The following is a 56,318-nucleotide window of genomic DNA, read 5'->3' as shown; positions in this document are numbered from 1 at the left end:
AGGCGACCAGAGCCAGGAAGATGACGCCCATCGTCTTCTGCGCGTCGTTGGTGCCGTGGGCCAGCGAAACCAGTGATGCCGAGCCGACCTGCCCCCACCGGAACCCGCTGGTCACCTTGTCCGGATCGGCATTGCGGGTGATCCGGTATACGGCCCAGGTCCCGATGGTGGAGACCAGGCCGGCGACCACCGGCGCCAGCAGGGCGGGAATCACGATCTTGTTGATCACCCCGCCGTTGTCGGAGACCCACACCACCCCGCTCCATCCCAGCGCGGCGAGGGTCGCGCCGATCAGCCCGCCGAACAGCGCGTGCGACGAACTCGACGGCAAGCCGAACAGCCAGGTGAGGAGGTTCCAGAGAATGCCGCCGACCAGCCCCGCGTAGACGATGATGAGCAGCGAATGCCCGGATACTTCGTTCAACCGCACGATTCCCTCGGCCACCGTCGCGGCCACCGCCACCGACAGGAACGCACCCACCAGGTTCAGGATCGCCGACAACGCGACGGCAACTCGGGGGCGCAGCGCACCGGTGGCAATGGAGGTCGCCATCGCGTTGGCCGTGTCGTGGAAACCATTGGTGAAATCGAAAGCCAACGCCGTGACAATGACGACCAGAAGGATCAGTAGCTCAACTGTCACGCCAAGCATTGTGCGTCATGGACCGTCCGGTCTGGTCCGCCGGGATCGGCCGATCACCGAAAGGCGGCGGCCACCTGCGTGAACCCGGGGGCACGCCGCCGATCGTCACGCGGGCGCCGGTTCGCGCTCGGGCCGTACGAGTTCACCGGCTGTCGCCGCGATCCGCCGCGCGATCATGCCCAGGCACGCGCAGACCACGATCACGATGCCCATCGGCACCCCGGTGGCCGGACCGCCGAGCCCGACCAGCGGGGAAACGACCGCGCCGAGCGTGAACTGCAACGCACCCATCAACGCCGATGCCGTACCGGCGGCATGGCGGGCCCGGCCGATCGCCAGCGCGCTCGCGGTGCCCATGACCGTCGGTGTGGCGGCGACCATCACGAAGAGCACCGGCAGCACCGCTGCCGCCGGTGCCCCGATTGCCAGCAACACGAGCAGCGCGGTCCCCGACACCAGGATCACCGCCTGGCCGATCCGCAGGATCGGCCCCGGCCCGAACCTGCCCACGAGCCGGGAGACCACCACGCCCGCCGCGATCATCCCGGCCGCATTGGTGGCGAAGACGATCGTGTACACCCGGTTGGACATTCCGAGCACGTTCTCGATCACGAACGGAGAAGCCGAGATATAGGACATCATCCCGGCGAACCCCAGCGCGAAGGCGAAGATATAGCCGAGGTAGCCGCGATCGGAGCCGATCCCCCGCAGAGTTCGCAGGGTGCCGGCCGCGCCTTCGGTATGCCGCCGCTCCGGCGGCAGCGATTCCGGGACCACGACCAGCGCGCCCAGGAACATCAGCAGGAAGATCCCGCTCAACGCCCAGAATTCGGCACGCCATCCGGCCGACACCAGAATCCCGCCGAGCAGCGGCGCCACCACCGGGGCGATCCCGCCGATGGCGGAAAACAGCGTGAAGATCCGGGCGGTCGCCGCGCCCTCGGTGCGGTCGGCACCCACCGCGCGGCCGATGACCAGGCCCGCGGACGCGGTCAGCCCCTGCACGAAGCGCATGGCGATCAGTAACCAGATCGTGGGGGCCGCGGCGCAGATCACCGTCACGACGACGGTGACGGCGGTCGCCACCACCAGCGGTCTGCGGCGGCCGAGGCGATCGGAGAGCGGTCCGATGAGCAGCTGACCGGCCGCGAGCCCGACCAGGAACGCGGTAAGGGTGAGCTGCACGCTCGCCGCGGTGGTACCGAGATCGGCGGCGAGCTCGGTGAACGCGGGCAGATACATATCCACCGCGAACGGCGCCGCGGCCGACAGCAGTGCCAGCACCACCAGCAGCAGTCCCGATACCCCGGGTCGTGTACGAATCGGCAGCACGGCGCCTCCTCCCGAAATACTTATTTATGAATACATAAGCTAACATGGCCAGAGTGAGCAACCCCCCGGATCTCCGCGCGCTGGACAGCGCGCTGAGGGATGTCGCGCGAGCCGTACGCAGAGCGACACCGCGCCTCGCCGGCGCCGAACCGCTCACCGATACCCAGTTCGAGGTGTTGCGCATCGTCGTGCACAACCCGGGCACTGCCCCCGGCGAACTTGCCACGCTGACCGGTATGCAGCCGAGCAATATGAGCGTGACGTTGCGTCAACTGGCCGAATACGGACTCATCGATCGCGAACCCGATCCCGCCGACCGCCGGTGCAGCCGGATCTCACCCACCGAGAAGGCCATAGCCCACGCTCGCGAAATGGAGGCGGTACGCACCGGGCTGGTCCTCGACGCTCTCGCCGGCCTCGAGCCGGCCGACCGGGACAGTCTGACGGCGGCCGTCGGCGGCCTGCGCGCGCTGGCCGCCGCACTCACCGGCGCGACGGCACCCCGCGTCGGCCGGTCGCGCGCGAGTTGAGCCGCGGCGTACCGGGAGCGGCCCGACCGTTGCGACGGGCCGCCGTCGATCCGATCAGAACGCCTCTTCCGGCATACTCATGATGTCGGTGTCGATCGCCGCGATGATCGCCTTGGTCGCGGTGAGCGTGGGCAGCACGTTCTTCGCGAAGAAGCTCGCCACCCCCACCTTGCCGGTATAGAACGGCCGGTCGCGCTCGCTTGCCGCGGCCAGAGCCGCGCCGGCGACCTCGGCCTGGACCAGCAGCCGCCAGCCGATCAGCAGATCTCCGACCGCGAGCAGGAACCGCACCGAGCCGAGTCCGACCTTGTACAGCTCGGACGGGTCGGTCTGGGCGGCCACGGCATAACCGGTCAGCGACCCCGCCATCGCCTGCACATCTTCGAGCGCGGTACGCAGCAGGGCCCGTTCGGTGTCCAGCCGGCCGGTGGGCGAATCCAGGAAGGTGACGATCTGACCGAAGATCTGCCCGGCCGCGGCGCCCTTGTCCCGGATGATCTTGCGGAAGAAGAAGTCCTGCGCCTGGATGGCGGTGGTGCCCTCGTACAGCGAGTCGATCTTGGCGTCGCGGATGTACTGCTCGATCGGGTAGTCCTGCAGATAGCCCGAACCGCCCAGGGTCTGCAGCGATTCGGTCAGGTACTGGTAGGCCCGCTCCGAACCCACGCCCTTGACGATCGGCAACAGGAAATCGTCCATCCGATGGGCGGTTTCGGCGTCGACCCCGGAAACCAGTTCCGCCACATCGGCGTTCTGATGGATCGCGGTGTAGAGATAGACCGCGCGCATACCCTCGGCGTAGGCCTTCTGCATGGCCAGGCTGCGCCGCACATCGGGATGGTGGGTGATGGTCACCCGTGGCGCGGTCTTGTCCGACATCTGGGTCAGATCGGCGCCCTGTACCCGCTCCTTCGCGTACGCGAGCGCGTTCAGGTAGCCGGTGGAGAGGGTCCCACTGGATTTGACGCCCACCATCATGCGGGCGTTCTCGATGACCTTGAACATCTGGGCGATACCGTCGTGGTTGTCCCCGACCAGCCATCCCACGGCGGGTTTGTCGCCACCGAAGGTGAGCTCACAGGTGGGCGAGGACTTCAGGCCCATCTTGTGCTCGACATTGGTGACGTAGACCCCGTTGCGCTCGCCCAGTTCCAGAGTCTGCGGATCGAACAGGAATTTCGGTACATAGAACAGCGACAGCCCCTTGGTGCCCGGTCCCGCGCCCTCGGGCCGCGCCAGCACCAGGTGGAAGACGTTCTCCGCGGTGTCGCCGACATCGGCGCCGGAGATGAAGCGTTTGACACCGTCGATATGCCAGGTGCCGTCGGGCTGTTCGACAGCCTTGGTCCGGCCGGCGCCCACATCCGAACCCGCATCGGGCTCGGTGAGCACCATGGTGCCCTGCCAGTGCCGGTCGAAACCGGCGGCGGCCCAATGCTTCTGCTGTTCGTTGCCGATTCCGAACAGAACCTGCGCCATCACCGCGCCCATATCGAAGAACACCGCGGACGGGTTGGCGCAGGTGATCATTTCGCTGACCGCCCAGCACAGCGCGGCGGGCGCCGGCATACCGCCCATCTCCGCGGGCTTGCCGAGACGGTTCCAGCCGGCATCGCGGACGGCGTGCACGGTCTTGGCGAGAGCTTCCGGGACAGTAACCGAATGTGTCTCGGGCACGAATTCCACCGGATCCCGGTCGGCGGCCGCGAAGGAATCCGCCACCGGCCCCTCGGCCAGGCGTTTGACCTCGGCCAGGATCTCCCGTGCGGTATCGGTGTCCAGATCCCCGTATGCGCCGGAATCGAGAATCTTGCCCAGCTCGAACACCTCGAACAGGTTGAACTCGATATCACGCAGATTCGCCTGGTAGTGACCCACGGCTGTCCTCCTGGTCGGTGCGCTCGGCGGCCGGGCCGACCGCCTGGTTACAGGCTTTTCGACATCGTACGAACGCCAAGCGTGCCGGACGCGGCGCCGGGTACGCAACCGTAGCCTCGGCCCGGCCGCTCACCGGGCCGGAAGGGGTGTCCGGGACAGCATTCGCGCTCGCTCAGCACCCGGGTTGCAGTGGCCAGCACTCCACCGGGCCACCGGACACCGGGACAGTCGGTTCGACCGTGGTACTCGGCGGCGCTGCCGGCCCGGTGGCAGGCCCGTCGGCCAGCAGGGATCCCACGATCGCGCCCAGCACCACGATCATGCCCAGCACCGCCACGGTGAGCACCACCCAGCCGACGGCGTCCTGAGTTCGACCCGAATCCGGGCGGCGCCAACTCGGCCGCTGCCGCGGCGTCCTGGGCGGCTCCGGCAGTTTGTCCTCGAAACCCGCGGCGATCAGCTCACCGCGTTCCGGCGCCCAACCGGTGAGCGCCCGGGTCGCCGCGCAGACCCGGCCCAGCGTCCAGCGCGGCGGCCCGGGCGCGAAATTCTCCAGGAAGATCCGGAGTTCGGTGGACTCGACCGCATTGCCGACCACCACATCCAGACCGGGTCGCAGCGTTTCCCGACCCGGCCGCAGGACCGCACCCCGCATGGGGACCAACACCACCGCGCCGCACAGCTGCCCGGGATCGTAGGTGGCACGTTCGAAGGTCAGCTCGACCTCCCGCATCGCCGTCTCCAGTTGCCGCACCGGGTTCGCACCGAAGTCCAGTTCCAGATCGGCCGTGGCGTCGCCCACCCGCCACGGCCGTTCCTGGGACACCGTCAGCACCCCGCTCTGCCGACTGCGGAACCCGACCACATCGAGTACGAGGACACCCTGCGGCGTCCAGATCACCGCGCCGATCTGCCGGGTTCCGCGCTGGGTACCGATTCGCAGGTTCACGATGGCCAGGCCGGTCGTCGGCAATTGCCGCAGGCATTCCACGAATTCTTGTTCGGCCGCGGATAGTTCCGCCCGATCGTCGACCTTCACCAGCATCGTGCTCTACCTCTGCCGTGTGTCGTTACCCCTCATGCCGCCACCGACCCCCATGTCGGCAACGGCCCGCCAGCCACTTTCGTACCACTCATATGACCTGCGGTTCAGGCGAATCGGCAATCAGCGCCCCGGATCCGCGACCGTAACCCCCGATCCGGTGGGCACACCGACCTCAGACCCATTGCACGAGTTGGTAGATGATCCCGTTCGCATCCGCGGTCTGGAAGTAGCGCTCACCCCATTCCTCGGTCTCGATCGGGGTGATGATCGGAACTCCCGCGGCGCGCAACCGGCTGTATTCGGTATCGATATCGGGCACCACGAACACCACCAGCAATCCGTCACCGGCGGCACCGGCGGCGTGTGCGGGTTTGAAGGTGGACAGACCGGTGCGCAGATAGATGAGGTTCATCGCGGCCTCCGGATGAACCAGTGAGACGAAACCGTCGGCCGCCATCTGCTCGGTGAAGCCGAAATGAGTGGTGACGAACTCCGCCGAAACGGCGGGCTCGGCGACGTTGAGCGATACAGCGGTACCGGTGATTCGCATTCGACCTCCGCATTTCCAAAACTACGTATGATGTACGAAGTTATTTTTACCCGCCCTTCGGTCGATGCGCATCGTGATGTACCTCATAACGCGAGCGAAAGGCGCGGCAGGCGCCGGCCGGGTGATACCGACCGGTCGCGCCCGGCACAACCTTCTTTCGTTGGCTAACCTCTTGCCATGCCTGACGCCCGGCCCGCCGATGAACCGACAATCGCCCTGGTATTGGGAGGCGGTGGCCCGGTCGGCATCGCCTGGCTGAGCGGCCTCGCCCTCGGCCTGCGCGACGCCGGAATCGATCTGTCACTGGCCGACCGGATCATCGGCACCTCAGCGGGAGCGGTCGTCGGCGCGGCCCTGGCATCCGGGATCGACCTCGCCACACTGCTCACTCCGGCGCCCCGGTCGGCCGAACCGACACGGCACAACTACGCGCCGCTGCTCGAGATAGCCGCCCTGCTGCGCGCGGTCGACCAAGACCGCGATCTGGTACTCCAGCGAGTCGGCGAATTGGCGCTCGGCGCGGGCACCGGCGATCCGGCGGTACATATCGACCGCATCGGATCCCTGGTCGGGTTCGCCGAATGGCCCGCGAGTGAGCTGCTGATCACCGCGATCGATATCGGCACGGGCACCCTGACCGCCTGGACCCGGGGCGGCGCGGCCACCCTCGTACAGGCACTCGCCTCCAGCACCGCGGTTCCCGGCGTCTTCCCACCGATCGAAATCGACGGGCACCACTACATCGACGGCGGAGTCCGGTCGACCGTCAATGCCGATCTCGCCACGGGCCACGACGTGATCGTGATCCTGGAACCGCTGGCACATGTGTACCCGCGCACGCGCGCCGACCGGCAACTCGGTGGTGCGCGCGAGATCTCGATATGCCCGGACGACACCGCGGCCGCCGCCTTCGGAGCCGATCTGTTCGCCGATTCCGCACTGGGCCCGGCCTTCGAATCGGGTGTCCGCCAGGCGGCGACGGCAGCGGCCGAACTGAAACAGTTCTGGCCTGCCACATCGGCCGCCGATTAGGCCGGACCGGCTGTTGCGCCGGACCGGCGGCGCCGCTCAGATCGCGCGCGGGCCGCGGGCAGCGCGCAGACCAGTGCGGGTCGGCCCGGGTCGGCCCGTGACGGGCCGGATCAGCGCCGCGTCCACACCCACCCGCTGCGCGAATTCACTCAGACCGGACGTACCGCGGTCCATGCTGAGCAGATCCGCCGTCGTCGACCGAACCGATTTGTGCCGGTACACCTGCTCGGGGGCGAGCAGCTCCGCCTCCAGCAGCAGCGCGAGTGCGCGTTCAGGACTGCGCCGCTGCGCCCAGGCGCGAGCGGTATCGATGAGCAATCTGCCGTGTTGCCGGGGTGTGAGCCGTTCCCGATCGACCCTCCCCGCCAACCTGATCGCGGTGCCGGCATCCCCCAGCTCCACCGCGGTGGCGACCTCGTGCAGATCCACTGCGGCCGGCCCGAATTCCGTATGGTGGTCGTCGCGTTCCTCGCCGAGATCCGCTGCCGTCGCGCGGGCGGCGGCGAGCATCGCGTACGCGTACTCGGCCTCTTCGGTTTTGGCCGCGACGAGCGCCAGCTGCAGGGTGAGCGCGCCGTAGACGCTCGCCGCTCGTGGTCCGGCCCCGCCGAGAAGTTCCCCGAGCACCTCCCGCGCGCTCTCGGCGGTGTGTTTCGCCAGCTCCAGGCGGTTGGAACGCTGGAAGACGAGTGCGAGACGAAAAGCGCCCGCAGCCATCATGACCGGATCCGCGGCCCGCTGCGCGGCGGCGATCGAACGATCGGCGGATACCCACGCGGCATCGAACTGCTGGAGGTCGGCGAGCGCGAGCGCATAGGCCTGGTAGGTGTCCGCCAGGCATAGTTCGGCCCGGCGGGAACCCGCGTGCGCCACCGCGTCCTCGAGCTCGGGCAGCAGCGTTTCGAGTAGATCCAGCAGATCGGTGTAGCGCCCCAGGCTTGTGAACGTCCACGCCGCGGCGGCGCCTTCTTCGAGCCGATCGAGGTCCGGGTCGGCCCCGGCGCCGGACGCCACCGCCCGCAGGGCGTGATTACCGGTCAGTAGCAGTCGCAGCGGTACGGCGTCGGCCGGGACCTGTTCCACCTGCGCGGTCGGTGCGGACGGCGCCAGCTCGGCCACCGGCATATCGAGCACATCGGCGATCCGTTCGAGCACGTCGAGCGCCTTGACCGGGCGGACCCCTCGTTCCACCTGTGAAACCCATGCCTCCGATCGTTTGATCAGCGGCGCGAAATCCCGCTGGGACAGTCCTTTCCGCGCCCGGTAGTACGCGATCTTGCGGCCGATTCCGGCGTCGTGATCGGACATCAGACGAGCACACCTTTCGCCACGGAAGGGCGCGGATATCCGGTGGCCCTATATCCGGAGAGCACGCACCCGCGAGATTCCGGCATCGAGTCGGCAACGGCCGTGTTCGCCGATTCGTGCATATCGAAGCGTGGCACCAGTTCTCGCATATCCGGCTCCTCCGTCGCGACTCCGGCCGGCGCCCCGTGGGACGACAAGCTCTCCACAAATGCTGACCAGCATTTCGCTACCACCGGGGCAGCAAAATCGATTCACAGCCCGCCCGAGCCGGGCGCAGTCGCCTCGGACCGGACCGCGCGCGGCCCGGGATCACCGGACCCGCTGCGAAATCCCACCCCGCGGTCCGATGGCCACTTTATATCGACAGACACGCGGAAAACACGGTCGATTCCCGCCCACGGGATCTGCCGGTGGGCGCGGACCGGATGCCACACCGCGGGTTCCGCTCCGACCGCCCGGATCCGATAACGCCGCGCAGGGTGCGAGTAGCGGCGCCGGATCAGTGGCGCTAATATAAGTAAAAACTTATCAAGGGAGGAAGAGATGGGTTTAATCAGCGATCCGGCCGCCGTCGCGGGCCTGGTCACCCGAGAGGTACGCACCGGCGAACGAGACGGGGCGGTCACCCGGATAGCCGTGGCGCGGCGTAGCTACGCGACCGATCCGGACGATCTGTGGGAGACACTCACCGATATCGACCGGATTCCGCGATGGTTCCTACCGATCACCGGCGAGTTGACCGTCGGCGGCAGATACCAGCTCGAAGGAAATGCCGGCGGCGTGGTCGAGGAATGCGAACGGCCGAAACGCTTCGCGGTGACCTGGGAGATGGGCCCCCTGATCTCCTGGCTCGAAGTCCGGCTCGGCCCCGGCGCCGACGGGACCGAACTGGAACTGGTGCACGAAGCTCCCGTCGATCCGGATATGTGGACGCAATTCGGCCCGGGCGCGGTGGGTGTCGGCTGGGACCTGGGACTCATGGGCCTCGGACTGCACCTGGAAACCGGAGCGGCCCTGGACCCGGCGGCCGGAGCGGAGTTCCCACTCACCCCGGAGGGGCTGGTGTTCGTCCGGGCCGCTTCCGATGGATGGGCAGCGGCCGCGATCGCCGACGGCGACGATCCCGAGCAGGCCCGTGCGGCCGCCGAGGCGACCACCGGCTTCTACACGGTCGCCCCCGAGGGGGAGTAACGATCCGATGACCCACCCCTCTCCGGCGCGCGTGTTCGAAGCGCTCGGCGACCCGGTGCGGCGCACGATACTGCGACTGGTGTCCGGCGGCGAACGAGCCGCCGGCACCCTCGTCGACGAGATCCGCGCGCACACTCCGATCTCGCAACCCGCGGTCTCCCAGCACCTCAAGGTGCTGCGCGAGGCCGGACTGGTCCGGGTGCGCTCAGCAGCCAACCGGCGGTTCTACGCCCTGGAACCGGCGGGAATCACCGCCGCCCGGGAATGGTTGGCCGACCTGGTGGACCCGCTGACGCCGTTCGCACAACCCCTCGACGCCCTCGCGACCGAAGTGGCCCGCGGCAAACGCGAACGCCGCGAGAAGTCCACCGGGGCAACGCGGTCGGATCGCCCCGGCCGGACCGCCTGACCGTCCGTTCACCGGTCGCTCCGGGCCGGCGCCTGGTATACACCTGGGATGCGGAAATGGGTGGCAGGCGCGGCGACAGCCCTGGTGGCGGTACTGGTCGTCGTGGTCGGCGGCTACTTCCTGATCAACTCACGGACCTACCAGCTGGCCGGACGGCTGGTGGATCGGGTGGACACCGACGAGAAGATGGTGGCCCTGACCCTGGACGACGGCCCGTCCGAGCACGCACCCGAAGTGCTCGGGCTCCTCGCCACCGCCGGTATCCCGGCCACCTTCTACGTCAACGGCCGGGATCTCGCCGCCCGGCCCGACCTGGGCCGGGCCATCGTCCGGGCCGGTCACGAGCTCGGCAACCACACCTACAATCACCGGCGGATGGTGCTCGTCTCGGCCGAGACCGTCGCCACGGAAGTCGAGGGCACCGATTCCGAGATCCGGGCGGCCGGCTACCGGGGCGACATCACCTTCCGTCCGCCCTACTGCAAGAAATTGTGGGCCCTGCCGAATTATCTGGCCGACCACGACCGCACGACGGTCACCTGGGATGTCGAACCGGAGGACGGCAACACCTCCACCGAATCCCTGGTCGCTGCCACCGTGGACCAGGTGCGCCCGGGATCGATCGTCCTGCTGCACACCATGTACGAGTCCGGCGCGGCAGCCCGGGCGGCCATCGTCCCGATCGCCGCGAAACTGCACGCGCAGGGGTACCGCTTCGTGACGGTCTCGGAGCTGCTCGACCCGGACAGATCCGCACACCCGTGACACAAGCTCCGGAACCGCGATCTTCTCCGGCGACCCCACCGGCGGGTAGGTTCGGGACAGAGCCGCGCGGCGGGCGACCTTCCGATGGCACCCGCGGCCGCACGATTGTTCCACCGGAGAGGGCGATGTCATGGTTTCGCAGACGCGACCACGGATAACCCCCGGCCGCCTCCGCGAGCTGGGTCCGTTCAACTGGGCTGCCTGGCAGGTGCTCTCGCGGGCTTCGGGAACCGCGGACGCCCAGGTTTTCAGCACCCTGGGCCGGGCGGGCAGGTTGTTCCGCGGCTGGCTGCACTTCTCAGGAATGCTGATGCCGGGCGGACGGCTACGCCGCCACGAAACCGAACTGGTCATCTTGCGCGTCGCCCATCTGCGCGACTGCGAATACGAGACCGACCACCACATCCGCCTCGGGCGCCGGGCGGGGGTGACGCCGGAGATCCTGGAGCGGATCCGGGCCGGTGCCGAAGCCGAGGGCTGGACCGACAAGCACCGCGCCCTGCTCACCGCCGTGGATCAGCTGGTCCTGACCCGCGATATCGACGACACCGCCTGGGAGCGGCTTTCCGCGCACTACGACGACCGCCGCCTCATCGAAATCGTCCTGTTGGTCAACCAGTACGAAGGCCTGGCCGCCACCATCACCACCCTGCGCATCCGGCGCGACGAATTCTGACCGCCCGGAACAGTCACACCGGCCGGCGCAGCCGCGCGTAGACCTCCTGCTCGTGCCGGGCGATCCGGGGTCCCGGTGGTCGGCCGGGCCCGCGTTGTCGTAGGGGTCGTGCTATCGGCGGGGGGCTCATCGGAATGCTCGCGGAACACCTCTACGGAACAGCGTGACCCGGTTCGGAATCCGGCGGTGGTGCTGTTCCGCCGGCCGATCGGCAAACGGAACAGGCCGGATCGCGATACCGAGCGGGCCCAGCCGGACTCGGCGGGCGGCTCGCAGGGCTAGTCATTGCCGAGACCCGCGAGGATGACCCGCAGGTTGCGACTCCATTGATCGCCGTCGGCCCGAAGGCCGATGGTATGCGCGTCGGTCGAGACCCCGGCCAGCAGGAACGCCACGTCCTGCCAGGCGATGTCCCGCCGCATCCGCCCGGCGGACTGCGCGGCTTCGACCAGATGCCTGATCCGCGTGCGTATTTCGGCAAGTAGTCGATCCAGGCCCGGGATACCGGCACCGCCCAACGCTTCATTGGCGCCACAGCTTTCCGCGCGCAATCGCACGTACACGGCGGCGAAGTCGGTGAACCCGCGCCAGGGATCAGGCTCGGCAAGCGCGCGATCGGCGGTGGAGATCATCTCGCCCAGCACTTCCTCCAACACCACCTGCAGCAGCGTCTCTCGCGAGGGGACCCGCCGATAGAAGGTGCCCTTGCCGACTCCGGCGCGCTGGGCGATTTCTTGCGCGGTGACTTCGACTCCGACCTCGGCCAATGCCGACCGTGCCGCGGTGACCAGGCGCTCGACGTTGCGGCGGGCATCAGCGCGGGGGATCTGACCGCCATCGCCGGAAAGCAATCGGTCTACGGCACTGGTCACATCCGCCAGCTTAGCAACTGGACTCTCAGGGTCCAGTTGAGTATAAACGGACTGCAAAGGTCCGCTTATGTGAGGAATGACCAATGGAGCCCATTCGAGTAGGCATTGTGGGCGCGAGTCCCGACCGTGGCTGGGCTGTGCGTGCACATGTTCCCGCGTTGCAAGCGCTCGATGACTTCCGGATCACCGCAGTCGGCACCAGCCGGGCCGACAGTGCTCAGCGTGCGCGGCAGCTGTTCGGCGCGGCGCATGCCTTCACCGATCCTCGTGAACTGGCCGAGCATCCCGAGGTCGACCTGGTGGCGATCACGGTGAAGGTGCCCGCGCACGCGGAGCTGATCCGCGCGGCGGTGGCGGCGGGTAAACACGTCTATTGCGAGTGGCCGCTAGCACTGAATGCCGCCGAGGCCGAATCGCTGACCGGGCTCGCCGAGGACGCGGGGGTGCGCCATGTGGTCGGCCTACAGACCCGATACGCGCCGGCGGTCGTACGAGCCCGTCAGCTGCTTGCGGAAGGGTTTGTCGGGGAACCTGTTTCGGTCACCGTGTACTGCGCACGTCAGATGGGTGCGGGCACACACGTGCCGGGTTGGGCTGCTTACACCCTGGACCGGAGCACAGGCGCGGGCGTCGTCGAGGTCGTCGGCGGGCACACGCTCGATGCGGTCGAGTACCTGATCGGCGATTTCACCGATCTGTCGGCCCGGCTCACCGTTCGCCATCCGCATGCGGTCATCGAGGACACCGGTGAGGCAATCGAGGTCACCAGCCCGAATCATCTGCTGCTCGACGCCGTCACGGCGCAGGGAGTCGTGATCTCGGCCCACATCCACGACTCCAAGGTCACCAACGGCCGCACCAGGATCGAGATCTCGGGCACCGCAGGAGATCTCGCGATCGTCTCCGACGCCAACGGCCCCGGTGGTATCTCGCTGAGCGAACTGCGCCTGTGGGGTTCCCGCGGCGAAGGTGAATGGCAGCCGCTGCAAGGTGACGATCCGCTGGCGGACATACCGTTCGGCACCGAAGTCGGGAACGTCGCGAGACTGTATGCGGCGGTGGCTCACGACGTTCGGACCGACACCACGACGGTCCCGACCTTCCACGATGGGGTCCGCATGCACTGCCTGCTCGACACTATCCGCAGCTCGGCAGACACCGCGACACGGTTGTCGATCGCTCGAGCGAGGACCGGCGCCTTCATCGCAACCCATCAAGGTCAGCAGGAGTAGGACAGGCTCGTGAACCAGCTGTGTACGGGGCCTCCGACGGGAGTCACGGAAGAAGCCGCTCAATGCGGCCAGAAGAGGGTGTCTCGCACGCACAGCGGCTCGACCGACCTCATCGGCAGCCGAGACGACCACCGGCCGAGCACACCCGCAGCCCACAGCGCTGACGCGGCGTCGGTGCTGGTCGAGATCCACGACGGTCTCCCCACTGCGAACGGCTCAGCGACCGCCGGTGAAGACGCTCGCCGGAACGAATATCCGGTGCCCGGAGTCGAGGTGGACCGATACCCCGTCCGGGGTCCATTGCACCGATTCGAGGACCGGATCACGAGTGCCGGTGATCTCGAAGTACACCGGATGCCCATAACCCATATCCGGGTAGCGTCCGACCATGATCGCGTCCGGCAGCCGCCGATGCAGCAGCCGGCTCTCCCGGCGCAACAACCCCACGTGGTAGACCGAGCCGTCGTATTCGATACCGGCGGGCTGGGTTTCCACCCGCAGCACCTCGGTGCGCACCATCCGGTTATCGGCGAAGACCGCGATCGGCACGGCCACGAACAACACCAGGGCCGCCACCACCCCGAGCAGCGGCCGCAACCCGGGCACACCGGAGCGTACGGGCGGTGGCGGTTCCGGAGTCACCGCCGGAATATATCCCGGGTGGGCCGCGCGTCGTCCGATGAGCCGGAAACCGGCTCGCGACGGGACCACGGACGCACGGCGCGAACCGTCGGCGACACCGGATCCACTGCCGCAACGGACCGGCCCGGTGCCCGTGCGGAACACGGGAACCGGGCCGGGAACGCGCTACCGGATCGGACTCAGAAGTTGATCATGTGTCCGGCGAGGCCGTGGATGGCCTCTTGCAACGCCTCGCTCAGCGTCGGGTGGGTGTGCACATTGCGGGCCAGTTCGTTGACCGTGAGATCCCACTTCTGCGCCAGGGTCAGTTCGGGCAGCAGTTCGGACACATCCGGGCCGATGAGATGGCCGCCGATGAGCTCGCCGTACTTGTTGTCCGAGATCAGCTTGACGAAACCGGTGGCGTCGCCGAGGCCGTGCGCCTTGCCGTTCGCGGTGAACGGGAAGGTCGCGACCTTCACGTCGTAGCCCTCGTCGCGTGCCTGCTGTTCGGTGAGACCGAAGCTGGCGACCTGCGGCTGGCAGAAGGTGGCGCGCGGCATCATCCGGTAATCGCCCAGGGTCAGCGTCTCCGCGCCCCCGATGGTCTCGGCCGCGACCACGCCCTGCGCCTCCGCGACATGCGCGAGCTGCAGTTTCGCCGTCACGTCACCGATCGCGTAGATACCCGGAACGTTGGTGCGCATATTGTCGTCGATCGCGATCGCGCCGCGATCGGTGAGCGCGACACCGGTGTTCTCCAGCCCGAAGCCCTCGACCCGGGGCGCGAAGCCGACAGCCTGCAGCACCTTGTCGACGGTCACGGTCTCGACCGAGCCGGACTTGTTGTCCTTGATCGCGACGGTGACCTTGGACCCGTCGTCGTCGATGGACTGTACGGCCGCGCCGGTGGTGATGGTGATGCCGAGCTTCTTGTACGCCTTGGTGATCTCCTTGGAGACATCGGCGTCCTCGTTGGGCAGCGCCCGGTCCAGGAATTCCACGATCCGCACGTCCACGCCGTAGTTGCGCAGCACGTAGCCGAACTCCATACCGATGGCGCCGGCGCCGACGATCAGGATCGAGCCGGGGAGGTCGCGGGTGAGGATCTGCTCCTCGTAGGTGACCACGTTCTGGCTCAGCGAGGTGCCCGGCAGCAGTTTGGTGTTGGTGCCGGTCGCGATGATGACGTTGTCGAAGGTGATCGACTCGGTGCCACCCTTGCTGAGCTCGACAGACAGTGCGTTCGGGCCGGTGAACGAACCCTTGCCGTCGTACTCGGTCATCTTGTTCTTCTTCATCAGGAAGTGGACGCCCTTGACCCGGCCGTCCGCGACCTTACGACTGCGGTCGAAGGCCGCTCCGAAATCGAAGGTCGCCTCCCCGCTGATACCGAAGGTTTTCGCTTCCTTGGTGAAGATATGGGCCAGCTCCGCGTTGCGCAGCAGGGCCTTGGACGGGATGCAGCCCACGTTCAGGCACACGCCACCCCAGTATTTCTGCTCGACGATCGCTGTTCGCAGGCCGAGTTGAGCGGCGCGGATCGCGGCGACGTAACCGCCGGGACCAGCACCGAGAACGACGACATCGTAGTGGGAAGTCACGGTGTCGAGCCTAACTCTCCCGGCTCCGGGCGGGGGCACCCACCTGCCTCCCGCCGCTGAGCACACCGGCTCGTGCGCACCGTGACGTCAGCGCCGTGACGGGCCGCGACCGTGCTGCCCGCCCGCCGGCCGATCCGCGATCGGATCCGCGTGAACGGGATCGAATGTGCGCATGGTCACCCCGACGGCCACCGCGCAACCGAGTAGAGCGACCGCGGCGCCGGCCGCCACCGGCCCGATCCCGGTGGCGGTGAGCGCGGACCCACCCGCGATCATTCCGGCCGGTACGCCCGCGGCCGTCAGGAAACCTTCGGCCGAGCTGAACACCCCGAGTTCCACGGTGGGCAGTCCGGCCTGAACAACCGACTGCCAGACGATCCCGGTGATCGAGACCGCGAAGCCCGCCATCAGACAGCCGGCGAACAGTGGAACCGGCCCGATCGTGCCCCGGGCGTAGCCCGCGACGGCGACCGACTCCAGCACCACGGCGAGGACCAGGGCGCCGGACGCGAAGCGCCACCCGAACCGCGCGGCGCCGCCGAGGACCGACAGCGACCCGGCCAGCGCGGCCAGCGCCATCCCTGTCGCGAGCGCCGCCCACAGCCCGCCCCCACCGGTCGCCGCGACGGTGAGCGCCGGACCGGCCACAGCCACCAGACCGATCACGAAGGACACCGCGAACCACAGCGCGACCGACCAGCCGAGCCACGGCGACCGGGCGACCGTGGCGCACAGCACCGCCCATTCCGCGCCCGGCACCGGCCGCGGACTGCCCACCGGCCCGCCGACGCCGGGTACCGCCCCGGCGGCGCGCCGCGCGTACACCAGCGCGAGCAGGTTCATCCCGAAGGTCAGCGAATCGAACACCAGGATCCACACGAACCCCACCGTCTCCGTCAGCATCACCGCCAGGGCCGGGCCGACCAGCACACTGATATCGGTGACCAGCGCGATCAGGGCATTGCTCCGGCGCAGTTCGGGCCCGGGCACCACCCTGGGCAGAACAGTGGACATAGCGGGTGCGTAGAAAGCGGTGGCCGCGCCGAAGAGCGCGGCCGAAACAGCCATGGCCGGCAGCGAATCACGACCGGTACCCACCAGCACCAGCGCCAGCCCGGCCTGCGCGATCAAGCGCACCACATCGGAACCGATCAGCACGGCGAACTGATCGCGGCGAGCGGCGACGACACCCGCGAGCGGTGTACCGGCGAACCGGCCCGCCCACAGGGCGATCAGGATGACGGTGAGCGCGGTGGCGGAGCCGAATACCTGTATCGAGTGGACGGCGAACGCCACCGGCACGATCCCGTCGGTGGCGCCGGAGCACGCGGCGCCCACGAATATCCCTCGGAAGGCGGGTATGCGCAGGGGCCGCAGACCGCGGCTCGGTCCGGCAGGAAAATCGTTGGCGGCCATATTCTCCGAATCCTGCACGGGCGGGTCGCGCGAGGAAACCGATTTTCCGCGGGCCCGTCAACCCAGGAGAAAGGCGACCAGGAAACCGACCGAGGTGGCCATCCCGACCCACCAGCCGCCTTCCCGGTAAGCCTCGGGCATCAGCGAATCGGCGAGCACCGCTATGGTCGCCCCGCCGGCGAACGCCTGGATCGCACTGATGTGGGTCGGTTCGAGGTGGTCGGACAGTAGGTTGCCGGCGACGGTCACCACCACGAGAACCGCACCGGTGAGCAGCCACAGCGTGAAAGCCTTGCCGGTGGAGACGTTCCGCTGCCGGTGCAGCAGTGCCGAACCGCCGATGGCCTCGGGCACATTGCCCGCTGCGATGGCGACCAGGAGCACCATTCCGCCACCCGAACTCAGCGAGACCCCGAGCGCGGTGTTCTCCGGAACTCCGTCCAGCACTGTTCCGAGCATCAGGGCCCAGCCCACCGCTCCCGCTCCCTGGCGGCGTTCGAGGAGCCGGTTCGCGATCACGTACACGGCCGCGCCGAGAAACAGTGCCACGCCCGCGGTGAATGCTCCCGCCTGTAGGAAGGCCGGTTCGAACAGTTCGTTGGACACCGCGGCGATCATGGTGCCCGCGCCGAAGGCCATGAGCGAGGCGAGCAATGGTTTGGGCAATGTGGTTCGCAAACCGACGATCGCTCCGATCAGCAATGGAATTGCGGTACCCAGCCCGTACAGCAGTGCGGTTCCCATAAGGTGAACACTATGTGTTGCCGGGTTGTTGCAATGGTCATGCCGGGCCGCCGGAAATTATTCTAGAATTCCCCTCTAAAATAACGCGTACCTGCACCGATCGAGATACTGTCCGGTTTGACAGTTTCCCGGCGACCACGGTTGCGGGCAGACAACTTTCGGCAAACCCGGACCGTGCTACCGCCGTGCTACGAAAGACCCGATCGATGACGACGGGATCAGGCTTTTCGGTATTGTTCTGCGCGATGTCACAGGAAGCGAATTCGGGACGAAGGTATGCCGGGCAGCCCGTAGAAGATCGGCAACGCGAGCGACGCGCTCGTTTTCTCGAATCCGGCCTGACGGTTTTTGCGAGAGACGGGTATGCCAATAGCTCGGTCGGCGCCATTTGCAAAGACGCGGGGTTGTCCTCGCGCCAGTTCTACGAGGAGTTCACCGGACGCGAATCACTACTTCTGGAACTCTTCGCGCTGATCGACCGGGAATCTCGAACCGCGGTGCTCGCCTCACTCGACGAGAGCACCGAACAGAGCGCACTACAGCGGATCGACAGCGCCATCCGCGCCTATGTGCAATCCATCGGCACCGATATGCGGCGGGCTCGGGTCGTGCTCGTCGAAGTGGTCGGCGCCGGGAGCAAAGTCGAGAAGATGCGCGGGGAATCGCGCCGGGCCTGGAGTTCGGTGCTCGCCAAGGCCGCCGAGGACGCCGCCCTGCACGGCGAGATCCCGACCGGCGACTACGACCTGCGCATGGTCGCCATCATCGGTGCCGTCAACTATGTGGTGGACGAATGGAGCGGAGCGCAGCCCCGGCAACCGCTCGACGAGGTGATCCGAGTGCTGAGCCGGATAATCGTGGGCGCCATCCGGGCCTGAGCACGGCGGGCAGGCCGTCCGGGGGTTCCGGCGGCTAGCCTCGACCGGGTGGAAACCGTTCCGATCCAGATGCCGGACGGCAGCACCGTGCCGGTGCGACTGATCCCGGCCACGGGGCCGCACCGGCATCCGGTCACCCTCGATGCGCCGCGCCCGGTGGTCGTACTGATACCCGGACTCGGTGTACCCGGCGAGTACTACGTCCACTTCGCCCGGGAACTCGCCCGCCGCGGTGTGGATGTCGCGGTGGGCGAACTGCGCGGTAACGGCGACAGCCTGCCGAAACCGAGCTCGGCCAGCACCTACGGCTATCACGAGATCGCCGCGGTCGATTTTCCGGCCGTCTTCGAAGTCGTGCGCACCCGCTTCCCGGACAGCACGCCGTACCTGCTGGGCCACAGCATGGGCGGGCAACTCGCGGCGCTGTACGCCGCGCGGATCCGCGGCCGGCTCGGGGGCTTGATCCTCGTCGCCTCCGGAACCCCTTACTACCGGGGCTATCGCGGACTGCTGGGACCGGGTGTGCTGCTCGGAACCGCCGCTGCGTCGATCACGGCCGGCCTGGCCGGATTCTGGCCCGGCGACAAATTCGGCCCCAACGGCTTCGGCCGCCAGTCCAAAGTGCTCATCTCCGATTGGGCCCGGCTGGCCCGCACCGGCAAGTTCGCCCCGGCCGGGGCCGATATCGATTACGAGGAACGGTTGTCCCGGCTGAAACTACCGATCCTCTCGATCACCCTGTCCGGCGACGATCTCGCCCCGCGGGCCTCGGCCCGGCACCTGCTGGACAAACTGCCCCACGCCGATACGACCACCTGGCACGAACCCCGGCCGCTGGGCCACAACGGCTGGATCCAGGACCCCACCACGGTGATCGACCGCATCGAGAAATGGCTCCGCGACCGATGACCCGCTATTTCGCGGTCCGGCCCTCGACGAGCATCTGGGTGAAGAACTCGTAGATCAGGGCCGCCTGGAACGCCGACTGTTTGTTGTCGGCCGCGCCACCGTGCCCGCCCTCGATGTTCTCGTGGTACCAGACCCGGTGCCCCTGCTCTTCCAGAAGCGCGGCCATTTTTCGGGCGTGGCCGGGATGTACGCGATCGTCGCGGGTGGAGGTGGTGAGCAGGATCGGCGGATACGCCGCACCCACACCGGTTTCCATGGCCCGCTGGTAGGGCGAGTACCGGCTGATGTAGGCCCATTCCTCGGGGAGGTCCGGGTCACCGTATTCCGCCACCCAGGACGCCCCGGCCAGCAACAAGTGGTAGCGGCGCATATCGAGCAGCGGCACCTGGCACACGATCGCCCCGAACAGTTCCGGATAGCGGGTGAGCATCACCCCCATCAGCAGGCCGCCGTTGCTGCCACCGACCGCGCCGAGTTGCGGTGCGGTGGTGATCCCGCGCGCCACGAGATCCCGGGCGATGGACGAGAAATCCTCGTACACCTTGTACCGGTTCTCTTTCTGGACCGAGGTGTGCCACTGCGGCCCGTATTCGCCGCCACCACGGATATTGGTCATCACATAGACGCCACCCTGTTCGAGCCAACCGATCCCGGCGGTCCCGAAATAACCGGGCATCCGGGAGAGCTCGAATCCGCCGTAACCCGACATCACGGTGGGCCGCGGCACGCCGCGGGCGTCGCGGTGCCGGATGACGAAGTAGGGAATCGCCGTCCCGTCGTCGGACCGGGCGAAGAACTGTTCTGTTTCGATACCGGTCGCGTCGAAGAACTCCGGTTCGGATTTCCATTCGACCACAGGCTCACCGACCGACCCCGCGAGCAGGGTGGTGGGCATGGTGAAGCCGCTGGTCATGAGCATGTAATCGTCACCACCCTCGAGTGCGTCGAGATTCATCACACTCGTGGTCGCCATCGCGGGGGTATCGCCCAGCGGTTCGATCCGCCACTCCCCGGCAGCCGGGGTGAGCACGTACAGCTCGGTCTGCACATCCTTCAGGGTCACCAGCAGCAGATGGTTCTCGGTCCAGCCGTATCCGTGCAGCGAGGTATGCGCGTCCGGTTCGAACAGAACCTCGAAATCACGCCCACCGGCCAGGAAATCAGCGAAATTCGTGACGATCAGCGCACCGGCGGAATAGGTACGGCCTCCGGTCTCCCACGGCGATTTCAGCCGGACCAGCAGCCATTCCTTGTACCAGGACTCACTCGCGTCCGACGGCGTCTCCAGCCGGCTCCGGGAGCCGTCGGCCTCGAGCAGGAACACGTCGTCGTTGAAGAAATCGGTGGCCTGGGTGACGTAGTGCCGTTCGTAACCGGGTGTACGGTCGTAACCCGCGGAAACCGAGACATCGGAAACCGCTCCCTCGAAAACCGTTTCCGCGGTATCGAGTTCGGTTCCCCGGTCCCACCGCTTCGCGAGCCGCGGATAACCCGAATCCGTGAGCGAACCGGGGCCGAAATCCGTTCCGACATAGACGGAATCCATATCGATCCAGCTGATACGCGATTTCGCTTCGGGGAGGAAGTAACCACCACTCTCCGGTGCGATGAATGCGCGCGATTCCAGGTCGAATTCGCGAACGACCGCAGCGTCGGCACCACCGCGGGACAGGCTGATCAGCGCCCGGGTCTGGGACGGACGCAACACCCCGGCACCACCCCAGACCCAGTTCTCGTCCTCGGCCGCCGCGAGCGCGTCGAGATCGATGAGGACATCCCAGTCGGGCTCCGGTTTCACGTACTCGGCGAAGGTGGTGCGCCGCCACAGGCCACGCGGGTGGGCGGCGTCACGCCAGAAGTTGTACAGCCACTGGCCACGCCGCCCGGGGAAGGCGATCTTGGCATCGGTATCGAGCATGTCCAGGATCCGGCGCTTCAGTTCGTCGAACCGATCGCCGGTGGCGAAACGTTCGGTGACAACCTCGTTGTGCGCCCGGGCGAAATCGAGAGCCCGCTCGCCGGTGACCTCTTCGAGCCAGAGATAAGGATCGGTTCCACTGTCCGGTGCGGCGTTCATCCGACCATTCTCACCCGTCCGGCGCGAACGGCGCCAAGCCGGTCAACGCCTGGTACGGCGAATACCCAGCACTCCCGCCACGATCGCACCGACCACGATCACGATCCCAGCGCCGATCGCTGCCCAGATGACCAGGGAAATCCCATCTCCTTCGCTCGGACCGGCCGCCTGTGCGGTCCCGTCCTGCGCGCTGCGCGATTTCCCGTTCTCGCCGAACACCGAATCCTGCCCGGCGCTGTCCTGATAGCGCGGCCCGGCCTCCGAAGCACCGGTGACGTCGACTTCCAGTTCGACCGGAACCGGCCCGACCGTGCCCTCGCCGTGCAGGGTCGGGCTGAGTTTGACCGCGATGTAATACCAGCCCGCCAGGGCCTGGTTCGCGATATCGGCGTCGGAATTCTCCCGATTCGCGTATCGGATCGGAACGGTCGCTATCGCGGGGGAATTGGCCGGCAAGATATTCTCGGTGCCGTTGTAGGAGGAGAAGTCGGAACCGATTTCCACCCGGTAGGGCGTGTAGAGCGTCGTCCGGACATTCGACAGGTTCTCGACACCGCGCAACGGGCTCTCACCGAAACGCACCCGGTAGGCCAGTCCCTGGCCCCAGTCGAGCTTCACCCGGTAGAAGACGTACTCGCCACGCTGCAACGTATCGGAATAACGGCCGGACCCGGGCAGGTCGGCCGCGATATTGAACGACCCGCCGCCGACCACAGGCGTGGACGGTCCGGTCGGCTCACGGTAGGTCACCGGGGTGGGTTCGGCCGGTGCACCGGGATCGGCGACACCGGGTTCCAGACCGATCGATACTTCCAACGGCAGTTGCGCCGGCGCGTCGGCCGCGACACCGGCCCATTCCAGCGTGAAGTAGTAGCGCCCTCCACCCTTGCATTTATCGGTGCTGTTGTTCCCCGTTTCGGGTTCGGCGGCGCCCGACCAGATATTGCCGACCGTCAGGCTGACCCCGTCGGAAGAGCTGGTGGACGAGTCGAACTCGAAGGCATTGCAGTCCTGGCCGTCGGTGCCGTAAACCCGCGTCTGGAGTGAGTTGGTCGAATTGCCGGTTCCGAACACCCGGGGAAACGACACTGTGCCGGTGAAATACACAGTGGCGCCTTCCGGCACATCCACCGCGTAGTACTGCGGCTTCTTCTGCCCCAGCACATCCACGTACTGTCCCGGCACGGCCACCGGCGCATCCCGGTACTCCGGTGTACCCGCGATCGGTTCACCGGTCGCGGCATAGTTGCGCAGCGCGGCGGCGCTGACGCGCGGCAACACCTGCTCCAGGGTTTTGCCGTCGACAGCGTCGGTGTAGGTGCCACCGGTGCTCTGGGCGATGCAGGTCAATTGCGCGCGGGAAGGATCGTCGACCCCGAACCCGATCGCGTGCACGACTATCTCGGCGCCCTGTGCGCTCAGTTCGCGCGCGACATCACAGGGGTCCGGTGGTGCGCAGGTGTCGAGGCCGTCGGAGACCAGCACGATCGAGCGCGGCCCCTCCTCGGGCAGTGCCGCCGCTGCGGCGCGCAGCGAAGCGCCGATCGGGGTGTAGCCGCGCGGCACGATCTGGTCGGCGGCCGCGGTCAGTGCCGGTTTGTCGATGGTTCCGGCCGGGTGCAACACCTTGACGTCCTGGCAACCGGCGGCCTGTTCGGCATCCGAGGAGCCGGTGGACGTGCCGTAGGCCGTCAAGCCGACCTTCGATTCCGCCGGTGCCGCGGTCACGAAGTTGCGCACGGCGTTCTTGGCGGCGTCCATCTTGGTGCCACCGGCGGGATCGGGGGCCAGCATCGAGCCCGACGCGTCCAGCACGAGCATTGTCGGCGCGTACTCGGTGCCCTGCGACGGCTGCGCGAGCGCGGGTATGGCGGCCGGTACGAGACCGATCACCCCCACCACCGCTGCGACCAGGTATTTCTTGACGATCGACACGCTGCCGGACCTCCATCTGAACCCGCCACATCCGACCAAACGTGACGATCGGACCCTACGGGACTCGCCGACTGTATCGCCACACGTGGGGATAGCTCTCGCGGCCGACCGCAGCCCGACGCGTGCCGAGTGCCGATCGATCGAGGGAGCGATCACCCCGACCGCTACCTCGGTCGATCGGCCTTTTCGCCGCCGGGACCGAAAGCCGCCGGTACCTCGTCCCGCGCGGTGTCGAACAGTTCGGCGCAGCGCGTGAGCAGAAGGCACAGAGTTTCGCGTTCGATATCGGTGAACCCGTCTCCCACCGAACGCTCCACCGCGATCGCCCGGGCGTCGGCGGCGCCCATTACCGATTCGCCCTTGTCGGTGAGCCGCGTCTCCAGCATGTTCCGGTGCCACGGATGGGGAGTGCGTTCGATCAGGCCGCGGTCGACGAGATTGGTCAGCACCGTGTTCATCGTCGGCGGTGTCACCCCACACAGCCGCGCCAGGGCCGCGGCCGAGATACCGGGGTTCTCGCCGAGGAACAGCAGCGCCGCGTATTGCGCCTCGGTGACGCCGACGGGTTTTAGCGCGGCACTCTTGGCCGCGATTCGCGCCTGTTCCGCACGTTTGACATACGAACCGATGCGCTCCTCGGCGGGCATGGACGTCATTCCTGCATGGTATCCACCCTCCCCGAAGTTAGAGTCTTGACGATCATTAGAACTCTAATCTAACTTAGCCAACACATGACAGTTTCAGGACATGCGAAAGCTTCGGGGAAGGACACAGATATGCCTCACCACATCCGCCGGCGCCGGCCCGCCACACTGCTCACGGTGGCCATCGGACTCGCCCTGGCCGGTTGCGGCACTGCCGACCCGTCGCCGGATACCCGAGTCGACACTGCGTTCGAACTCCCCGGTGACCGCGTCTACCCCGAGGGCATCGCCCTCGACGAACGCACCGGCGACTTCTATATCGGCTCCTACGCGGACGGAACCGTCTACCGGGCAGCCACCGGTTCCGACCGGGCCGAGGTATTCCTTCCCGGTGGAACAGACGGCCGCCGGACCGCGAACGGCCTACGGGTCGACCCGGCCGGACGACTGTGGGTCATCGATTCGACCGCGGGAGTAGCGGTATACGACACAGGCTCACGACGCCCGCTCGCCCGCTTCGATGTGACCGACTCCGGCGAACGGTTCGTCAACGATATAGCCCTCGGTCCCGACGGCTCGGCCTATCTCACCGACAGCCGCCGCCACCTCGTCTACCGCGTGACGCCCGCCGAACTGACCCGGGCCGTCGCCGGAAACGGTCACGGCGCCCTGAACCCCTACGTCGATCTGGCGGACGCGCTCGAACCGCACGACCCCGCCGCCTACACCCTCAACGGTATCGTCGCCGACCCGTCGGGTACCTACCTGCTCACGGTGGATTCCACCGGCGGCGACCTCTACCGCATCGATCTCGCCCAGCACCCCGCCGCGGCAGAGCGGGTCACGCTCACCGGCGGTGATATGTCCCTCGCCGACGGCCTGGACCTGCACGGCGACACCCTACGCGCGGCACACAACACCGCCGACACCCTCAGCAGCTGGACGCTGTCCGAGAACGGCCACACCGCCACCCGCACCGCCGAATACCACGACGACACCCTCGCCACCCCGACCACGCTGATCCACACCGCCGACCGCACCCTGGTGGTCGCCTCACAATTCGACAGCGGCGGCCCGCTGGGGCCCGGTACCCCCACCACCCCGTTCCGCGTACTGTCGATCTCCCCGATCTGAGGTGCCGGGACCACGGACACTACGACTTCACATGGGCAGAACGATCCGCCGATCTCGTTCCTGTCAAATGACTTCCGCAGCCTCCTTCGCGACTACGAATACGGGGCGATTCAGAAACACCCAGGCAGGCGCGCCATTGATCCAGTACCCGTCGTAGCCGAGAGCGGTACCCAGCCGACCCGGATCGTTCAGTACATACGCGCGGGCTTCGAGTTCCGATCTTCTTGCAGACCCCTCGGGTTCGTCGGCCAACTGTGCGTCGATCCGATCCAGTTCTTCACGTTTTCGTATCTCCAGGGAATCCAAATCGGTCAGCAAGGCATCGGGGTGCATCGCCATATGGATCACATTGCGCGGATCTCTGCGCCCACCCGTACAGTCCCTGGCCAGATCTCGAAGCTCGTCCGGCGTCTCCCGGAGTTCGGACGACCCATATTCGCTCCAGGTGGGTGAGCGACCCCATACCCAGATACCGTTGCCCCGACCTGTGTCATCTCTTCCCGGATAGAGTTTCCCGGTTTTGAATTCAGCTACGTACTGCGATCCGGTCACGCCACGGAACATTTCCTCCCAACCGGCATCGACCGCCCTGCGCATACCATCGGCGTCCACGAGAAGAGGCGGACCGTCGAACCCTTGGATCCGGAGCATCTCCGCCAACGCCGGATCACCGTCGGTGACATAGCCGCGGCGTTCGACTTCTCTGGCCACCGTCGGATCGTTGCGGTCGTGACGCTGAGCTTCGAGATAGAGTTCACGATAATCGAAGGAATCGATCCGGTTACGGTCTGTTTCCCGGGAATCGATCCCCCGCAGCGACTGTGCGATCTCGTCGTCGGTTTGCCCGATCCCGGAGGCGCGGCGAAGCCCCTGTCCGGCCCCCTCCAGCGGGGCCGCGCGGACCTTGGCCACGCCCTCTGCCACACCCAGCAGCCTCTCCACGAGCTCGGGGATCACCCTGTCCCGCAGTGCAATCCTCCGATTTCGACGAGCCGGCCACAACCACAGCGCGGGTGTAGCGAAAGGATTCGCCCAGCATAGCTCGCGATTCGTAGCCGATGGCCGGCTCTTCAGTTCCTGCAGAACCGGAGTAGCGCCGAGCGGTCGACCAGAGCGCTGGCAGAAATCGAAGGTTCCTGTACAGGCCGAGGGCCGGTCCACCATGATGGTGGACCGGCCCTCGTTTCGAAAGAAGTTGCCGGGTGGCAGGACTCAGAAGTCCATGCCGCCCATGCCGCCGGTGGGATCGGCCGGGGCGGCCGAGGCCTTCTCCGGCTTATCGGCGACAACAGCCTCGGTGGTGAGGAACAGGGCCGCGATGGAGGCCGCGTTCTGCAGAGCCGAGCGGGTGACCTTGACCGGGTCGGCGACACCGGCGGCGAGCAGGTCCTCGTACTCGTTGGTCGCGGCGTTGAGGCCCTGGCCGGCGGGCAGGTTGGAAACCTTCTCCGCGACCACGCCGGGCTCGAGGCCGGCGTTGAAGGCGATCTGCTTCAGCGGAGCCGACAGCGCAACCTTCACGATGTTCGCGCCGGTCGCCTCGTCACCCTCGAGCTTCAGGTCCTCCAGAGCCGGAGCCGACTGCAGCAGGGCCACGCCACCACCGGCGACGATGCCCTCTTCGACGGCGGCCTTGGCGTTGCGCACAGCATCTTCGATGCGGTGCTTGCGCTCCTTGAGCTCGACCTCGGTCGCGGCACCGGCCTTGATGACCGCAACACCGCCGGCCAGCTTGGCCAGACGCTCCTGCAGCTTCTCCCGGTCGTAGTCCGAATCCGAGTTCTCGATCTCGGTGCGGATCTGCGCCACGCGGCCCTGGATGGCCTCCGCGTCGCCCGCGCCCTCGACGATGGTGGTCTCGTCCTTGGTGACGACGACCTTGCGCGCCTGGCCGAGCAGCTCGATACCGGCGGTCTCCAGGGAGAGGCCGACCTCTTCGCTGATGACCTCGCCACCGGTGAGGATGGCGATATCGGCGAGCTGGGCCTTGCGGCGGTCACCGAAGCCCGGGGCCTTGACGGCGACGGACTTGAAGGTGCCGCGGATCTTGTTCACGACCAGGGTCGACAGGGCCTCACCCTCGACGTCCTCGGCGATGATCAGCAGCGGCTTACCGGCCTGGATGACCTTCTCCAGCAGCGGCAGCAGGTCCTTGACGGTGGAGACCTTCGAGCCGACCAGCAGCAGGTAGGGGTCCTCGAGGACCGCTTCCTGACGCTCGGGGTCGGTGACGAAGTAGCCCGAGATGTAGCCCTTGTCGAAGCGCATACCCTCGGTGAGCTCCAGCGACAGACCGAAGGTCTGCGCCTCTTCGACGGTGATGACGCCTTCTTTGCCGACCTTGTCCATGGCCTCGGCGATCAGCTCACCGATGGACGGGTCGCCCGCGGAGATACCGGCGGTGGCGGCGATCTGCTCCTTGGTCTCGACCTCCTTGGCCGAGTCGAGCAGCTTGGCGGTGACGGCCTCGACGGCCTTCTCGATGCCGCGCTTCAGGCCCAGCGGGTTCGCGCCGGCCGCGACATTGCGCAGGCCCTCGCGCACCAGCGCCTGGGCGAGCACGGTGGCGGTGGTGGTGCCGTCGCCCGCGACATCGTCGGTCTTCTTGGCGACTTCCTTGACCAGCTCGGCGCCGATCTTCTCGTACGGGTCCTCGAGCTCGATCTCCTTGGCGATGGACACACCATCGTTGGTGATCGTGGGGGCGCCCCACTTCTTCTCGAGCACGACGTTGCGGCCCTTCGGCCCCAGCGTCACCTTGACCGCGTCGGCGAGGCTGTTCAGGCCCCGCTCGAGGCCGCGACGGGCCTCTTCGTCGTACGCAATTGTCTTGGCCATTGCGGTGAGATCCTCCAAGTAATGAGGCTGACACACTGGATGACCGCATTGTCGGATCACCCATTAGCTACGCTTGTGGCCAGGCTCGGTGCCCGCGACGGACGACCAGGGGTGTCGTGGTACCCGATCTCACCGTCCCGACCTTGGCACTCTCCGGTGGGGAGTGCCAAAGCCATTTTTAGCACTCGCCGATGCCGAGTGCAAGGTCGGTATCCATGGCGTCGCCTTCGGCACCGCGGAGTCGGGGCCCTCGTGACCCCGGTGCTGTATCCATGGCGTCGCCTTCGGCGCCGCGGAGTCGGGGCCCTCGTGACCCCGGTTCTTCACTCCTACGCTCCTCCGCTTCGCTCCCCCGCTCCGTCGCTCCAGAACCGGGGCGGGCCCCGACCATCGGTTGCGCAATTCGGGGAGGTGGGCAGCGAATTCGGCGGTTCCGTACCGGCTGTGGCGGCGGTGACGGGAGATACGGCTCAGAGACTGTCGGTGACCCGCAGGGCCAGAGCCAGAAAGGCATCCGCCCGCCGCTCCTCCGGGGTGCGCGGCTCACCCTCGTCGATGGTGACGAACTCGGCATCGTGCAACAGCAGCTCGGCCTCGACCCGCATGATGGCGCGAATGAACGGCGGCGCGACCTCGGGCGGTAGGTCACCGTTGACCACATAGCTCCCGTCCGACAGCGATTCGGTGGAGACATAGGTCAGTGCGCGCAGCAGATCGTCCCGGTGCTCACCGGCCACCAGGTCGGAGTCCGTTTCATCCGCCATTGCTATAGATTACCGGGATACCGGCCCGGATCGAGCGCACCCGAGCCTTCTCCCATGGCGACCCCGGTCGGTGCGCGGGCGGCGGCCGCACAAGATCACGGCCGGCCCGGGCGGGCCGTATCGCCCACCCCCCCCGAGTCCCGGACGCCACGGCGACCGCGCCGTCCTCACTCCTTCGCGGCCACGATCTGCTGGAGGACTTCGCGCAACCGGGTTTCCAGAGGCTCCTTGCGCAGCCCCGCATCGGACAGGATTCCCGAGCCGTTCTCGTGCTCGAGGATGGCGAGCAGGATGTGCTCGGTACCGATGTAGTTGTGACCCAGTCGCAGCGCCTCGCGGAATGTCAGTTCCAGCGCCTTCTTCGATTCGGCGTCGAACGGCACGAGCCCGCTCATCTTGCCCGTCGCGATGGCGGCCGTGAGCGCCTCGGGGGAAGCCGTCTCGTCCGCGCCCACCGCGGCCATCACCGCGCTCCCCAGGTCGGCGAGGGCGACTCCCTGTTCGACGATGAGATGACCGGCCAGACCGTCGGCCTCGCTGAGCAGACCCAGCACCAGATGACCGACGGAGATCTCGGCACTGCCGGTGCGATTGGCGGCCTCCTGGGCGGCGACGACCACCTTGCGCGCCCGGTCGGTGAATTTCGCGAAACCGGCACTCGGCTCCATCTCGGCGGCCGGGTTACCCGGGGGCTTGGGCACGAAGCGCTTCTGAGCCGCCTGCTTGCTGACACCCATACTCGCGCCGATCTCGGTCCACGAGGCGCCCGACCGGCGGGCCTGGTCCACGAAATGCCCGATCAGGTGGTCGGCGAGTTCGCCGAGGTGCCCGGCCGTGACCACGGCGTCGGAGAGTTGTTCCAGGGCGTTGTCGGGACGAGCCTTCTTGATGACCTCGATGAGGTCGTCCAAACGTACTGTCGTCATTCGTCAACTATAGGTTGACGATCCGAAGATCGTCAACCATAGGTTGACGGCAGGCGGAATCGCCTAGTTCCGCCCACCGGGGCGACGCAACCGCAGCCGTGAATCCCCGCGTAGTACCGGCCGCCGGATATCGGGCCGGCGCAGCGCCGGGCGGCGGATCTCCGGTCGGCGCAGCACAGGCAGCCGGCGGTCGGCACGGCGCTGCGCGCGACGCTCGGCCGGTTTGTACTGCCAGGTCTCCGGCCGGGCCGCCACCCAGCGCTGCGAGTACCAGGCGAACGGGATATGTCCCAGATACACGACGATCAGCACCAGCAGCAGCACGATCGGATAGGTGATCAGCGCGGCACCGGCCAGCGCGACCAGTACCAGGAGGCCGGCGGCCGCCTGCGGGGCCACCGATACCGATTTCAGCGCCAGCGTCGGAATGGTGCTGACACACAGCGCGGCGGCGAAGACGGTCCATGCCGCGACCACCGGGAAACTCGTCCACCAACCGTCGCCGAACTGCACGTACACCGCGATCGGCGCCATCGCGATCAGCGCGCCCGCCGGCGCCGGGACCCCGACGAAGTACTCCCGGGCCCAATCCGGCCGGGTGTCGTCGTCCAGCAGTGTGTTGAACCGGGCCAGGCGCAGCACGATGCTCACCGCGAACAGCAGTGCGATGATCCACCCCGAACCGCTGCTCTCGCCGTCGAACATCACCACATAGAGCACCAGGGCGGGGGCCACCCCGAAGGAGATGGCGTCGGAGAGCGAATCCAGCTCCGCGCCGATCTTGGTGGTAGCCGACAGCAACCGGGCCAGGCGGCCGTCGAGTGTGTCCAGTACCGCGGCCGCGCCGATCATGGCGAGCGCTATCTTCAGCTCGCCCTCCAGGCCGAATCGCACCGCGGACATTCCCGAACACAGCGCCAGGATCGTGACGATACTGGGCAGCAGCCGGATGGATCGACGCCGCCTGCCTTCGATGACCTGCTCCATCACGCGTCAGCCGACGGCAGGACCGCCAGTACCGTCTCCCCCCCGATCGTCCGCTGCCCGATATTCATCAGCAATTCGGTCCCGGCCGGGAAATAGGTGTCCACGCGGGAGCCGAACCTGATCAGGCCGTAGGTGTCGCCGATGGTGATCCGGTCGCCGGGGGCGGCGTCGCAGACGATCCTGCGGGCCAGCAGCCCGGCGATCTGCACCACCACGAGCTGCTGCCCGTCGGCCGTGTCGATCAGCATGCTGCTGCGTTCGTTGACCTCGCTCGCATCGGCCAGATCGGCGGATTTGAACTGCCCGCGCCGATACTGCACGTCGCGCACCACACCGGAGACAGGCGTCCGCTGGACGTGCACGTCCAGAACCGACAGGAAAATGCTCACCCGGGGCAGCGGTTCGTCGCCGAGGCCGAGCTCGGGCGGCGGTGCCGCGGTATCGACCAGCGCGACTTCACCGTCGGCCGGGGCGACCACGACGCCGGGCCGGTTCGGGGGAACGCGATGAGGATGCCGGAAGAAGGCGGCACTCGCCGCGGCGGCCGCGACCGCGATCCGGCGGACCCAGCGGCGGCGCCGTCCGAGGACCGCGACGCCCAGCGGAACGGCCACGAAGGGCAATCCGGCCGGATGCATCGGCGGGATCGCACTGCGCACCAGATCGGCCAGATGGGCCGGGCCGGTGGTTTGCGGTGTGCCGGGCGGAGTGGGACGGCGTGCCACTTATTCCTCTTTCGTACTCGGTTCGATCTGCGCAGACCCGGGGTGGCGGCCGGGTTACCACACGGGTACCGGCCGAGCCTGTCGGCGCAAGCGTTCACACCTTACGCCGAACAGGCCCGTGGCACCGGGTGTCGAACCGAGGGCTACCTCCGGACGACCAACTTCACCAGGAACAACAGGATCACAGCGCCTGCCAGACAGGTGAAGAAGCTGAACCACCAGCCTCCGCTGTTCACGTCGACACCGAATACCGAGAGCAGGAAGCCGCCGAGCAGACCGCCGACGATACCCACCACGATATTCAGCAGAATGCCCTGTTGCGCATCCGTTTTCATGATCTTACTGGCGATCCACCCGGCGATACCGCCGATGATGATCCAGCCGATGATGCCGAGACCGAGCATGAGTTGTTCCTCGCTTGTTCTCCGGTTGCACATCCGCGGCCGCGGACGCGTACGGCCGCAATACCCGGACCGGGCGCCGATAACCCGGTGAATATCGAATATGCAGTGCCGTCTCGCGAACATGGAGATAATATGAGGGTGCCTCATGTCTCCGGATTGCCCAGTGGCCGCCCCCACACGGCCGACGGATGAGGAATCCACATCGAAATCGGGTCAACCCTCGCGGCGGACGGCCGCAGGTACATAGGAGAAGCACCATGGCTACTCAGATCGCCCAGACAACCGGGGCGCAGCACACCGCGATCCTGGGGCTGGGCGTGTACCGTCCGGCGCGGGTCGTGACCAACGACGAGGTGGCCGGACCCATCGATTCCAGCGACGAGTGGATCCGGACCCGCTCGGGCATCCGCACGCGCCGGTTCGCCGACGACACCGAAACCATCCAATCGATGAGCGTGGCAGCCTGTCGCGGCGCCCTGGATGCCGCCGGAATCGCCGGCGACCAGATCGACTGCGTGATCGTGGCCACCTCGACCCATCTCCTGCTGACTCCCGCGGCCGCACCGCGAATCGCCACCGAGCTCGGCACAGGCGGTGCCGCGGCCTTCGACATCTCGGCCGGCTGCGCCGGTTTCTGCCACGGCCTGGCCATGGCCTCGGACCTGGTGCGCGCGGGCACCGCGTCCCATGTGCTCGTCATCGGTGTGGAGAAGCTCAGCGATACGGTCAACCCGGCCGACCGCGGCACCGCCTTCCTGTTCGCCGACGGTGCGGGCGCCGTGGTGGTGGGACCGGCCGAGGAACAGGGCATCGGACCCACCGTCTGGGGTTCCGACGGCACCCAGCACCGGGCGATCCGGCAGGACAAGGACTGGGTCGAGTTCTTCGCCGAGATCGAGGAGAAGGGCACCGACGCCGTCCGTCCCTACCTGGCGATGGAGGGCACGGCGGTATTCCGGTGGGCCGCGCATTCCCTGGAGAAGGTCTGCCGCGACGCCATCGACCGGGCCGGCCTGTCCACCGAAGACCTCGATGCGATGATCCCGCATCAGGCCAACGGCCGGATCATCGAGATCATGGCGCGGGTGCTGAAACTGCCGGAGGATTGCGCGCTGGCCAACGATATCGAGGAGACCGGCAACACTTCAGCAGCCTCGATTCCGCTGGCCATGGAGACGCTGCTGCGCACAGGACAGTCCGCGCCGGGCGATACCGCGCTGCTCATCGCCTTCGGCGCCGGACTCTCCTACGCGGCCCAGGTCGTGACCTTGCCGAAATTCAGTTCGACTCGACCGCTGTCCTGATCTTCGCCAGGGATTCGTTCATCCCCCGTACCAGATTCTCCTCGAACGCAGACTCCCCACCGAGCACCGCATCGATCAGGGTTCGCGATACCCAGGTGGTGCCGTTGGGGACGTCCCGGCGTTCCATCAGGCGGGTTCCGCTCTCGGTCGGCTCGAGGGTGTAGGTCCACACCGTCCGGTTCTGGGTGACCCGGAAAGCCAGTGCGCTGTTCTTCTCATAGCGCAGGATGCGCGAGGTCGTCGGCCAGAACTTCCAGCCGTCCCGGTTGAGGTTGACCGTCAGCGTGCCCGCCTTCGGCCGGCCGATCGGAATCATCCGCACGCATTGGGGGCTGAACTCCGGCATCCGGCTCGGGTCGGCGAGTACCGCCCAGACCCGCTCGGGCGACGCGGCGATATCGATACTGGCTTCCAGGTTTTTCGGCAACGTTGCCTCCGGGTAGATGAAACTCCAAGTATCAGAAAGGGTAGCGATTGGCGACGGCTCGGTCACATTTTCCCTCGTCGAGTATCGATACGGCCGATCCGGAAGCAGAATCGATTGCGGGACCCCATCGGTTGCCGTACACGCCACCGCAAGCAAGACACGTCGCCAGCAAATACACAGCTACCGTAAGGTGATGGGCCGTGAACCTTCGCTCGCTACTGCGCCGCCAGACCACCGAGGGACTGCCGCAACTCCCGGCACTCGAACCCGATGATCCTGCTGGAAACGCCAAGATCGACGAACGGCTGGAACGCCTGCTCACCCCTACCGAACTGGATATGGTCCTACGGCATCGCGTTTGATCGCTGTGTTGATGGCGCCGCCTCCGGCGTCGCAGGGTCGGGGCCCATTCGAGGAAGACAGAAGCTGTGTGTGTGGGGGGGCATGAGCCTCGACCGGCCGCGGTAAGTGCACTGTGAATCGGGTGGGGCTCGGTGGTCTCTGGCCTCGGGCCTGTGGATGGATTCTGCATACGCTCGGACGCCGCACTCCTCGGGCCACTTCAGAACCGGGGTGGAACCCGGCCGTGAATTCCGGCTGTCCGGAATGGACAGGAGCACCGGGGGCCATCGCGCACCACCCGGTACGCTGCTGGTCGCGCCGGAGGCTCCGGCGTGGCTGACCACCGGGGAATGCGTTATGAAGCGAATCTCAACTGTTGTCGTCACCGCTGCCGCCGCCGCGGCGCTGGTGCTGTCGGGTTGCTCGTCGAACGAGGAACCGGCCGAGGCCTCGGGTCTGCGTAAGAACACCGCCGCCGCGCAGACGACATCGAGCACGGGATCCGGTGCCGAGACCACCGCGCCCCGCGACGGCAACACCCCTGAGCAGTCGCCGGAAACCACCGAACCCGAGGACGATTCCGCCGACGACGCTCCCGCCTCGGACCGTCCGTCCGACACCACCTGTGGACAGTTCAAAGCGCTCGACGAACCGCAGCAGCAGCAGTTGGTCGGCGAGATCCTCGCCGAGAACCCCGACAGCGCGTTCGTGGGCAATCCGAACGCCGCGCTCGGCACCGCCAAACTGGTCTGCAACTCCGAGAAACTGGCCGACCAGTTGGTCGCCGTGGTCGCGGGGATCGTCGTCAACGGCTGAGACCACCGGATATCCGGTGCTCAGCTGCCGCTGATCACCATCACCTCGTTGCCCGCATCGAAAGCGATGTAGGCCTTGTCGGCGGCGGGATCGATCGCGATATCGACCGCTGTACCGTCGAATCCGAGTTCGACGGTCGCGGTGACCGTCCCCGATTCGGTATCGATCACCTCGACATTGTTGTAGTTGACGACATACGCGGTGTGCGACTCCGGATCGACCGCGAGATCCAGCGCATTACCGCTCACCGGGACCGACCTGAGGACCTGGCGCGATTCCCCGGAAACGATCACCAGGGATCGCTCGTCATCGGCATCGGTCTCGGTCATGACAGTGGCGTATATGTTGTCGGTGACCGGGTCGACCACCACATCCAGTGCGTTCGTGGACCGGCCGAGCTCGATCGTCGCGCTGACGAGATGGGTGCGGGTATCGATCACCGTCAGACCGTCGTCGGCCGCCACATAGAGCGTATGTGCCGCCGGGTCGAGGGCCGCCTGCCCCGTGGAGGAGAAATGACCGTCGACGGTCGCCGTCACCGCACGGGTGCGGGTGTCGATCGCGATCACGTTGCTGCTGCCGACCGCGTACAGCACGGGGGCCGACGGGTCCGGGACCAGGTCCAGTGGCGCGAAACCGGCCGGAACCACCCCGAGCACCGCCCGAGTCGCGGGATCGACCAGCGCGACAGAATTGTTCTGTTCATCGGCGACGAAGAGGGTGTGCGTCGCGGGATCGACCGCGATGGCGCCCGGCTCGGCACCGGCCGGGAATTTCGCGGCAACGGTATTCGTGGCCGTATCGATCGCCGACACCGAACCGTCGGGACCACTGCTGGCATACAGCCGGCCCGCTGAAGGGTCCACCGCGATTCCATCCGCCGAACCGGCGAGCCGGACCGTACCGGTGACGGCGACGGCGGGTTTCTCGTCCGAACTCGACGTGGCGACCACCACCACGGCGACCACCGCGGCGACGACGAGTGCCACGCAGACGAGTACGAGTTCCGCAGCGGATCGCTCGCCGCCGCTCCCCGCGGCGGATCCGGCATTCGGGCGGTCGGCAGCGGCGGGCTGCTCCGGCCGATCGGCCACTGCCTGCGATTCCCGGGATCCGGGACCACCGATCGGCGCGGCAAGAGTGGCCGCGGTGCGCGAACAGCGCGGCGCGCCCGGGACCCCTCCGATATGTGCGGTGGGCGCGGCGGCAGCGCCCGGGCCATCCGACGCGGCCCGGGCGGCGTCGGCGAGCTCCCCCGCCGTGCCGTACCGCCGGGCGGGATCCTTGTTCATCCCACACGCGATCACTTCGTCGAACGACCGTAGCGCCGCCCGGGAGGCGCTGGGCTCCGGCGGCGGCGCGGTGAGATGGGCGGCGATCTGCTGTTCGAGGCTGTCGCCCCCGAACGGCCTGGTACCGGTGAGGCATTCGTACAGAACGCAGGCGAGGGCGTAGACATCGGCCCGCCGATCGGCACGACCTTCGCTCAGCCGTTCGGGTGCCATGTAGGCGATGGTCCCGACAGCGACTCCGGTACTGGTCAACCCGGTATCCGCGGTGGAACGGGCGATACCGAAATCGATCAGATAGGCGAAATCGCGCTCGGCGAGCAGGATGTTGGAGGGTTTGACATCCCGATGGACCAACTCCTCGGCGTGCGCGGCATCCAGCGCGGCCGCGACCTGCTCGACGATATGGACCGCCACCGCCGGGGCCAACGGCCCCACCCGGTCCAGGACATTCTTCAGATCCGCACCGTCGACCAGCCGCATATCGAGGAACAGGCGGCCGTCGATATCGCCGTAATCGTGAATGGGCACGATATGCGGCTCCCGGAGCCGGGCAGCGGCATGGGCTTCGCGACGGAACCGCTCGCGATAACCCGGATCGGCCGAAAGATGCCCGGGCAGTACCTTCACCGCGACGAAACGCTCGGTGACCGTGTCGTAGGCGCGGTAGACCTGGCCCATCCCGCCCTCACCGATCTTCTCCCGCAACCGGTAACGCCCGAAAACCTCGTCCATCGTTCCTCTCCGACCGGGCAGCTCCGACCCGGCACCCCGGACCGACCCAGGGTTTCCCGTACACCGCGGCGCACCAACGGAACCTGGTCGCGGGGCGCCCGCGACTGCATCGTATGCGGATCCGATCGGCGTAGCTCCGGTGCAGGCGAACTCACCGGGCCCTCCGCAGCGCGCGAATATGTCGTCGGCCGGGGCATCGGCCGTGATCGTGCTCGCCGAGTACACGCCGGAGACCTCTCCACCGAGCAACAGTGGTGCCGGGACGAGCCACCCGGGAAGACCGGGAAGCGCAGCGACCGGGCCGGAACCGGTCCGCCTACCGAGCACCCACCAAGTGATTCAGCTCACATGTTGTCAGAATCTCCGGTCGCGCGGTGTCTTGTGCCCGACCCCTCGAACAAAGGAGACACCATGACTGGGCATATCGATGTGGTCGTGATCGGCGGCGGCTACGCCGGGGTCATGGCGGCCAATCGCCTGACACAGCGCAACGACCTGACAGTGACGCTGGTCAACCCGCGCGCGAATTTCGTCGAGCGGGTCCGCCTGCACCAAGTCGTGGGTGGGTCACACCAGGCGGTCGTCGACTACCGGCAGGTCCTGGGCGAGCGCGTTCGGCTGGTGGTCGACACCGTGGAACGGATCGACGCAGCCGGACAGCGCGTGGCGACGGCGGCCGGCGGCACGGTCGGCTACGACTACCTGATCTACGCGGTGGGCAGTGGCAGCGCCGACGCGAACGTGCCCGGAGCGGCCGAATTCGCCTACCCGATCGCCGGCCTGGAGGAAGCGCGGCGGCTGCGGGGAGTCCTCGAATCCGCACCCGCCACGGCCGCGGTGACAGTCGTCGGAGGCGGTTCGACCGGCATCGAGGTCGCCGCCGAGTTGGCAGAGCAGGGTCGCGTCGTGACGCTGGTGTGCGGCGGGGTACTCGGCCCGTATCTGCATCCACGGGTTCGGCGCTCGGTGGCCGGGCGGCTGGCCCGGCTCGGGGTGACCGTGCTCGAAGGCGGCGAGGCCAGGGTGACCTCGGTGACCCGCGATACCGTCCGGCTCGGCGGCGGTCGCGCACTGCCGAGCGCGGTGACCATCTGGACGGCGGGGTTCAGTGTGCCGGACCTGGCCACCCGGAGCGGGTTGAGCACCGACGCCGCGGGGCGCCTCCGCACCGACGAGACGTTGACCAGCGTGGACGATATGCACATCGTCGCGGCCGGGGATTCGGCGGCACCGTCGGACCGGCCGCTGCGGATGAGCTGCCAGACCGCGCGGCCGCTGGGCGCGCACGCCGCCGACACCGTGCTGGCCCGGATCGCGGGTACCCGGCCCGCAGACATCAACATCGGGTTCTTCGGCCAGTGCATCGCCCTGGGCCGCCGCGCCGCGACCCTGCAACTCGCCGCCAAGGACGACACCGCGAACAGGTTCTCCATCGGTGGCCGCCTCGCTGCCGGGATCAAGGAACGCGCCTGCCGGGGTGTAGTCGAAGAACTTGTGCACGAGGCCGCCCAACCCGGCTCGTTCACCTGGGGGTTCAAGGACGACAAGCGTCGACACCTGCTGGGGACCGAGCTCCGCGAGGCCGTCCGCCACTGAACCGGCGGTTAAGCCGAGTATTCGCGGCCGATGGGTTCCACCCCGAACCCATCGGCGCAAACAAGGAGAAACCCATGAACCTCACTCTGTGGATCGCGACCGCGCTGCTGGCCACGGTCGCCCTGGCCGGTGGTGTCACCAAAGCGTTCACTCCGAAGGAGAAATCGGCCGCGCACGACGGCGGAAATGGACCCGGTACGCCGGCGCCGGTTTCGTCAGGACTCTCGGAGTCCTGGAGATCCTGGCCGCGGTGCTCCACATCGCACCGGTCACGGTGCCGGTAAGCGCGGTGTGCTGGGCGGCGCTCATGGTCGGTGCCGTCATCACCCACGGCGCCTCGGGCAATACCCGCTCGTCGCCTTGAACGCGGTCTATCTCCTGCTCGCAGCCTTCATCGCCTGGGTCGCTTCGTCGTCGACCCCTTCACCGGTTGACCGAAGATGTCACCGATCGAAGAGAACCCGTTCGTGGGCATACACAATCGACCATACCGAAATCCAGAGCATGCCCCGAAAGGGCGGAGTTGAGCAATGAGCGACCACGCGACCGACCCGGCAACCGAGACTTTTCTCGCCCACCGCAACCTGCTCTTCACCGTCGCCTACGAGATGCTCGGATCGGCGGCCGATGCCGAGGACGTCCTCCAGGAAACCTGGCTGCGCTGGGTGAAGGTCGAGCCGGGGCAGGTGAGCGACCAGCGTGCCTACCTGGTCCGGATCACCACCCGGCAGGCGCTCAACCGGCTGCGCACCATGAAGCGCCGCAAAGAGTCCTATGTCGGGCCCTGGCTACCCGAGCCGCTGCTCACCGCGCCGGACACGACCCAGGACATCGAGCTCTCCGAGAGCATGTCGATGGCGCTGATGCTCGTCCTCGAAACGCTGTCACCGACCGAGCGCGCCATCTTCGTACTGCGTGAGGCGTTCGGAGTCGGCTACGACGAGATCGCGGCCGCCGTCGACAAAACTCCCGCGGCCGTCCACCAGATCGCGCACCGGGCCCGCCGCCACGTCGAAGCCCGCCGCCCGCGCCGAGCAGTCACTCCTGGCCAGACCCGCGCGGTTCTGGAGGCGTTCCGCCGCGCGCTGCAAACCCAGGATCTGCAGAGCCTGCTCGACGTGCTGGCCCCCGATGTCGTCGTCGTCAGCGACGGCGGAGGCATCAAGGCGGCCGCGCTGCGGCCGATCGTCGGTGCCGACAAGGTGGTCCGCTTCTTCGTCGGTGGTCTCGCGAAAACCGATGCCGTCCTCACCGTCGACCCGACCGTGGTCAACGGCAACCCGGCCCTCGCCTTCCGCCTGGACGGCGAGCTCGACGGCGTGATGGCCGCCCGCGTCGAGGACGGCCGCATCACGGGCCTCTATTTCGTTCGCAACCCGGAGAAGCTGACCCACGTCGAATCCGAGACCCCGCTCACCCTGCGATGAACGAGCGCGGATCGGGCCCCGGCGCTGCGCCACCTCACGGCGACGATCGCCCGGCCCACCCCGGCCGCGCCCGGCCATCCCGCCCAACCGGGTCTCGAGCATCCTGCGTTCGGCGGGCCGGATGGCACCGCCCGATCGTCGACGCACCGGTAAACCCACCGGAGGCGACCATGGAAAGTTCGGTCAGGGTGAAGCCGGGCGGGCTTCGCGCGCCTTGCGGTATTTTCCATGTGTTCCTTCGCCGATGAGGCAGGTCACCGGCATCCCCGCGGTAATGGCCTGTTCATCACCCTGGTACTGCCAGAGGGAAAACCAGATGTCGCCTTCCCGGTCGGCGATGAGGCCGTCGTAGCTGTGGGGAAGCCACCATCGGACCACACCGTTCAGGTTCGGGTCGGGATCCTTCGCAGTCTCGACCTGCCCATACGGTATCGATCCAGCGCGGCCCTGCCATCCGTTGAGGGCGGGCAGCATCGGCTGGTCACCACCGGCCGGGTCGGCGGGCCAGATCTTTCCACTGCGTGACAGCACATCGTCGTGGATTTCCCGGGCCAGTTCGTATGCCACTCCACTGGGGGTGCTCTCGCCGGGAGCAGATCCGAGGAGAACATTCAGGGCCGGGACAGTGAATTCGATCCACCATCCCGGTGAAGAAGGCTGCCTCAGGAGGCGCTCGGGAATCGTTTCATCGATGTGTACTTCGAAGCCGAGAGCCGATTCGATGTCGGCCGCCAGCAGTTCCGCGCCTCGACGCGCTGTCTCCTGGTCCATGGAGCTATCCTGCCGAATACGGAACGGTGCATCGGTTGATGGGGGTGACGTACAGGACCTTGCCAGCGGCGTGGGAGGCGATGACCTGGATTTCGTCGCCGGACTCGTAGACGTAGCTCCCGTCCGGTGGCCGGTCACGACGGCCCCTGCCCCCGCCGCGCGGAAAGCGCGCAGAATGGCACCGTGGCCGAGTTGGCGTTGACCGTCCGTCTGAATCCATCCGCCGCCGATGCCCGGCGCGGGGTGGTCCGACTGCATCCCGAGGCGCTGACCGCCCTCGGGCTACGGGAATGGGACGGTATCTCGCTCGTCGGCGCCCGCCGTACCGCGGCGGTGGTGGGCCGGGCACCCGCCGGGACTCCGGCCGGTACGGCACTTCTCGACGATGTGACGCTGTCCAATGCCGGACTCCGGGAGAACTCGGGCGTGGTGGTGGCACCCGCCGTGGTGTACGGCGCGCGCCGGATCCAGGTGAGTGGTTCCCGGCAGGCCACCCAGTCGATTCCGGCGGCGACACTGCGGCAGGCGCTACTGGGCAAAGTCGTGACCGTGGGCGATACGGTATCGCTGCTGCCCCGGGAACTGGGGCCGGATATTCCGTCCTCGGTGGCCAGTCAGGCGCTGTCGCGGGCCTTCGGGATCGCCTGGACCTCCGAACTGCTGACCGTGGTCGCCACCGAGCCGCCGGGCGCGCCGGTGAGTGTGCAGCCGAATACCGCGGTCGAGTGGACCGCCGGGGTATCCACCGGCGCCGAGCCGGCTCCGGTGCGGGTGAACGAACATCCGGGCCCGGATCAGCCACTGGCACCGAGCCATCCGGAGACGCTGGTGGGTGGCGCTATGCCCGGGGCCGTTCCGATCGAGGCGGCACCGCACACCGAGCTGAAGGTGGAGGATCTGGCCGGCGCGCAACAGCAGGCCGCGAAGCTCGCGGAATGGTTGAGCCTGGCCTTGGACGAACCGGAGCTGCTGAAGGTGCTCGGCGCGTCGCCGCGCCTGGGGGTGCTCATCACCGGACCGGCCGGGGTGGGCAAGGCCTCGCTGGCCCGGGCGGTCGCGGCACCACGGCGGATCGTAGAGCTGGACGGCCCGTCGGTGGGCGCCGCGGAGAGCGGGGCCCGGTTGCGCGCGGTTGCCGCGGCGGCCGCGGCAGTGGGGTCGGGTCGCGGCGGGATTCTGCTGGTCACCGATATCGATGCGCTGCTGCCCGAACCGGCCGAACCGGTCGCCACCCTGATCCTGGACCAATTGCGGGCGGCGGTGGCCGAACCGTGTGTGGCGCTGCTGGCCACCACCGCGCATCCGGCGGCCATCGACCGGCGACTGCGGGCGCCCGATCTGTGCGACCGGGAGCTCGCACTGGCGCTGCCCACCGCGGCGGTGCGCCGGGCACTGCTCGAGCAGTTGCTGCGCAAGGTACCGACCGGCGAGCTGCGCCTCGACGAGATCGCCTCGACCGCACCCGGGTTCGTGGTCGCCGATCTCGCCGCGCTGTGCCGGGAAGCGGCACTGCGGGCGGCCGCGCGCGCCAGCCGGGACGGCACCGAACCGCGGCTCGAGCAGGAGGACCTCACCGGCGCTCTGGAAGTGATCCGGCCGCTGTCGCGGTCGGGCACCGAGGAATTGGCGATCGGCAGTCTCGGCCTCGACGATGTGGGCGATATGGTCGAGACCAAGCAGGCACTGACCGAATCGGTGCTGTGGCCGCTGCGCCACCCCGATTCGTTCGCCCGGCTGGGGATCGAACCGCCGCGCGGGGTGCTGCTGTACGGCCCGCCGGGCTGTGGGAAAACCTTCCTGGTGCGGGCGCTGGCGGGCAGCGGCCAGCTGAGCGTGCACACCGTCAAGGGCGCGGAACTGATGGACAAATGGGTGGGCTCGTCCGAGCGCGCGGTGCGTGAGCTGTTCCAGCGGGCCCGGGATTCCGCGCCGTCGCTGATCTTCCTCGACGAGGTGGACGCACTGGCCCCCCGGCGCGGGCAGAGTTCCGATTCCGGAGTCGGCGACCGGGTGGTGGCGGCACTGCTCACCGAACTGGACGGGGTGGAGCCGTTGCGCGATGTGGTGGTGCTGGGTGCCACCAACCGTCCGGAACTGATAGATCCGGCGCTGCTGCGACCGGGCCGGCTCGAACGGCTGGTGTTCGTTCCGCCACCCGACGCCGCCGCCCGGGAGGCCGTTCTGCGCACCAGCGGCCGCGCGGTGCCGCTGGCGGAATCGGTGGACCTGGCGCGGCTCGCCGCCGATCTGGACGGTTTCTCCGCCGCGGACTGCGCGGCGGTACTGCGAGAGGCGGCGCTGGCGGCAATGCGCCGCGATGTGGACGCCGCCGATGTGACGGCCGCGGATATCGCCGCCGCGCTCCGGACGGTGCGGCCGTCGCTGGACCGTGCACAGGTGGAGTCACTACGCAGGTACGCGGAGTCCCGACACTGACCTTTTCCGATCTGTCCGTTATGCCTGACCTGGTGAAACCGTTGCCCAAGGGTAGCCGGGTGCGCGCGCGAAACCCCTAATCTGTACGATTGTCCCAGTTCGTGCTCGCATATGATGAGCGCGCAATACCCCGCCGCCGCCCCTATCCCGACGGAGGTAACGCTTGCTCGCCATCCTGCTCGCACACGCCCTGGCCGCGCTGATCGCGCCCGCCGCCGTGCGAGCACTGGGCCGCAACGCGTTCTATCCCCTCGCGCTGGTACCACTGGGCAGCCTCGGCTGGGTCGTCGCCCACTGGAACGACGAAGTCCGGATCCGCATGCCGTGGGCGCCCACCATCGATCTGTCGCTGGACCTGCGTTTCGATTCCCTGGCCACCGTGATGAGTGCGTTGATCCTGGGCATCGGCGCACTGGTACTCGCCTACTGCGCCCGCTACTTCACCGACGACGAACCGAAACTCGGCTCCTTCGCCGCCTGGCTGGTGGCCTTCTCCGGCGCCATGTTCGGCCTGGTCACCAGCGACAACATGTTGCTGCTGTTCACCTTCTGGGAAATCACCACCGTTCTGTCGTTCCTGCTGGTCGGGCACAACTCCGACAGCGTCCCCGGACGACGCGCGGCCCTGCAGGCACTGCTGGTCACCGGCGCGGGCGGCCTGGCCATGCTGGCCGGAGTCGTGATACTCGGGCAGTCCTACGGCAGCTACCTGCTCTCCGATCTGCTGGCGGCCGAGCACCCCCCGGGCGGTATCGCGATCCAGGTCGCGATCGGGCTGGTACTGGTCGGCGCACTGAGCAAATCCGCCATCGTGCCGTTGCACTTCTGGTTGCCCGGCGCCATGGCCGCGCCCACTCCGGTGAGCGCGTATCTGCATGCGGCAGCCATGGTGAAAGCGGGTGTCTATCTGATTGCCCGGCTCGCGCCGGCCTTCGCCGACGAACCCGTATGGCGGCCGGTGATCCTCACTTTGGGCTTGGCGTCCATGCTGCTGGCCGGGTTGCGCGCCATGCAGGTCACCGACCTGAAACTGGTTCTCGCCTTCGGCACGGTGAGTCAGCTGGGCTTCCTGGTGATGATGGTGGGCCTGGGCACACCGGATGCCGCACTCGCCGGTATCGGCCTGATCGTGGCGCACGCCATGTTCAAGGCCGCCCTGTTCCTGGTCGTCGGCATCATCGACCACGGCGCCGGCACACGTGATCTGCGAGAACTCTCCGGCTTGGGCCGAAGCTCGCCGGTCCTCCTCGGCGCCGCCGCACTGGCCGCGCTGAGCATGGCGGGGATTCCGCCGCTCTGGGGATTCGTGGCGAAGGAATCGGCCCTGGCCGCCGAACTCGATGCCGCGCCGCTCTCCCCCGTCGTGCGACTGGTGCTCACTGTCGGGCTGGTACTCGGGTCCATGCTCACCGTCGCCTACAGCGCGCGGTTCATCTGGGGCGCCTTCGCCGACAAACCCGGTGTGCCGGTTCCCGGCTGGCATGCGCCCGGCGCCGGGCTGCTGGCGGCGCCGGTGCTGCTGGCCGCCGGTTCGCTGGCCGCCGGCTTGGCCGCGCCCTGGATGGACGGCCTGCTGGCCCCGTATGCGGCGACCCTGCCGGGCGAACTGACCGAACATCTGCAGCTCTGGCACGGACTCACCCTGCCGCTACTGCTCACCGTCGTGATCATCGCCGGCGGTCTCGCCCTGTTCTCGGGACAGGACCGGTTCGGCGAATCGGCCACCCTGCTCGGCAACGCCGACCGCGGATACGACGCCGCCCTGCGGGCGATGGACCGGCTGTCGCTGAAGATGACCACTTCGGTGCAGCGCGGTTCCCTGCCCCTGAACCAGGCGATCATCCTCGGCACCCTCGTCATCCTGCCCGCGGTGGTTCTGGCCGTCGGGACCCGGACCGGTGTCGAATTGCGGCTGTGGGATTCCCCGCTGCAGCTGGTGATCGGTGCGATCATGATCGCCATGGCGCTGGGTGCGACCGTTTTGCGCAACCGGCTGGCGAGTGTCCTGGTCGTCGGGCTCACCGGCTACGGATGCGGCGTCATCTTCGCCCTGCACGGCGCCCCCGACCTGGCCCTGACCCAATTCCTGGTGGAAACCCTGACGCTGGTGGTCTTCGTCCTCGTACTGCGCGCCTTCCCGGCCGAGATCGGCCCGGAACAGCAGACCGGTTTCCAGATCGGCAGGGCCGCCATCGCCGTCGCGGCCGGGATCGCCGTACCGGTCCTGGCGGCATTCGCCGCCGCGGCCCGCAATTCCACGCCGATCTGGGAACGGATCCCCGCGGCGGCCTATGAGTTCGGTGGCGGGAAGAACGCGGTCAATGTCCTGCTGGTGGATATCCGCGCCTGGGACACCCTCGGCGAAATATCGGTACTCGTCGTGGCCGCGACCGGGGTCGCCTCGCTGGTGTTCCGCAGCCGCCGGTTCGGCGCCGCACCACGCGCCGCCGATGCCCCCAACTACAGCCCGGGCAAGGTGAGCTGGCTGCCGGCCGGTCGGCTGGTGGACCGCCGCGACCGGTCGATGGTCCTGCAGATCACGACCCGCCTGGTCTTCCCCACCATCATGGTGCTGTCGGTGTACTTCTTCTTCTCCGGCCACAACGCACCGGGCGGTGGGTTCGCGGGCGGTCTCATCGCGGGACTCGCGCTGGTACTGCGCTATCTCGCCGGCGGACAGTACGAACTCGGTGAAGCGCTACCGGTCGAAGCGGGCCATCTGCTCGGCGCCGGCCTGATCCTCGCCGCCGGCACCGCCACAGCGTCCCTGGTGCTGGGCTACCCGCCGCTGTATTCGACCATTGTGGAGACCTCGGTACCGCTGCTCGGCCACATCAAACTGGTCACCTCACTCTTCTTCGATCTCGGTGTCTACCTGATCGTGGTGGGTCTCATCCTGGATGTGCTGCGCAGTCTCGGCGCACGCCTCGACGACGAGCTGGTGCAGTCATGAGTGCGAATCTCACCCTCCTGATCGTGGTCGGTGTCCTGGTGGCCTGCGGGGTGTACCTGCTGCTGGAGCGGACCGTTTCGAAGATGCTGCTCGGCATCCTGCTGTTCAGCAACGCGGTCAACCTGCTCATTCTCACCATGGGCGGTTCGGACGGGGCGCCGCCGATCCAGGGCGCGAGCGATTCCCAGCACGGCATCATGGCCGATCCGCTGGCGCAGGCGCTGGTGCTGACCGCCATCGTCATCACCATGGGCGTCTCCGCGTTCGTCCTGGCGCTGGCCTATCGCTCCTACATCCTGACCACGAGCGAAAAAGTCGAGAACGATCCGGAGGATGTCGGGATCGCCGCGCGCCCGCCGGAGGAACCCGAAGAATGAGCCTCTCGCACGATCTGCTCGCCGCCTTCGCGCCGCTGCCGGTGCTCATTCCACTGCTCGCCGCCGCGGTGACCCTCGTCGTCGGCCGCAGTCCGCGGGTACAGCGTGTTCTCGCGACCGTCGCGCTCAGCGGCGCCGTCGCGGTCTGCGGTGTGCTGCTCTATCTCGCCGACCGCGACGGGACGGTCGCGGTCCAGGTCGGCGGCTGGGAAACTCCGATCGGTATCACCATCGTGGTGGACCGGCTCTCCGCCGCCATGCTGCTGGTCTCGGCGATCGTGTTGCTCGCGGTCGCGCTCTACGGCGCCGGCCAGAACATCGCCGACGCCCAGGCCAAACAGCCCACCTCCATTTTCTGGCCCACCTATCTGGTCCTCAGCGCGGGTGTGGCGATGGCGTTCCTCGCCGGTGATCTGTTCAACCTGTTCGTCGGCTTCGAGATCCTGCTGGTCGCCTCGTTCGTCCTGCTCACCCTCGGCGCGACCGCGCAGCGTATCCGGGCCGGGGTGTCGTATGTGATGGTGTCGATGCTGTCGTCGCTGATCTTCCTGATCGGCACCGCCGTCGTCTACGGGGCCACCGGCACCCTGAACTTCGCGCAACTGTCCCTGCGGATGGAAGCGATTCCGGACGGGATCCGCCAGGCCGTGTACGCGGTGCTGCTGGTCGCGTTCGGGATCAAGGCCGCGGTCTTCCCGCTGTCGAACTGGCTGCCCGATTCCTACCCCACCGCGCCGGCGCCGGTCACCGCGGTCTTCGCGGGCCTGCTCACCAAGGTCGGCGTGTACGCGATCGTGCGGACCCAGACCCTGATGTTCCCGGACGGCGGCTTCGACAACCTGCTGCTGATCACCGGGCTGCTGACCATGCTGATCGGCATATTCGGCGCCATCGCGCAGAACGATATCCGGCGACTGCTGTCGTTCACACTGGTCAGCCATATCGGATACATGATGTTCGGGGTGGGGATCGCCAATACGATCGGCCTGGCGGGCACGGTGTACTACATCGCGCACCACATCCTCGTGCAGACCGCGCTGTTCCTGGTGGCCGGTCTGATCGAACGACAGGCGGGTTCGACCTCGTTGCGCCGGGTCGGCGGGCTCGCCGCGGCCAGCCCGATACTGGCGGGGTTGTTCCTGATCCCCGCGCTCAATCTCGGCGGGATACCACCGTTCTCCGGTTTCATAGGCAAGGTCGCACTGCTGCAGGCCGGGGCGCAGGACGGCAGTTCGCTGGCCTGGATCCTGGTGGCCGGGTCGGTGGTCACCAGCCTGCTCACGCTGTACGTGATGGCGCGGGTGTGGAGCAAGGCATTCTGGCGGCCGCGGGAGCAGGCACCGGACGGGCACCTGGTCGCCGCGACGCTACCCTCGCTGGTGGAGGACAACACCGACATCCTCTACGACGAACGCACCGACCCGGGCCGCTTACCGGCGATGATGGTGCTACCGACCGCCGCGCTGGTCGCGGTCGGGCTGGCGCTCACCGTCTGGGCGGGTCCGGTACTGGGCATCGCCGACCGCGCCGCGGCCGAACTACAGGACCGCGCGACCTATATCGGCGCGGTGCTGGGCGGAGGGACGAAATGACCGCGCTACGTGGCCTGGTGAACCGCGACAATGTGCTGCGGGTCGGCGTCCTGTTCTGGTTGACCGTGGTGTGGGTCGCGCTGTGGGGGCGGGTGAGCATCGCGAACATCGCCGCCGGGCTCGCGGTCGGCGCGATCATCATGGTGACCCTGCCGTTGCCCCGGATTCCGGTACGCGGGCAGTTGCGACTGCTTCCGCTGCTGAAGCTGGCGGCGGTCAGCGTCTACTACGGGCTCGAATCCAGTCTGCAGCTGGCCTGGTTCGCCCTGCGGCCGGGGCCGCCTCCGGTCTCCGGGGTGCTGAAGGTCCAGTTCGCCTTCCGATCGGATCTGGTCCTGGTGCTGTGCACCAACCTGCTGAACCTGATCCCGGGCACCATGGTGCTGGAACTCGACCGCGAACAATGTGTGGTCTACGTACATGTCATCGATGTCGGCAGTGCGGAGGCGGTGGCGAAGTTCTACCGGACCATCCGGGTATTGGAGGGCCTGCTCATCGATGCCTTCCAGGGTCGCGCCACCCCGCTCCCGCCGCAGACCGGTCAGGAGGTGTCCCAGTGATCGTCGTGGCCGTGGTGGCCGCGGTCCTGCTGAGTGCGGCCGCGTTGATCACCGCATATCGCATCCTCGCGGGCCCCGATACCCTCGACCGCGTGGTCGGGATCGACTCCATCATCGCGATGGCCATCTGCGGCCTCGCGGTATGGGCGGCCTACAGCCGGGATACCAGCGTGGTACCCGCGATCGTCGCGCTCTCGCTGGTGGGCTTCCTCGGATCGGCCGCCGTCACCCGCTTCCGGGTCCGGGACGACCGATGAGCACGGTATTCGACTGGCTCTCCGGCACCCTCATCATCCTGGGCGCTTTGCTGGCACTGACCGCGGCGATCGGGATCGTCCGGTTCCCCGACACCCTGCTGCGTATGCACTCCGCGACCAAACCGCAGGTCATCGGCTTGATCTCGGTGCTGGCCGGTACCTGCATCCGGGTCTACGACGACCCGAACGTCTGGATGCTGGTGATGGTCGGGCTGTTCACCCTGCTCACCGCGCCGGTGATCGCCCATCTGATCGGCCGCACCGCCTATCGGGAGCAGTTGCACCGCAAGGATCTACTGGTCGTCAACGAACTCGAGGACGAACTGGATCGACCACGGCCGTGACCCCGTCCGGTACTACCGCCGGCGGATCCAGCGGGTCCGCGGTGGCGGTCACCGCGTCCGCCGAATCGGCGGGCAGCGTGACCTCGGGTGCCGCCGGCCGGTCGGCGCGGCGCCGGGCGAACCAGGTGGCGTGGAAACCCGCGGCCATCGCGGCCAGCAGTGCCGAGACGATCGACCCGGCGACCACCGGATAGTCGGCCATGTGCACGGCGAGGTACCGGTAGCCGAGCAGCAGCGTCACCAGAACCACCACACCGCCGGCGACCAGGCGGATACGGAACCAGCCCCAGCCGCGGTCCGGTTCCCGCAGCGCCGATTCCACGGTCAGGCAGAGCACCGCGCCGGCGACCAGGTCGACCCCGTAGTGGTAGCCGAACCCCAGGGTCGCGGCCAGTGTGCACAGCAGCCAGAACATCCCGCCCCAGCGCAACCAGGTGGGCGCGAGCGAGCCGTCGGCGTTGCGGCGGGTGTGCAGGAACAACGCGAGCGCCCAGGCGGTGTGCATGGACGGCATACAGTTGCGCGGCGAGAACGAGTCGAAGGCCATCGATTCCGGTGCGCGGTCCAGCGGTGGCACCACATTGGGCCAGAAATTGCCCAGCTGGAAACCGCCCCCGTCGGCCCCATAGGCGAACATCGGCCCGACCACCGGGAACAGGATGTACACCAGCGGACCCACCAGGCCCAGCACCAGGAAAGTGCGCACCAGGTAGTGGTTCGGCCACCGGCCACCGGACACCACCGACCGCAACTGCCAAACTGCCACCAGGATGGCCGCCGCGGGCAGTTCGATGTACACCCAATGCAGTACGGCATCGGGTATCGGACCCAGCGTCTCCAACACCCGGCCCATCACCCAGGCCGGATCGCCGAGCGCGTGATCGGCGAGCATCACGTACTGGTCCAGTACCCGCGGCCGCACCTGCACGGTGATGTGCAACCAGACGTCGCCGACCTTGGTCGCCAGAACCAGCAGGGCGCCCAGTGCCGCGGCGTGCAGTGCGTTGCGGCGTTCGGTTCCCGTCCAACGCAACCAGGCCACCAGTGCCAACGCCGTGAGCACCAGAACGGGACCGTTGCCCACCGTGAACGGTCCGCCCAGCAACAGCCGAACCCCGGCGTAGGCGAGATCGATCACAACCGCCGCCCCGAGGGCGATCACGCGGCGCCGGGTGGATATACCGACCAGCGCCAGAACCAGGCCGGCCCAGGGGACGGTCATCGATTTGGGGGTACCGACATAATCGTGGGCCAGGCTCGTCAGCGGGCCCTCGAAGCCCCGCCATACCGCCACACCCTGCAACACCAGCAACAACACCGGTACCGCGGCGACAGCGGCGACCCGACTCCCCCGTCGCGGCACCGATCCACGCGCCACCGGCGCGGCCACCGTATTCGGGTTTTCGACTAGCACCCGACCATCGTAAACGGCACGTGAACGGCAGGTCACCGGGCTGCTGAACAGCAGCGGACCGGTCGGGTCAGCTGTCGAGTTCGCGGACCAGCGCGTCCACCACCGCCACCAGATCCCCCTGCGACGCCGCGGCGACCTGCCGCTGCCGCTGATAATTGGCCCCACGCCGCGGAATATCGGCCACCGCGGCCAGCTCGGCCGCGCAGTCGAGGCGCCGCGCGGTCGGCTCCAGACGGTTCAGCAATTCCTCGAGATCCTCGGTGACCAGACGCTCCCGGTTGTCATCGCCCACGATCACGATGGCGTCGAGCCCGTAACGGGCGGCCCGCCATTTGTTCTCCTGCACATGCCAGGGCGGCAGGGTGGGCAATATCTCACCGCGCTCCACCTTCTCGTCCAGATACACGATCAGGCAGTGGATGAACGCCGCCAGCGCGGCCAGCTCCGCCCGATTGGAGATACCGTCGCAGATCCGCACCTCGATGGTTCCCCATTTCGGAGCGGGCCGGATATCCCAGTGCATACCGCCCAGCTGTTCGAACACACCGGTTTTCATCTGGTCGTGCACATACCGCTCGAATTCCCCCCAGTTCTCGAACTGGAAAGGCAATCCCGCCGTGGGCAACTGCTGGAACATCAGCGCGCGATTGCTCGCGTACCCGGTATCCGAACCCGACCACATCGGCGAGGACGCCGACAGCGCCAGCAGATGCGGATACGACAGCAGCAGGGCATTGAGAATCGGAAAGACCTTGTCCCGGTGCGAAACCCCCACATGCACATGGACGCCCCAGATCAGCATCTGCCGCCCCCACCACTGGGTGCGCTCGATCAGTTCGTCGTAGTGCTCGGAACGGGTCAGCTGCTGGGTGGACCACTGCGCGAACGGATGCGTACCCGCGCAGAACAGATCCACACCGAGCCGGTCCGCGGCCCGCCGCACCGTATCCATGGTGCCCGACAGATCCGCAACGGCCGCCCCGACGGTTTCGTGCACCCCGGTGACCAGCTCCACGGTATTGCGGAGCAGTTCCTTGGTCACCTGCGGCGTGCCGTCGTGCGCACGCAACTCACCCACTGCGTCGAAAACAGCTGCCGCGGTATTGGAAAGATCACGACTCGTCTTGTCGACGAGCGCGATCTCCCACTCGATACCGATGGTCGGCCGGGGCGACCCACGGAACGGCACCGGATCGATCCGCGCCCCACCCATAACGCCCCTCCGTCGTGCGTCGCTAACCGATCACGCCGCAGGCGACGCGGCCGCCCGCGTCACCGGTGCTCATCGTCTGCTGATCCGGGCCCGCACCACCCTCACGGGTGTATCGCTCCGGGATATTGGCGAAGTTGTCGGAGCCGGCGTGCACGATCAATGCCTTGCCCTGGATATCGCTCAGCGTGACCGTGTCGGTGGTGGTCACCAGATAGCCGTGACCGTCCTTACGCACCTGCAACGAAGTCAGATCGCCGCTGGCCGGATGACCGGTGGCACCGCCGACCTGCAGGTGTCCACCCGCGGACAGGAAGTCGCCGGGCGCACCACCGGCGGGCGGCGCCGAATTCGGCTCGCATTTGCCGTCCTGATGGATGTGCAGGCCGTGGAAGCCCGGGGTGAGACCGGACGCATCCACGGTGATCCGCAGATGGTTGCCGTCCTGAGCGATATTCGCGGTACCGATCTTCGCACCGCTCGGCGACTTCAACTCCACCTCGGTACCCGAACCGGCCGGGGTCTCCTGCTCCTCGCCGTGCTCACCCGCACCGGCCGGTGCCGGGGAGGATGTCCACACCGGCGGAGTCGTTCCCGCCACGTCGCTGGACTCCTGACTGTTCGTGCAGGCAACGAGGCCGAAAGCCGCGACAGCCAGCACCGGCGTCACGATCCGCCAAGACGGCCGACGAGAAGTGGACGGTGCCATCAGGGAACTCCTTTACGAGTACCGAGTTTACGGGTAGAGGGTTTCTACAACGATCTTTCGACGCATCAGATGATGCCACGACGCCCCTACCCACTCGGGACGCCCCCGACCTCCGCCGGCCGCGATCACCGACCGGTCACCACCACTACCACTCCGGAACCGTCACCCAGACCCGGAACCATCGGCGCGGTGGTGGCGCCGATATCCGAAGCCACAGCCGCGGCCGTCGCCTCGTCACCTGGGGCGCTGCCGTAGTACACGGTCGTGGCCGCGAGGGTGGTGGCGGCGTAATTACCGGTCGAGGTATTGGTCCAGCCGCGGGCCGTGAGATCGCCCGCGGTCGTCGACGCCAACCCCGCGACCATACTGTTGTTAAGTATCCGGATCGGTGCCGACCGATCCACACCACCGGCGGCCGCCGTAGTGGTGGGCACGGCGGCGGAGGTGCTCGCCGACCCCTCGGCCGCCGTGGTCGGCGCGACCGCCGCACCGGTGGTGGCACGCGGCGCGGCCAAAGCGGTCGTCGACGACGACGACGTCGCCGCACCCTCCGCATTGTCGGAGCTCTCGGAATCGGCACTCGACAGCGACATCGCGCCCAGACCGGCGAAAACGATCGACAGCGCGATCAGCACCATCGCCGTCGCACGCAGCGGCGGTCCGCCGGAGCCAGAGTTCGAATTGCTCACCCGCCCGAGCCTAGCGCCTGCTGTATATATTTGCCCCGCCTCCGGCGGGGCGGGTCGGGGCCCTCGTGACCCCGGTTCTTCACTCCGCCGCTCAGTCGCTGCGCTCCTTCGCTCTGTCGCTCCAGAACCGGGGCGGGCCCCGACCTCGAATACGACCCACCTCCGACACCACGCCGAGCCCCGCAACCCTCGCCTCCGACACCGACGACCGGCCGCAGCACTCGCTCCGACACTCCAGAACCCGGGCAGCCCCCGACCTCGAATACGACCCACCTCCGACACCACGCCGAGCCCCGCCCCTGACACCGACGACCGGCCGCACTGCTCCATCGCTCTGCCGGTCCGAACCAGGGCGGGTCCGGAAAGCCGGCCATACGGAGTGGATGGGAGATGTGAGCAGCGCACCCCGAACCCGGACTCGCGGCGCTGCGGTGGCCCGGGACGAGTCGGCTGCCGGGCCTCGCGCAACTGCGGGCGCGGCCCGGGATCGGCGCGTGGAAGCGCTACCAGCCCCTCGCGGGTGGCCGCATGTGCACGGCGACGGGCGGACCTGCGCTCAGACCTGGAATCCGAGTTTGCGTGCGGCGCGCGACTTCTGGCGACTGGCGCGCAGCCGGCGCAGGCGTTTCACCAGCATCGGATCGACGGCGAGCGCTTCCGGCCGGTCGATGAGAGTGTTGAGAACCTGGTAGTAGCGGGTGGGCGACAGCGCGAACAGTTCGCGGATGGCCTCTTCCTTGGCACCCGCGTATTTCCACCACTGCCGCTCGAAGGCCAGGATCTCGTGTTCGCGGCGGCTCAGGCCGCTTTCGGATTCTCGTGCCGCTTCGGTATCCGTATTTGCCGTATCGACCGGAGGACTGCCCTGACTTGCGGAAAGATCCCGCGCTGCTGCGCCGTCCATCTTGCTCCTCGCCGAGTTACCACCGGACGCGATCGCCGTATCAGGTCACGATCGGGTCACCGTGTTACTGCCTTGCGATATTCAACCACGCCGACCGGATGAGCGCTGCCGTCGACGTCCGGCGTGTCCGGGACGGTGGTACCAGAAGATCGACCGGAACCGGTTCGACCTGCCCGGACCGACTGCGGCGACCGCGCAGAGCGGGCCCTTTTCACGCCTCGGCACCGACCCCAATAAGCTCCTATCCATGTCAATCCTGCCCATCGTGATCGTCGGCGATCCCGTGCTGCACGGCCCTACCGCGCCGGTGACCGAATCGCCGGCGGAACTGGCCGGGCTGATCACGGATATGTACGAGACCCTGGACGCCGCCAACGGTGTCGGCCTGGCCGCCAACCAGGTCGGAGTGTCCAAACGTCTCTTCGTCTACGACTGCCCGGACCTGGCCGAGGACGGCACGGTGACGCGGCGCCGCGGCGCCGTGATCAACCCCGTGCTGGAGACCTCGGCGATCCCGGAGACCATGCCGGACCCCGACGACGACGAAGAGGGCTGTCTCTCGGTACCGGGCGAGCAGTACCCCACCGGCAGGGCCGATTGGGCGCGGGTCACCGGAACCGACGAGCACGGCGAACCGGTCACCGTGGAGGGCACCGGATTCTTCGCCCGCATGCTGCAGCACGAGGTCGGCCATCTCGACGGCTTTCTGTATATCGATGTGCTGGTCGGCCGCCACGCACGCGCGGCGAAAAAAGCGGTGAAACGCAGCGGCTGGGGCGTTCCCGGTCTCACTTGGCTGCCCGGCAGCGACCCGGACCCCTTCGGACATGACGACTGATCCGCACGGACCCGACGACGATGTACCGATCACCGATATTCCGGTGGGCGAGCGGGTCGTGGTGCGCTACCGGCTCCCCGAGGGCAGCACGCCACCGCTGACCGATGTGATCGGCGAGGTGATGGAGACGAATCCACTGACCGTCCTGGCCGCCGACGGTCATCCGGTGATGATCCCGGCCGCCAGTGTGGTGGCGCTGAAATCGCTGACGCCCAGACCGATTCGCAATTCGGAGATCCGAGCGCTGGAAACCGCGGCCGCTTTCGGCTGGCCGGGCTCGGAGTACGCCTGGATCGACGGCTGGCTGCTGCGCGCCGGTCACGGTTACACCCGGCGCGCCAATTCCGCTGTGCCCATAGGCGATTCGAACGGCCCCGCCCGGACGGGCCCGGAAACCCTGCACCGGATCGGCGCCTGGTACGCCGCTCAGGGACTACCGCTGCAACTGGCCCTGCCGGATCGACTGGCCACGGTCCCACCGGGCTGGAACAGCTGGGGTGAGACCCGGGTCCTCGGCATCGATCTCGATAATTTCGTCCTGCCCCAGGGCCCGTCCATGGTGCGTATCGCTCCGGAACCGGATATCGCCTGGCTCGAGATCCACCGCTACCGCGGCGAGGAACCCAGCGGCCACACCGCCACGGTCCCACTGCCCGAAGTGCTCTCCGCCGTCTACGACGGGCAGCTGGGCTTCGCCTCGCTCGGGCTGCCCAACCCCATCGCCATCGCCCGCGGCGCACTCACCACCGCCTCCGACGGACGCCGCTGGGTAGGTCTGACCTGCGTAGCGGTCGTGGCCGCCCATCGCCGGCACGGCCTGGCCGCACTCGTCTGCGGTGAACTGCTGCGCTGGGGCCGTGACCGCGGCGCAACACACGCCTACGTCCAGGTCGAGGCCGGCAATGTGGATGCACTGGAACTGTTCGGCGAACTCGGCTTCCTCGACCACCACAGCTACCGCTACGCCGTCCCCGGCGGCTCCGCGCCCACCCCGTAGCACCGCCACGACAGGCGCACAGCCGCCGTCCGCGCCGGGTGGTCGTGGTCGCACAGCGATCGGAGTCGTTCTTCCCGGAACGACGAAGCACAGCGACCGATCGCCTGCAGCCCACCGCCCCCGATCCGGCGACCCAGGGCACATACAGTGTCGTGCGGGTCGAGAGGAACACCTCCCGTTCCACTCCGGACGGCCCACCCCGTGGTCGGGCCCGCCCGGTTCTGGAGCGAAGGAGCGCAGCGACCGAGTGTAGGAGTGGATA

The 56,318-nt window shown here is 67.7% G+C and carries 55 protein-coding genes (1 of these 55 cut by a window edge); 26 read left to right on the top strand and 29 right to left on the bottom strand.

Features of this window, described 5'->3' with window-relative positions; all coding sequences use genetic code 11:
• Together ACWCPQ_RS14100 and ACWCPQ_RS14095 are read right to left on the bottom strand one after the other, a co-directional pair.
• Positions 1 to 643: the 5' portion of an anion permease gene (locus tag ACWCPQ_RS14100; protein ID WP_449898365.1), read on the bottom strand. The gene continues 566 nt to the left of window position 1, outside the view; the window shows 643 of its 1,209 coding nt (coding positions 1-643); its start codon is at positions 641 to 643; its stop codon lies beyond the left edge, outside the window.
• 105 nt (positions 644 to 748) lie between these two features.
• Positions 749 to 1,975 carry a multidrug effflux MFS transporter gene (locus ACWCPQ_RS14095; protein WP_449898363.1) on the bottom strand — a complete coding sequence of 409 codons (1,227 nt, stop codon included), beginning with the start codon at positions 1,973 to 1,975 and terminating at the stop codon, positions 749 to 751.
• 53 nt (positions 1,976 to 2,028) lie between these two features.
• On the opposite strand from ACWCPQ_RS14095, the gene ACWCPQ_RS14090 reads away from it, so the two are divergent.
• Positions 2,029 to 2,505, top strand: coding sequence for a MarR family winged helix-turn-helix transcriptional regulator (locus ACWCPQ_RS14090; protein WP_449898361.1), 477 nt, complete (start codon positions 2,029 to 2,031; stop codon positions 2,503 to 2,505).
• A gap of 54 nt (positions 2,506 to 2,559) precedes the next feature.
• On the opposite strand, the gene ACWCPQ_RS14085 is transcribed toward ACWCPQ_RS14090, so the two are convergent.
• From ACWCPQ_RS14085 to ACWCPQ_RS14075, 3 genes are all read right to left on the bottom strand, one after another.
• Positions 2,560 to 4,383 carry an acyl-CoA dehydrogenase gene (locus tag ACWCPQ_RS14085; RefSeq protein ID WP_449898359.1) on the bottom strand — a complete coding sequence of 608 codons (1,824 nt, stop codon included), beginning with the start codon at positions 4,381 to 4,383 and terminating at the stop codon, positions 2,560 to 2,562.
• A gap of 172 nt (positions 4,384 to 4,555) precedes the next feature.
• Positions 4,556 to 5,428, bottom strand: a complete 873-nt coding sequence (locus tag ACWCPQ_RS14080; protein ID WP_449898357.1) for a nuclease-related domain-containing protein — start codon at positions 5,426 to 5,428, stop codon at positions 4,556 to 4,558.
• 172 nt (positions 5,429 to 5,600) lie between these two features.
• The gene (locus ACWCPQ_RS14075; protein ID WP_449898355.1) at positions 5,601 to 5,978 is read right to left on the bottom strand and encodes a VOC family protein; all 378 of its coding nucleotides are present in this window, start codon (positions 5,976 to 5,978) and stop codon (positions 5,601 to 5,603) included.
• A 177-nt stretch (positions 5,979 to 6,155) separates the two neighbouring features.
• On the opposite strand from ACWCPQ_RS14075, the gene ACWCPQ_RS14070 reads away from it, so the two are divergent.
• The gene (locus tag ACWCPQ_RS14070) at positions 6,156 to 7,010 is read left to right on the top strand and encodes a patatin-like phospholipase family protein (RefSeq protein ID WP_449898353.1); all 855 of its coding nucleotides are present in this window, start codon (positions 6,156 to 6,158) and stop codon (positions 7,008 to 7,010) included.
• 36 nt (positions 7,011 to 7,046) lie between these two features.
• Here ACWCPQ_RS14070 and ACWCPQ_RS14065 read toward each other — a convergent pair whose 3' ends face one another.
• Positions 7,047 to 8,318 carry a helix-turn-helix domain-containing protein gene (locus tag ACWCPQ_RS14065; protein ID WP_449898351.1) on the bottom strand — a complete coding sequence of 424 codons (1,272 nt, stop codon included), beginning with the start codon at positions 8,316 to 8,318 and terminating at the stop codon, positions 7,047 to 7,049.
• 543 nt (positions 8,319 to 8,861) lie between these two features.
• On the opposite strand from ACWCPQ_RS14065, the gene ACWCPQ_RS14060 reads away from it, so the two are divergent.
• From ACWCPQ_RS14060 to ACWCPQ_RS14045, 4 genes are all read left to right on the top strand, one after another.
• Positions 8,862 to 9,509: an SRPBCC domain-containing protein gene (locus ACWCPQ_RS14060; RefSeq protein WP_449898349.1), complete on the top strand. Its 648-nt coding sequence runs from the start codon at positions 8,862 to 8,864 to the stop codon at positions 9,507 to 9,509.
• A 7-nt stretch (positions 9,510 to 9,516) separates the two neighbouring features.
• Positions 9,517 to 9,918, top strand: a complete 402-nt coding sequence (locus ACWCPQ_RS14055; RefSeq protein WP_449898347.1) for an ArsR/SmtB family transcription factor — start codon at positions 9,517 to 9,519, stop codon at positions 9,916 to 9,918.
• 48 nt (positions 9,919 to 9,966) lie between these two features.
• Positions 9,967 to 10,683 (top strand): polysaccharide deacetylase family protein, encoded by a 717-nt coding sequence (locus ACWCPQ_RS14050; protein WP_449898344.1) that lies wholly within the window; start codon positions 9,967 to 9,969, stop codon positions 10,681 to 10,683.
• A gap of 130 nt (positions 10,684 to 10,813) precedes the next feature.
• Entirely contained in the window at positions 10,814 to 11,359 is a 546-nt protein-coding gene (locus ACWCPQ_RS14045) for a carboxymuconolactone decarboxylase family protein (RefSeq protein ID WP_449898341.1), read from the top strand.
• Positions 11,360 to 11,637: 278 nt separating this feature from the next.
• Here the strand turns inward: ACWCPQ_RS14045 and ACWCPQ_RS14040 are convergent, their stop codons facing one another.
• The gene (locus ACWCPQ_RS14040) at positions 11,638 to 12,231 is read right to left on the bottom strand and encodes a TetR/AcrR family transcriptional regulator (protein WP_449898339.1); all 594 of its coding nucleotides are present in this window, start codon (positions 12,229 to 12,231) and stop codon (positions 11,638 to 11,640) included.
• Positions 12,232 to 12,314: 83 nt separating this feature from the next.
• Here ACWCPQ_RS14040 and ACWCPQ_RS14035 point away from each other — a divergent pair, with 83 nt between their 5' ends.
• A complete protein-coding gene (locus ACWCPQ_RS14035) occupies positions 12,315 to 13,463 on the top strand; it encodes a Gfo/Idh/MocA family protein (protein ID WP_449898337.1) in 1,149 nt (382 codons plus the stop codon).
• 216 nt (positions 13,464 to 13,679) lie between these two features.
• Here the strand turns inward: ACWCPQ_RS14035 and ACWCPQ_RS14030 are convergent, their stop codons facing one another.
• The 4 genes from ACWCPQ_RS14030 to ACWCPQ_RS14015 all read right to left on the bottom strand — a co-directional run bounded on the left by ACWCPQ_RS14030 (position 13,680) and on the right by ACWCPQ_RS14015 (position 17,848).
• Positions 13,680 to 14,105, bottom strand: coding sequence for a hypothetical protein (locus tag ACWCPQ_RS14030; protein ID WP_449898335.1), 426 nt, complete (start codon positions 14,103 to 14,105; stop codon positions 13,680 to 13,682).
• A gap of 179 nt (positions 14,106 to 14,284) precedes the next feature.
• The gene (lpdA, locus tag ACWCPQ_RS14025) at positions 14,285 to 15,688 is read right to left on the bottom strand and encodes a dihydrolipoyl dehydrogenase (RefSeq protein ID WP_449898333.1); all 1,404 of its coding nucleotides are present in this window, start codon (positions 15,686 to 15,688) and stop codon (positions 14,285 to 14,287) included.
• A gap of 87 nt (positions 15,689 to 15,775) precedes the next feature.
• Positions 15,776 to 17,104 (bottom strand): MFS transporter, encoded by a 1,329-nt coding sequence (locus tag ACWCPQ_RS14020; protein WP_449898331.1) that lies wholly within the window; start codon positions 17,102 to 17,104, stop codon positions 15,776 to 15,778.
• A gap of 57 nt (positions 17,105 to 17,161) precedes the next feature.
• On the bottom strand, positions 17,162 to 17,848 hold the full coding sequence (locus ACWCPQ_RS14015) for a ZIP family metal transporter (RefSeq protein ID WP_449898329.1): 687 nt from the start codon (positions 17,846 to 17,848) through the stop codon (positions 17,162 to 17,164).
• Between the two features lie 206 nt (positions 17,849 to 18,054).
• On the opposite strand from ACWCPQ_RS14015, the gene ACWCPQ_RS14010 reads away from it, so the two are divergent.
• The gene (locus tag ACWCPQ_RS14010; RefSeq protein ID WP_449898326.1) at positions 18,055 to 18,726 is read left to right on the top strand and encodes a TetR/AcrR family transcriptional regulator; all 672 of its coding nucleotides are present in this window, start codon (positions 18,055 to 18,057) and stop codon (positions 18,724 to 18,726) included.
• Between the two features lie 48 nt (positions 18,727 to 18,774).
• The gene (locus ACWCPQ_RS14005) at positions 18,775 to 19,635 is read left to right on the top strand and encodes an alpha/beta hydrolase family protein (RefSeq protein ID WP_449898324.1); all 861 of its coding nucleotides are present in this window, start codon (positions 18,775 to 18,777) and stop codon (positions 19,633 to 19,635) included.
• A 4-nt stretch (positions 19,636 to 19,639) separates the two neighbouring features.
• On the opposite strand, the gene ACWCPQ_RS14000 is transcribed toward ACWCPQ_RS14005, so the two are convergent.
• The 3 genes from ACWCPQ_RS14000 to ACWCPQ_RS13990 all read right to left on the bottom strand — a co-directional run bounded on the left by ACWCPQ_RS14000 (position 19,640) and on the right by ACWCPQ_RS13990 (position 24,303).
• The gene (locus ACWCPQ_RS14000) at positions 19,640 to 21,712 is read right to left on the bottom strand and encodes a prolyl oligopeptidase family serine peptidase (RefSeq protein WP_449898322.1); all 2,073 of its coding nucleotides are present in this window, start codon (positions 21,710 to 21,712) and stop codon (positions 19,640 to 19,642) included.
• Between the two features lie 42 nt (positions 21,713 to 21,754).
• Positions 21,755 to 23,647 carry a vWA domain-containing protein gene (locus ACWCPQ_RS13995; protein WP_449898320.1) on the bottom strand — a complete coding sequence of 631 codons (1,893 nt, stop codon included), beginning with the start codon at positions 23,645 to 23,647 and terminating at the stop codon, positions 21,755 to 21,757.
• Between the two features lie 164 nt (positions 23,648 to 23,811).
• Positions 23,812 to 24,303: a MarR family winged helix-turn-helix transcriptional regulator gene (locus tag ACWCPQ_RS13990; protein WP_449898318.1), complete on the bottom strand. Its 492-nt coding sequence runs from the start codon at positions 24,301 to 24,303 to the stop codon at positions 23,812 to 23,814.
• Positions 24,304 to 24,423: 120 nt separating this feature from the next.
• Between ACWCPQ_RS13990 and ACWCPQ_RS13985 the strand changes: the two genes are divergently transcribed.
• Positions 24,424 to 25,425, top strand: a complete 1,002-nt coding sequence (locus ACWCPQ_RS13985; protein WP_449898316.1) for an SMP-30/gluconolactonase/LRE family protein — start codon at positions 24,424 to 24,426, stop codon at positions 25,423 to 25,425.
• 63 nt (positions 25,426 to 25,488) lie between these two features.
• Here ACWCPQ_RS13985 and ACWCPQ_RS13980 read toward each other — a convergent pair whose 3' ends face one another.
• From ACWCPQ_RS13980 to ACWCPQ_RS13950, 7 genes are all read right to left on the bottom strand, one after another.
• Positions 25,489 to 26,367, bottom strand: coding sequence for a hypothetical protein (locus ACWCPQ_RS13980; protein WP_449898314.1), 879 nt, complete (start codon positions 26,365 to 26,367; stop codon positions 25,489 to 25,491).
• A gap of 270 nt (positions 26,368 to 26,637) precedes the next feature.
• A complete protein-coding gene (groL, locus tag ACWCPQ_RS13975; RefSeq protein WP_449898312.1) occupies positions 26,638 to 28,263 on the bottom strand; it encodes a chaperonin GroEL in 1,626 nt (541 codons plus the stop codon).
• Between the two features lie 470 nt (positions 28,264 to 28,733).
• Positions 28,734 to 29,027 carry a DUF222 domain-containing protein gene (locus ACWCPQ_RS13970; protein ID WP_030524663.1) on the bottom strand — a complete coding sequence of 98 codons (294 nt, stop codon included), beginning with the start codon at positions 29,025 to 29,027 and terminating at the stop codon, positions 28,734 to 28,736.
• Positions 29,028 to 29,194: 167 nt separating this feature from the next.
• Positions 29,195 to 29,953, bottom strand: coding sequence for a Clp protease N-terminal domain-containing protein (locus ACWCPQ_RS13965; RefSeq protein ID WP_449898309.1), 759 nt, complete (start codon positions 29,951 to 29,953; stop codon positions 29,195 to 29,197).
• A gap of 63 nt (positions 29,954 to 30,016) precedes the next feature.
• A complete protein-coding gene (locus tag ACWCPQ_RS13960; RefSeq protein ID WP_449898306.1) occupies positions 30,017 to 30,940 on the bottom strand; it encodes a CDP-alcohol phosphatidyltransferase family protein in 924 nt (307 codons plus the stop codon).
• Complete coding sequence (locus tag ACWCPQ_RS13955; RefSeq protein WP_449898303.1) at positions 30,940 to 31,665, bottom strand: phosphatidylserine decarboxylase; 726 nt, start codon at positions 31,663 to 31,665, stop codon at positions 30,940 to 30,942. The genes ACWCPQ_RS13960 and ACWCPQ_RS13955 overlap by 1 nt, the downstream gene beginning before the upstream one ends.
• Positions 31,666 to 31,808: 143 nt before the next feature.
• Positions 31,809 to 32,069 (bottom strand): GlsB/YeaQ/YmgE family stress response membrane protein, encoded by a 261-nt coding sequence (locus ACWCPQ_RS13950; RefSeq protein WP_449898300.1) that lies wholly within the window; start codon positions 32,067 to 32,069, stop codon positions 31,809 to 31,811.
• Between the two features lie 257 nt (positions 32,070 to 32,326).
• Here ACWCPQ_RS13950 and ACWCPQ_RS13945 point away from each other — a divergent pair, with 257 nt between their 5' ends.
• A complete protein-coding gene (locus tag ACWCPQ_RS13945; protein WP_449898297.1) occupies positions 32,327 to 33,373 on the top strand; it encodes a beta-ketoacyl-ACP synthase III in 1,047 nt (348 codons plus the stop codon).
• Here the strand turns inward: ACWCPQ_RS13945 and ACWCPQ_RS13940 are convergent.
• Positions 33,348 to 33,800: an SRPBCC family protein gene (locus ACWCPQ_RS13940; protein WP_449898295.1), complete on the bottom strand. Its 453-nt coding sequence runs from the start codon at positions 33,798 to 33,800 to the stop codon at positions 33,348 to 33,350. The genes ACWCPQ_RS13945 and ACWCPQ_RS13940 overlap by 26 nt on opposite strands.
• A 200-nt stretch (positions 33,801 to 34,000) precedes the next feature.
• Between ACWCPQ_RS13940 and ACWCPQ_RS13935 the strand changes: the two genes are divergently transcribed.
• On the top strand, positions 34,001 to 34,162 hold the full coding sequence (locus tag ACWCPQ_RS13935) for a hypothetical protein (protein WP_449898293.1): 162 nt from the start codon (positions 34,001 to 34,003) through the stop codon (positions 34,160 to 34,162).
• Positions 34,163 to 34,499: 337 nt separating this feature from the next.
• A complete protein-coding gene (locus tag ACWCPQ_RS13930) occupies positions 34,500 to 34,958 on the top strand; it encodes a hypothetical protein (RefSeq protein WP_449898291.1) in 459 nt (152 codons plus the stop codon).
• A gap of 20 nt (positions 34,959 to 34,978) precedes the next feature.
• Here the strand turns inward: ACWCPQ_RS13930 and ACWCPQ_RS13925 are convergent, their stop codons facing one another.
• Positions 34,979 to 36,982 (bottom strand): serine/threonine-protein kinase, encoded by a 2,004-nt coding sequence (locus ACWCPQ_RS13925; protein ID WP_449898288.1) that lies wholly within the window; start codon positions 36,980 to 36,982, stop codon positions 34,979 to 34,981.
• 411 nt (positions 36,983 to 37,393) lie between these two features.
• Here ACWCPQ_RS13925 and ACWCPQ_RS13920 point away from each other — a divergent pair, with 411 nt between their 5' ends.
• The 4 genes from ACWCPQ_RS13920 to ACWCPQ_RS13905 all read left to right on the top strand — a co-directional run bounded on the left by ACWCPQ_RS13920 (position 37,394) and on the right by ACWCPQ_RS13905 (position 40,005).
• Positions 37,394 to 38,578: an NAD(P)/FAD-dependent oxidoreductase gene (locus ACWCPQ_RS13920; RefSeq protein ID WP_449898286.1), complete on the top strand. Its 1,185-nt coding sequence runs from the start codon at positions 37,394 to 37,396 to the stop codon at positions 38,576 to 38,578.
• A gap of 74 nt (positions 38,579 to 38,652) precedes the next feature.
• On the top strand, positions 38,653 to 38,862 hold the full coding sequence (locus tag ACWCPQ_RS13915) for a hypothetical protein (protein ID WP_449898450.1): 210 nt from the start codon (positions 38,653 to 38,655) through the stop codon (positions 38,860 to 38,862).
• Complete coding sequence (locus tag ACWCPQ_RS13910; RefSeq protein WP_449898283.1) at positions 38,829 to 38,942, top strand: hypothetical protein; 114 nt, start codon at positions 38,829 to 38,831, stop codon at positions 38,940 to 38,942. Before ACWCPQ_RS13915 ends, ACWCPQ_RS13910 begins: the two co-directional genes overlap by 34 nt.
• Positions 38,943 to 39,108: 166 nt before the next feature.
• Positions 39,109 to 40,005: an RNA polymerase sigma-70 factor gene (locus ACWCPQ_RS13905; protein WP_449898281.1), complete on the top strand. Its 897-nt coding sequence runs from the start codon at positions 39,109 to 39,111 to the stop codon at positions 40,003 to 40,005.
• A gap of 183 nt (positions 40,006 to 40,188) precedes the next feature.
• Here the strand turns inward: ACWCPQ_RS13905 and ACWCPQ_RS13900 are convergent, their stop codons facing one another.
• A complete protein-coding gene (locus tag ACWCPQ_RS13900) occupies positions 40,189 to 40,776 on the bottom strand; it encodes a hypothetical protein (protein ID WP_449898279.1) in 588 nt (195 codons plus the stop codon).
• A gap of 183 nt (positions 40,777 to 40,959) precedes the next feature.
• Between ACWCPQ_RS13900 and ACWCPQ_RS13895 the strand changes: the two genes are divergently transcribed.
• The 7 genes from ACWCPQ_RS13895 to mnhG all read left to right on the top strand — a co-directional run bounded on the left by ACWCPQ_RS13895 (position 40,960) and on the right by mnhG (position 49,295).
• Positions 40,960 to 43,212 carry an AAA family ATPase gene (locus ACWCPQ_RS13895; RefSeq protein WP_449898277.1) on the top strand — a complete coding sequence of 751 codons (2,253 nt, stop codon included), beginning with the start codon at positions 40,960 to 40,962 and terminating at the stop codon, positions 43,210 to 43,212.
• A 163-nt stretch (positions 43,213 to 43,375) separates the two neighbouring features.
• A complete protein-coding gene (locus ACWCPQ_RS13890; protein WP_449898275.1) occupies positions 43,376 to 46,165 on the top strand; it encodes a Na+/H+ antiporter subunit A in 2,790 nt (929 codons plus the stop codon).
• Entirely contained in the window at positions 46,162 to 46,542 is a 381-nt protein-coding gene (locus ACWCPQ_RS13885; protein WP_449898272.1) for a Na(+)/H(+) antiporter subunit C, read from the top strand. The genes ACWCPQ_RS13890 and ACWCPQ_RS13885 overlap by 4 nt, the downstream gene beginning before the upstream one ends.
• Positions 46,539 to 48,134 (top strand): Na+/H+ antiporter subunit D, encoded by a 1,596-nt coding sequence (locus ACWCPQ_RS13880; protein ID WP_449898270.1) that lies wholly within the window; start codon positions 46,539 to 46,541, stop codon positions 48,132 to 48,134. Before ACWCPQ_RS13885 ends, ACWCPQ_RS13880 begins: the two co-directional genes overlap by 4 nt.
• Positions 48,131 to 48,694, top strand: a complete 564-nt coding sequence (locus ACWCPQ_RS13875; protein ID WP_449898267.1) for a Na+/H+ antiporter subunit E — start codon at positions 48,131 to 48,133, stop codon at positions 48,692 to 48,694. The genes ACWCPQ_RS13880 and ACWCPQ_RS13875 overlap by 4 nt, the downstream gene beginning before the upstream one ends.
• Entirely contained in the window at positions 48,691 to 48,951 is a 261-nt protein-coding gene (locus ACWCPQ_RS13870) for a monovalent cation/H+ antiporter complex subunit F (protein WP_030524676.1), read from the top strand. Before ACWCPQ_RS13875 ends, ACWCPQ_RS13870 begins: the two co-directional genes overlap by 4 nt.
• On the top strand, positions 48,948 to 49,295 hold the full coding sequence (gene mnhG / locus ACWCPQ_RS13865; RefSeq protein ID WP_449898266.1) for a monovalent cation/H(+) antiporter subunit G: 348 nt from the start codon (positions 48,948 to 48,950) through the stop codon (positions 49,293 to 49,295). The genes ACWCPQ_RS13870 and mnhG overlap by 4 nt, the downstream gene beginning before the upstream one ends.
• On the opposite strand, the gene ACWCPQ_RS13860 is transcribed toward mnhG, so the two are convergent.
• From ACWCPQ_RS13860 to ACWCPQ_RS13840, 5 genes are all read right to left on the bottom strand, one after another.
• A complete protein-coding gene (locus ACWCPQ_RS13860; RefSeq protein ID WP_449898438.1) occupies positions 49,255 to 50,673 on the bottom strand; it encodes a DUF5933 domain-containing protein in 1,419 nt (472 codons plus the stop codon). The genes mnhG and ACWCPQ_RS13860 overlap by 41 nt on opposite strands.
• Before the next feature lie 103 nt (positions 50,674 to 50,776).
• Positions 50,777 to 51,922, bottom strand: coding sequence for a glutamate--cysteine ligase (locus tag ACWCPQ_RS13855; protein WP_449898264.1), 1,146 nt, complete (start codon positions 51,920 to 51,922; stop codon positions 50,777 to 50,779).
• A gap of 22 nt (positions 51,923 to 51,944) precedes the next feature.
• Entirely contained in the window at positions 51,945 to 52,628 is a 684-nt protein-coding gene (sodC, locus tag ACWCPQ_RS13850; protein WP_449898262.1) for a superoxide dismutase[Cu-Zn], read from the bottom strand.
• A 125-nt stretch (positions 52,629 to 52,753) separates the two neighbouring features.
• The gene (locus ACWCPQ_RS13845; RefSeq protein WP_449898259.1) at positions 52,754 to 53,317 is read right to left on the bottom strand and encodes a LytR C-terminal domain-containing protein; all 564 of its coding nucleotides are present in this window, start codon (positions 53,315 to 53,317) and stop codon (positions 52,754 to 52,756) included.
• 556 nt (positions 53,318 to 53,873) lie between these two features.
• On the bottom strand, positions 53,874 to 54,221 hold the full coding sequence (locus ACWCPQ_RS13840; RefSeq protein ID WP_449898257.1) for a DUF3263 domain-containing protein: 348 nt from the start codon (positions 54,219 to 54,221) through the stop codon (positions 53,874 to 53,876).
• Positions 54,222 to 54,468: 247 nt separating this feature from the next.
• Here ACWCPQ_RS13840 and ACWCPQ_RS13835 point away from each other — a divergent pair, with 247 nt between their 5' ends.
• A complete protein-coding gene (locus tag ACWCPQ_RS13835) occupies positions 54,469 to 55,059 on the top strand; it encodes a peptide deformylase (RefSeq protein WP_449898255.1) in 591 nt (196 codons plus the stop codon).
• A complete protein-coding gene (locus ACWCPQ_RS13830) occupies positions 55,049 to 56,056 on the top strand; it encodes an N-acetylglutamate synthase, CG3035 family (RefSeq protein ID WP_449898253.1) in 1,008 nt (335 codons plus the stop codon). The genes ACWCPQ_RS13835 and ACWCPQ_RS13830 overlap by 11 nt, the downstream gene beginning before the upstream one ends.
• The last annotated feature ends 262 nt before the right edge of the window (positions 56,057 to 56,318 follow it).

The organism is Nocardia sp. NPDC001965 (genome assembly GCF_053594175.1).
Note: the sequence above shows the minus strand (reverse complement) of the source record. Positions and strands in the feature narration are given on the sequence as shown.

What these genes read in the sequence shown, in the direction of transcription:
- ACWCPQ_RS13855 (WP_449898264.1), bottom strand. Translation starts at nt 51,922, where the DNA reads ATGGGTGGGGCGCGGATCGATCCGGTGCCGTTCCGTGGGTCGCCCCGG.
- ACWCPQ_RS13990 (WP_449898318.1), bottom strand. Translation starts at nt 24,303, where the DNA reads ATGACGTCCATGCCCGCCGAGGAGCGCATCGGTTCGTATGTCAAACGT.
- ACWCPQ_RS14050 (WP_449898344.1), top strand. Translation starts at nt 9,967, where the DNA reads ATGCGGAAATGGGTGGCAGGCGCGGCGACAGCCCTGGTGGCGGTACTG.
- ACWCPQ_RS13965 (WP_449898309.1), bottom strand. Translation starts at nt 29,953, where the DNA reads ATGACGACAGTACGTTTGGACGACCTCATCGAGGTCATCAAGAAGGCT.
- ACWCPQ_RS13880 (WP_449898270.1), top strand. Translation starts at nt 46,539, where the DNA reads ATGAGCCTCTCGCACGATCTGCTCGCCGCCTTCGCGCCGCTGCCGGTG.
- ACWCPQ_RS14010 (WP_449898326.1), top strand. Translation starts at nt 18,055, where the DNA reads ATGACGACGGGATCAGGCTTTTCGGTATTGTTCTGCGCGATGTCACAG.
- ACWCPQ_RS14060 (WP_449898349.1), top strand. Translation starts at nt 8,862, where the DNA reads ATGGGTTTAATCAGCGATCCGGCCGCCGTCGCGGGCCTGGTCACCCGA.
- ACWCPQ_RS13875 (WP_449898267.1), top strand. Translation starts at nt 48,131, where the DNA reads ATGACCGCGCTACGTGGCCTGGTGAACCGCGACAATGTGCTGCGGGTC.
- ACWCPQ_RS13920 (WP_449898286.1), top strand. Translation starts at nt 37,394, where the DNA reads ATGACTGGGCATATCGATGTGGTCGTGATCGGCGGCGGCTACGCCGGG.
- ACWCPQ_RS13885 (WP_449898272.1), top strand. Translation starts at nt 46,162, where the DNA reads ATGAGTGCGAATCTCACCCTCCTGATCGTGGTCGGTGTCCTGGTGGCC.
- ACWCPQ_RS14020 (WP_449898331.1), bottom strand. Translation starts at nt 17,104, where the DNA reads ATGGCCGCCAACGATTTTCCTGCCGGACCGAGCCGCGGTCTGCGGCCC.
- ACWCPQ_RS13835 (WP_449898255.1), top strand. Translation starts at nt 54,469, where the DNA reads ATGTCAATCCTGCCCATCGTGATCGTCGGCGATCCCGTGCTGCACGGC.
- ACWCPQ_RS14000 (WP_449898322.1), bottom strand. Translation starts at nt 21,712, where the DNA reads ATGAACGCCGCACCGGACAGTGGAACCGATCCTTATCTCTGGCTCGAA.
- ACWCPQ_RS13840 (WP_449898257.1), bottom strand. Translation starts at nt 54,221, where the DNA reads ATGGACGGCGCAGCAGCGCGGGATCTTTCCGCAAGTCAGGGCAGTCCT.
- sodC (WP_449898262.1), bottom strand. Translation starts at nt 52,628, where the DNA reads ATGGCACCGTCCACTTCTCGTCGGCCGTCTTGGCGGATCGTGACGCCG.
- ACWCPQ_RS14080 (WP_449898357.1), bottom strand. Translation starts at nt 5,428, where the DNA reads ATGCTGGTGAAGGTCGACGATCGGGCGGAACTATCCGCGGCCGAACAA.
- ACWCPQ_RS13970 (WP_030524663.1), bottom strand. Translation starts at nt 29,027, where the DNA reads ATGGCGGATGAAACGGACTCCGACCTGGTGGCCGGTGAGCACCGGGAC.
- groL (WP_449898312.1), bottom strand. Translation starts at nt 28,263, where the DNA reads ATGGCCAAGACAATTGCGTACGACGAAGAGGCCCGTCGCGGCCTCGAG.
- ACWCPQ_RS14015 (WP_449898329.1), bottom strand. Translation starts at nt 17,848, where the DNA reads ATGGGAACCGCACTGCTGTACGGGCTGGGTACCGCAATTCCATTGCTG.
- ACWCPQ_RS13830 (WP_449898253.1), top strand. Translation starts at nt 55,049, where the DNA reads ATGACGACTGATCCGCACGGACCCGACGACGATGTACCGATCACCGAT.
- ACWCPQ_RS13945 (WP_449898297.1), top strand. Translation starts at nt 32,327, where the DNA reads ATGGCTACTCAGATCGCCCAGACAACCGGGGCGCAGCACACCGCGATC.
- ACWCPQ_RS14045 (WP_449898341.1), top strand. Translation starts at nt 10,814, where the DNA reads ATGGTTTCGCAGACGCGACCACGGATAACCCCCGGCCGCCTCCGCGAG.
- ACWCPQ_RS14065 (WP_449898351.1), bottom strand. Translation starts at nt 8,318, where the DNA reads ATGTCCGATCACGACGCCGGAATCGGCCGCAAGATCGCGTACTACCGG.
- ACWCPQ_RS13950 (WP_449898300.1), bottom strand. Translation starts at nt 32,069, where the DNA reads ATGCTCGGTCTCGGCATCATCGGCTGGATCATCATCGGCGGTATCGCC.
- ACWCPQ_RS13930 (WP_449898291.1), top strand. Translation starts at nt 34,500, where the DNA reads ATGAAGCGAATCTCAACTGTTGTCGTCACCGCTGCCGCCGCCGCGGCG.
- ACWCPQ_RS13985 (WP_449898316.1), top strand. Translation starts at nt 24,424, where the DNA reads ATGCCTCACCACATCCGCCGGCGCCGGCCCGCCACACTGCTCACGGTG.
- ACWCPQ_RS13925 (WP_449898288.1), bottom strand. Translation starts at nt 36,982, where the DNA reads ATGGACGAGGTTTTCGGGCGTTACCGGTTGCGGGAGAAGATCGGTGAG.
- ACWCPQ_RS13915 (WP_449898450.1), top strand. Translation starts at nt 38,653, where the DNA reads ATGAACCTCACTCTGTGGATCGCGACCGCGCTGCTGGCCACGGTCGCC.
- mnhG (WP_449898266.1), top strand. Translation starts at nt 48,948, where the DNA reads ATGAGCACGGTATTCGACTGGCTCTCCGGCACCCTCATCATCCTGGGC.
- ACWCPQ_RS13905 (WP_449898281.1), top strand. Translation starts at nt 39,109, where the DNA reads ATGAGCGACCACGCGACCGACCCGGCAACCGAGACTTTTCTCGCCCAC.
- ACWCPQ_RS14070 (WP_449898353.1), top strand. Translation starts at nt 6,156, where the DNA reads ATGCCTGACGCCCGGCCCGCCGATGAACCGACAATCGCCCTGGTATTG.
- ACWCPQ_RS14075 (WP_449898355.1), bottom strand. Translation starts at nt 5,978, where the DNA reads ATGCGAATCACCGGTACCGCTGTATCGCTCAACGTCGCCGAGCCCGCC.
- ACWCPQ_RS13900 (WP_449898279.1), bottom strand. Translation starts at nt 40,776, where the DNA reads ATGGACCAGGAGACAGCGCGTCGAGGCGCGGAACTGCTGGCGGCCGAC.
- ACWCPQ_RS14035 (WP_449898337.1), top strand. Translation starts at nt 12,315, where the DNA reads ATGGAGCCCATTCGAGTAGGCATTGTGGGCGCGAGTCCCGACCGTGGC.
- ACWCPQ_RS13960 (WP_449898306.1), bottom strand. Translation starts at nt 30,940, where the DNA reads ATGGAGCAGGTCATCGAAGGCAGGCGGCGTCGATCCATCCGGCTGCTG.
- ACWCPQ_RS14055 (WP_449898347.1), top strand. Translation starts at nt 9,517, where the DNA reads ATGACCCACCCCTCTCCGGCGCGCGTGTTCGAAGCGCTCGGCGACCCG.